This window comes from Pseudoalteromonas rubra, from assembly GCF_005887095.1.
GTDB classification, from domain to species: domain Bacteria; phylum Pseudomonadota; class Gammaproteobacteria; order Enterobacterales; family Alteromonadaceae; genus Pseudoalteromonas; species Pseudoalteromonas rubra_E.
In genome coordinates, this window is the sequence record NZ_PNCI01000018.1 from 115,343 (window position 1) to 173,013 (window position 57,671).

The window sequence follows — 57,671 nt, forward strand, 5'->3', positions numbered from 1 at the left end:
TCCTGATGCACTATCAAACCTTCGAGTGCATTACAGACCCCAGTGCGCTGAGTTTTACCGTTGAGCAGCAGTTGCAGTGCCTTGTCGAGATCGGCGTCTTTATCCACATACAGGTGACACACCCCTTTAAAGTGCTGGATCACCGGTACTGTGCTGTTTTGTGTGACGAACTGGATCAGACCTTCACCACCGCGTGGAATGATCAGGTCGATGTAGTCTTTTTGCTGCATCAGCTCCATCATCAGGCTGCGATCCGGGTCGGGGATCACGCTGATCAGCGCCGTCGGCAAACTGTGGGTTTCCAGTACGCCGTGCAGAACTTTGGCGATGGCCAGTGAGCTTTGCAGGGCTTCTTTGCCACCGCGCAGGATCACGCCATTACCCGACTTAAAACACAAAGCACCGGCGTCCGCCGTCACATTCGGGCGGGCCTCATAAATCATGCACACCACCCCCAAAGGAACGCGCATTTTTCTGATCTCAATGCCGTTGGGTCGGGTGCCTAGCTCCCGAACAGTGCCAACCGGGTCGGGTAATTCGATGATGGTTTCTATACCCTGTGCCATATCTTCTATGCGCTCAGGTGTGAGTGTTAAACGGTCAATCATGGCAGCGGGTAATTGGTTTTCACGCGCGGCTTCGAGGTCCTGTTGATTGGCATGAATGATTTCATCCATGCTGGCTCTGAGTGCGCCCGCCATACCGCGTAATACCGCATCTTTTTGTGTGGTCGATAGCAGCGCCAGGGTTTTTGCCGCCTGTGCAGCATTGTGTGCAATTTCTGTAATTAAACTCATGAATTTCTCTCCTCAAATACTGCAATATCATTTTGTGAGATGACCGGGCCTATGCTGTCCTGAACTTTCTCAGTGACTATATCTTTGTCCTGCTGGGCAATGAAGTTAAGCAAACAGCTACTGTAATTACTGTTTGCCTTAGCCAGCCTCTGACCGTCTTCGTTTCTCACCAGCACGGTTTCCCCCGCCGAGAAGTCACCATTGACTGCTACGATGTCATCACAGCTCAGCTCATCAAACTCGTTTGCTTCGACGATCAGCTCCCCCTGCTCCGACGCGGTGTGCGTCATCCAGTGCACGGCTTCCTGCATCGGCGTATCATAAGGCAGGAAACGCGTACCAGGATTTGCGCCATTGAGTAGCTCAGAGAAGGTATCTTCGTTAAAACCATTCACGATATAGGTCACAATACCATGGGATGTGGCCTTTTCCGCCGCCTGTAGCTTAGTTCTCATACCACCAGTACCCACACTGCTGGTAGGGCCGCCGGTCATGGCATAAATTTCCGGGGTCAGCTCACCCACCGTGTCCAGCAATCTGGCATCCGGGTTTTTATTAGGATCTTTATCGTACAGGCCGTTCACGTCAGAGCAGATGATCAGGCAATCGGCATCCGCCGCCGCTGCCACCATGGCTGACAGATTGTCATTATCACCAACCTTGAGATCGTCTGTTGTCACTGCATCGTTCTCGTTGATAATAGGCAGGATCCCTTGCTCCAGTAAAGTGAACAATGTTTCACGAATACTGTTGTAGCGATCACGGTCACGTAAATCGCCGTGTGTGAGCAATAACTGGGCCGACGGAAAGTCAAAAAAGCGCTCCCAGGTCGAGATCATTTCTGTCTGCCCTGCTGCCGCCATGGCTTTTTTCACCGCCACCGAACTCTTGTCTTTGTTCTTGAACAAGTGCGACCCGGCTGCCACAGCACCTGACGACACCAGCAGCACCTCTTTGCCTTTGGCGCGACACTGCACAATAAACTGGGCAATGTTAAGCAGGTAACGAGAGCGGCAACCGTCCTGCTCTGGTGCGATTAACGCACTGCCGATTTTGATTACGATGCGTTGAGATGTTTCGATTGACATGTTTTTTCCGTTATACCTTAATACCCTCATGCGCGCAGTATTCTGGTTGATACTACAACGCTTCTTTGTCAGCATACGCGACCACATAAAAGATAAGATAACAACGGCTTCGAAATACCCACTTACACGGATACAGCATACATTTCGAAACGGCAAACAGACAGACCCCTGACATGCACGCACTGAATGATTCAGTACTAACAAGCAACTGTGGCTGCGAAAACTAAGAAAGATTGATTGTGACCTGAGAGACTTGCTCTGCTGGTCGGACCGTTTTCTGCAGGCTCACCATGGTTTGGTGCGGCAAAAAAGGTCTGATCGCAATGAATAATTGCGCACATGAGTAGATTGATGATGGGCGCAAAGCCCGCTCGAATAAACGCTATACACCTTAACGCGGATCTACCTTACATTTCAACCCTGTCACGTGACTTTCATTTATAACCGTCATAAACAAAATTAATAGTCTATATTTTTCATAATATTACACGATAAAAATGATCTGACTGACTATTCTGCTTTACCGTCAGACATGCTCAGATCATCGTACTTAAAGCAATGTAAACACTTTATTTGTTGTTTGTCTGTGCTATAACCAAGCAAACACTATAATTATATTTACCCCAACTTGCGGGAGCAGCTATGTCAGCTATTTATATTGCCGGGATTGCGTTATTTTCTGTTTTAGCCCAATGGCTTGCCTGGGTCTGTCGGGTTCCGGCTATTTTATTTTTACTCCTCACCGGCTTGTTGCTGGGTCCAGTCTCAGGACAATTACAACCAGACCAGCTGCTTGGTGATTTACTCTTTCCTGTTGTTTCTTTGTCTGTTGCCATTATTTTATTTGAAGGTGCGCTCACACTGCATTTTCATGAATTAAAAGGCATCGGCAAGGTGGTGCGAAACCTGTGCTCCATAGGTATGCTAACGACCTTTGCTATCCTCACTGCCAGTGCTATCTGGCTGTTGGAGCTTGACTGGCGGGTGGCTGCGGTACTGGGCGCAGTACTGGTGGTCACAGGCCCGACCGTGATTGCCCCAATGCTCAACGCCATGCGACCGGAAAAAGACATTGATCGGATCCTGCGCTGGGAAGGTATTGTCATCGACCCCATCGGCGCGTTGTTTGCTGTTCTGGTGTTTGAAGCGGTCAACCAGGTGGGAGAGGCCGCCGTGTTCAGCCATACCATGTTGGCGCTGTTTTCAACCCTGGGCGTGGGCACCTCTGTGGGGATCGTCGCAGGCTGGCTGACCACCACCATCATTCGCCGCGAATGGCTACCGTACGAGCTGCACAAGTTTGGTATTCTTGCGCTGGTGCTGTTCAGCTTTACCCTGGCGAACCACCTGAGCCACGAATCCGGGCTGCTGGCTGTCACCATTTTTGGTATCTGGTTGGCCAATCAGGATGACCTGGAAATCGATTCGGTGCTGGAATTCAAAGAAGACTTGTCGATGATATTGATCTCCAGCTTATTTATTCTTCTGGCCGCTCGATTACAACTGGAAGATTTGATGCTACTCGACAGTGATGTGTTCATCTTTCTGGCTATCGTGTTGTTCGTTGCCCGCCCTTTGAGTATTGCAGTATCAACATTTGGCAGTGATCTGCCGCTACGCTCTCGGTTGCTGCTAGCCTGGATAGCGCCTCGAGGTATCGTTGCCGCAGCGGTGGGCTCTGTTTTTGCACTGAGCATGATGCAGTCGGGCTATCCCGATGCCAACAAGATGGTGCCGCTGATCTTCACGGTGATCATCATCACTGTGATACTGCAAAGCCTGACGGCTACCCCTTTGGCACGTCTGCTCAAGGTTCGCCAGCCAGCGCCTAATACCCTGCTGCTGATTGGTGCCAACCATGTGTCCCGGGCAATCGCCAAGGGCTTAAAGGAGCAAAGTGTCGACGTCTATCTGTCTGATCCGGCTTGGGAAAACTGCAAAATGGCACGTATGGACGGTCTGCCCTGTTATTATGGTAATCCGCAATCGGAGCATGCCGAACGCTACCTGCCACTCACCAGCTTAAAATCAGTCATGGCACTGTCCCCCAACCGCCACCATAACGCTCTCGGTGTACAGTATTTTTCTCACCTGTTGGGGGAACAGAATGTATTTTCCCTCAAGTCCTCTACAAACCACGCCAAAGCAAACAAAGACAGTGCGACCTTCCTGTCGCGTCAGCTACTGTTTGGAGATGAAGGCAATTATGCCAAGCTAAGCAGTATGATGGCTAAAGGGGGTAAAGTAAGCGCGACCCGCTTATCGGAAGAGTTTACCTGGGCGCAATATCAGGATGTGAATAAAGAAGCGATACCGCTGTTTATCATAGGAGAAGCTGGCAAAAATGACGACGGCCTGCCAGTGCGGCCCTTCACCGCAGATATGAAAAATGCCCCCGGCAGTGGAGAGCGGGTATTAGCGCTGCAGCCCCCTAAGCTATCGGTCCTGAAAGATCCGGCGCAAAAAGAGGCTCCCATCGGAGAAAAACTGGGAGATTAGTATTACTTACATCGGTAGCCGGGCACGTTTAACCACGCTGTCCGGCATTTTCTGCGCTAACTGTGCCAAAGCGCTTTCGATACGTTTGTGCAGCTTTTTGTCTGCGACTGCTGCATGGAACAACCAGCGATAAGCATCTTCATAATCTCTTGGGCTGCCATACCCTTTGTTAAACAAGTCGACCAGCCGTAACTGAGCCTTCAAATTACCCAATACTGATGCTTCACGTAAATAGGTGATCGCCATACGTTTGTCCATCTGTACCAGTTTGCCCAGATCATAATAGCGGCCAAGTTGCTCCAACGCAGGTGCTAACCCCTGCTCTGCTGCCTTGCGCATATAATACAGGCCAAGCTCGACATTACGGTCTACACAGACTCCGTAGGCCAGCATATCGCCATACAGAAACTGATAAGATGGCAGCGCCATTATTTCGGCACGGGCCTCAATATCCTGCACCAACTGGCATTCATCGTCTTTAACACGTTTGAGGTGAGCATTGCGATTAATCAGTTCCAGTAACTCGGCCTGGCTGTAAAGAGGCACAGCTTCGATCGCTTCCTCTGAGTTAGAGTAGGCGCTAAAAAGTAAGCAAGTACTTACAATTAGAGTTGAGAATAGACTTAAATGCTTGTTCATGTTCAATACGTATCTGTGACACACTGAGATTAAGTATACAATAAATGTGCCACTGCGTCGGTCAGTGTTGCGAGCAAACTGCAGGCATAAAAAAAGCTGCCGAAGCAGCTTTTTTTATGAGTACTTATTCGCCGAATGGGTTGCGAACAATCATTGTCTCAACGCGGTCTGGACCAGTTGAGATGATGTCGATTGGTACACCAGTCAACTCTTCAAGACGCTTGATGTAGTTGATAGCCGCTTCTGGTAGTGCCTCAACGGTGGTTGCACCAAAGGTGTTCTCAGACCAGCCTGGCATTTCTTCGTAGACTGGCGTGACTTTTTCATAGCCTTCTGCCGCCAATGGCGTCACGTTTGTTACCGTGCCATCTTCAAGCTGATAACCAGTACAGATCTTGATAGTTTCAAGACCATCCAGTACGTCCAGCTTAGTCAGACAGAAGCCCGAGATGCTGTTGATCTGGATTGCACGACGCATAGCAACAGCGTCAAACCAACCAGTGCGACGCAAGCGGCCGGTGGTTGCGCCAAACTCATGACCTTTCTCACCTAAGTGTTTACCAACTGGATCTTGCTTGTCCAGGCCGTCATATAGCTCTGTAGGGAATGGACCTGAACCAACACGCGTAGTGTAGGCTTTCACAATACCCAGTACATAATCCAGGTGCAGAGGACCAAAACCAGCACCCGTTGCTACACCACCGGCTGTGGTATTCGAAGAGGTAACATAGGGGTAAGTACCGTGGTCGATATCAAGCAGAGTACCCTGAGCACCTTCGAACAAGATATTGTCGCCATTCAGACGTGTCTGATCCAACAGCTCAGTTACATCAACCACCATAGACTTCAGGATTTGAGCAATTTCCATTGCCTCATCGTATGTTTTCTGGAAGTCAACTGGGTCTACTTTGTAGTAGTTAACCAGGGTGAAGTTGTGGTACTCAAGCACTTCTTTCAGCTTAGCTGCAAACTGCTCTGGGTTGAACAGATCACCAACGCGCAGGCCACGACGTGCTACTTTATCTTCGTAAGCAGGGCCGATACCACGACCGGTTGTACCGATTGCTTTGTTACCACGAGCCAGTTCACGTGCCTGGTCCAAAGCAACATGGTAAGGCAGGATCAACGGACATGCTTCGCTGATAAGCAAGCGCTCACGAACTGGTACGCCACGCTCTTCCAGCATACGCACTTCTTTCATGAGTGCGTCTGGTGCAAGTACCACACCGTTACCGATAATGCATTTGACGTTATCACGCAAAATGCCTGACGGGATCAGGTGCAGAACGGTTTTTTCACCGTTAATTACCAGCGTATGACCGGCGTTATGCCCACCCTGATAGCGAACAACCAAAGAAGCTTTATCTGTTAGCAGGTCTACAACCTTGCCTTTACCTTCGTCACCCCACTGGGTGCCCAATACAACGACGTTTTTACCCATTGCAAAATCACTTAGAAAAAATTAGGCGCAGATTTTATCAGAAAAGCCCGATCAAAACACCCCATCACGGCTATTTTTTCCGCACTCGCTGGGATCCCAATGAAATTAAGAGGGTTTCTTTAACTCATCTGATCAAGGTGATATTGCCCACAGGCGTTTCTGAACAGGGTTAAAAAGCAAAAAACCCCGCTGCTGCGGGGTTTTCAATTCGGGCTTTAGTCGCGTCGTTACAATGAAAAGAACGCGGACTTATTCGCCTTTTTTGTTCTTCATATAATCGAAGAACTCACTGTCAGGTGACAACACCATGACATCACCTTTATTGGTGAAGGTATTTTTATATGCTTCCAGTGAACGAACGAAGCCAAAGAACTCAGGATCTTTGTTATATGCATCGGCATAAATCTTTGCCGCTAACGCGTCACCCTGACCTCGCACAGCACGTGCATTACGCTCCGCGTCCGCCAGCATAACCGTTACCCGACGGTCCACTTCAGCACGAATGATCTCTGCTTTTTCCTGACCTTCAGAGCGGTGCTCTTTTGCCACCGCGGTACGTTCAGCACGCATCCGCTGGAAGATAGAGTTACTCACTTCATTTGGCAGGTTGATTTGCTTAACCCGCACGTCCAGTACTTCAATACCCAGCTCCTGAGCACTTTCAGAGGCCTGTACCAGTGCTTCTTCCATCAGTTCACTACGTTCACCCGACACGATTTCTTTGATAGTACGTGAACCAAAGTTAGTTCTCAGACCATTGTTCACTTTCTGCTTCAGCAGGGTTTCAGCATATTGCTTGTCGCCTCTGGCACGCAGATAGTACGCGGAGAAATCATTAACACGCCATTTCACGAATGAATCGACGATCAAGTCTTTTTTCTCGCTGGTTACGAAACGATCTGGTGCGCCATCCAAAGTCTGAATACGTGCATCAATACGACGTACCTGACTGAAAAAAGGCACTTTCAGGTGCAGACCAGGTTCATAGACCACGGCATTGTCCTGACTGTCTTTTTGCACTTTACTGAATAGTAAAACAATGGCACGTTGCCCTTCTGTCACAACAAACACCGACGAAAAAGTCAGAAATGCAACAACGAGCAATCCTACGATAGTCATGTTTTTCATGTCAGTTACCTCCCACCATTGTTAAAACGGTCACGCGAAAAACGGTCATCACTGCTGTTTACCGTACTATTACGTGACTGGCCCAGTGACTGACGTAGCTGATTTATGTCGTTCTGGCTTGGCAGGGTAACCTGAGTGCCCGGCTTACCTTGCTGCATAATCTTATCCAGTGGCAGATACATCATGTTATTGCCACCTTTTACATCAACCAGGACTTTAGAGCTGCTACCCAGCACTTGTTCCATGGTTTCGATGTACAAACGTTCACGGGTAACCTGCTTGGCAGCTTGGTATTCTGGCAGCAGCTTTTCAAAGCGCTCAACCTCACCCTGTGCTTCCAGTGTGATGCGCTCTCGATATGCTTCCGCTTCTTGCGTCATACGTGTTACCTGACCACGAGCACGCGGCTCAATTTCTCTCGCGTATGCTTCTGCTTCACGAATGAAACGCTCTTCATCTTCTTGTGCTGCGATGGCGTCATCGAACGCATCTTTTACTTCTGCAGGCGGACGTGAATCTTTAAAGTTCACATCGGTGACGATGATACCCAGATTATAAGGCTCGATGATTTTGGTTAGTTCATCCCAGGTGCGTTGACGTACCAATTCACGGCCCGTTGTTAAGACCTGGTCCATGCGAGAGTGACCCACAACATAACGCAATGCACTATCAAGCGCCTGCTGTAAGCTGTGATCGGCATCGGTTACGCTGAAGCGATACAAAGTCGGGTCAACCACTCGATACTGCACTTCGAACTCAACACTCACCACGTTTTCGTCTTCAGTCAGCATAAAACCGGATGCCGACAAAGAGCGAACCGCTTCAATATCAATGGGGATAACACGTTCAATAAAGGTCATTTTCCAGCGCAGACCCGGCTCGGCGATACGGTTAAATTCACCGAATTGCAGCACGATGCCCCGTTCGGCTTCTTTTACTGTATAAATACCGCTCAATGCCCAAACAACAAAAGCAATCAGCAGCACAAATACCGTACCGGCACCGCCTATACCGCCGCCTTTGCCCGGTTTGCCGCCAAACATGCCGCCAAACTTGTTGTTGAATTTGCGGAATACCTCGTCTAAGTCAGGTGGCCCCTGATCACGACCGCCGCGGTTTTTCCACGGGTCGTTATCATTGCCATTATTACCCGGTTCGTTCCAGGCCATAGCTATACTCCATTGTTATAAAATGAATTAATCTAAATCTAACAAAAAACACAGAGATCTAATAGAGAAATGCGTGCGATAAATGGCTTTTTCAATCCCCAACCACAAATTGCTCTATTTCCTGCCCCTGCTCTTTTTTAAGTCTTTCCCAGTCTGCCTGCGGCAATCTGACGTCCAGCAGCCAGTTTCCGGTCTCATCGTAAGATTCACCATTGACTGCATTGAGGTTAAACAAAGCCCCACGTAGCTTGCCAAATGCAGGTGGTACGATGAGCTTGTGGGCAAAAATTTTCTTCGCCAGTAACTCCAAAATCGCCTGTTCAAGCAATTCACTGCCTTCACCTGTATGTGCAGATAGCCACACACGGACTGGCATACCTTGATCATCTCTGTCTATTTTAGGGTTGATCTCGTCAACCAGATCAATTTTGTTGTAAACCAGCAATTGAGGGATCTCATCTGCCTCAATTTCTTTGAGGACCGATTGTACCTCTTCTATGTTCTCTTTTCTTCTCTGATCAGCCACATCCACAACATGGAGCTGTAAATCCGCCTCACGTGTTTCAGTCAGTGTTGCTTTAAACGCAGCCACCAGATCATGAGGTAAATGGCGAATAAAACCAACGGTATCGGCAAAAATGACCGGTCCGACGTCGGCAATTTCAAGCTTACGCAATGTCGGGTCTAAGGTCGCGAACAGCTGATCTGCGGCGTATACATCGGCATGTGTGACATGATTAAACAAGGTTGACTTGCCCGCATTGGTATAGCCGACCAGAGACACCGTGGGGATCTCGTTACGGCTGCGTGCCCGGCGCCCCTGCTCACGTACCGTCGCAACTTTCTCCAGTCGCTTACGGATACTTTTGATCCGCTCTCTGAGCAAGCGGCGGTCAGTTTCCAGCTGGGTTTCACCCGGTCCACGCAAACCTATCCCGCCTTTTTGTCTTTCAAGGTGGGTCCAGCCACGGATCAGGCGAGTTGAAATATGTCGCAACTGTGCCAGCTCAACCTGCAACTTACCCTCGTGGGTTCGTGCACGCTGAGCAAAAATATCTAAAATTAAGGTCGTTCTATCTAATACCCGACAACGGCAGACACGCTCTAAGTTGCGCTCTTGAGAGGGACTGAGTTGATGATTAAAGATGATGACATCTGCATTATGAGTTCTGACAATCTCAGCGATTTCTTCTGCTTTGCCCGTCCCGACAAATAATTTCGGGTGAGGCGCCTGACGGCTGCCTTGCACAACCGTCAAACAACTAACACCAGCAGAAGACACTAGCATTTCCAGCTCGCGAAGATCTTCTCGATCTCCTTCATTCGGAAACTCTATATGTACTAAGACTGCCTGTTCGCCGGCTTCATAACGGTCAAACAAGCATTACGCTCCTACTATCGATTATAAACGATTAAAAGTTACCATCTTCGCCATGTTCTGCACTGTCATTGCCTTGTGTGTTCTGGAAATTTACAGCACGAGCAGGCACAACGGTCGAAATGGCATGTTTGTAAACCATCTGATTTACAGTGTTTTCAAGCAAGATGACGAACTGATCAAAGGACTGGATCTTGCCTTGTAATTTGATACCGTTAACTAAAAAGATGGAAACGGGAATGCGCTCACGACGTAAGACATTCAAAAATGGGTCTTGTAACGATTGGCCTTTTGCCATGTTCTTATCCTTCGTTCTAGGTGTTATTATGTTGAGATAGTTGAAGTAATCTGAATAAAAAAATTTCCCCAACCTCTATTAGCTTAGCGAACTTAATACACGTTGCAAGTTTTCTTGCCCGTCCGTTTCAAGCCAGGTGACATCTGGCCAACTACGTAACCAAGTTAATTGGCGCTTCGCTAACTGCCTGGTCGCTGCAATCCCTTTGAAGAGCATTTCTTCATAATCGCACTCGCCAGCCAAATGCTCCCACATCTGCCGATAGCCCACACAACGAATGGAAGGCAAATCCGGATGCAAATCATTTCGCTGATATAAGGCCAAAACTTCGTTTTTAAAGCCCTGTTCCAGCATTATTTTAAATCTTTTTTCTATCCTTTCGTGCAGTATCTTACGATCCTTCGGGGCAATTGCAAACTGATGAAACTGATAAGGCAAAGGCGCTTGTTTGGCTTTTTGCAATTCAGTCATCGTTTTGCCCGTTAAACGGTGCACTTCCAGCGCTCTGTTGATGCGCTGAGAATCATTCTCGCTGATTTTCGCCGCAGCCTGTGGATCTATCTTCATCAGTTGTGCATGCAAAGTCGGCCAGCCTAGCGCTTTTGCTTCTTGCTCTAGCGCCTCACGCACCTGTGGGCAGGCTTCAGGCAAGGGCGATAAGCCTTCAATCAGGCCTTTAAAATACATCATAGTGCCACCAACCAGCACGGGCACTTTGCCCTGCTCATGCAACCGGTCGATGCAGGCAATGGCATCACGGCGAAAGTCTGCAACAGAGTAACTTTCAGCCGGATCCAACATATCAATCAGGTGGTGCGGTGCCATAACCTGCTCAGCAGCATCAGGTTTGGCGGTGCCTATGTCCATGCCTTTGTATACCAGTGCAGAATCCACACTGATAATCTCACTCTTTAAATGCTGACAGAGCTCAATGGCCAACGCGGTTTTACCGGCGGCGGTTGGCCCCATCAAGGTAATAACGGGTTTTGCTTGCACGCTGTTTCTCTACTGCTGTTGGTGCTGTAACACATCAGGGTTACAGCCAGGACAAGATCTTATGACTCTTGTTGGGACAAGCTTATTAGCTTGCTTTGGTCTATTGTAACCGCTTTTGCTTCGATTTGAGCACAGCTTCTGGCATTTTTTAATATTTTTTCAATGACTGACGCAAAGTGTTGGGAGTCAAAGTAACTTGCCGGCGTCGTCGTTTGCAGCCAGTTTAACCAGTCTTCCAATGTCTGCGACTCTGTAGAACAAGCGTCGAACACTCTATCCAGGCACTGGGGCACATCCAAGCTGTATAGACTTAAAGGCAACTTTTTCACCATCACGTAGCGTTCGTGTGCCTGAATCGCAAATCCCAGTAAAGTCAGCCAGGACTCCTGCTGCGTAATACGCGCAATCTCCTGCGCACTCAAATTAACGCGCACAGGCAATAGTAGTGCTTTGCCCTGTAAAGTACCGTCTTGTTCAAGCTGTGCCTGCCAGGTTTCTATCAGGCCATCTCGACAATGGCCCAACCTGAGTTCACCAGCCTGAGAGAAGAGGACGGCACCACTTTTTAGAGGCAAAAACTGGGTGACCACCGCTTCATGATGAACTGTGGTTTCCTCAACTCTGGGTACTACCTTTGCGGCTTCCGCCGGGGCAAGCATTCCCTGATACAGCTCGTTGACATTAACCTGAGGTGGCTTAGCAGAGACTGAACTGATGCTGTTTTTCGCACCACTTCGGGTGCTTTGGCTTGCCCCTTGCGCACCAAATGACGCCCCTCGGGCAGATGGAAAAGCATTGTCCCGCACTTCGCCATATTCATTTTGTAGTGGCGTTCGATAAGCCTGATGCTGACGCGTCTGCTGTAAGGTCAATTGCTCAGCAGCAACAGGCTCGCTATAACTTGTGGTGTCAGTAACCGCGCCCGCAGCCACTTGTGTATCCGGTTGGTGCAATGGCAACTCAGGTCGCTCACTGAGTACAACTTGCTTAACAGCCTGAACAATAAAGTCATGGATCAGACGTGCCTGATGAAACCGTACTTCATGCTTAGCAGGGTGCACGTTCACATCAACCTGAGTTGGATCGAGTTGCAGATAAATCACGAACCCCGGCGTATCAACGCTTCCTACTGTTTCTTCAAACGCTTGTCGGATAGCATGCAGGATCAATTTATCTCGCATCATCCGACCATTGACATAAGTGTATTGGGTCTGATTGTTGCTTCCTACCGGTAACACCCAGCCATACAATTTCAGGCCATCGTGACCAGATTCCACAAAGCTGGCCTGCTGTGAAAACACTTTACCAGCTACCTGGGCAACCCGTTCCACACTGTATGGATCTGGCCGGGCACGAAACTGTCTGATCACTTTTTGGTTATGCGTCAGCGTCAGGGCCAGATCAAAGCGACTTAATGCAATACGCTTAATCAGTTCATCGATATGACTAAACTCGGTTTTTTCAGTGCGTAAGAACTTTCGTCTGGCCGGGGTATTGAAGAATAGATCTTTAACTTCAATGGTGGTCCCATTGGGATGGGCGGTTGGCTGGATCTGCACCGTCATATCACGCCCCTCGGCAAACGCCTGCCAGGCCGTTTCCTGATCGGCAGGCTTAGAGCTCAATGTCAGCCTGGATACAGAACTGATCGACGCCAGCGCCTCTCCGCGAAAGCCCAGCGACGAAATACATTCCAGGTCGTCCAAAGTTTTAAGCTTGCTGGTTGCATGACGAGACAGCGCCAGCGTCAGCTCATCTTTGACAATACCGGCACCATTGTCCCTTATCCGGATGAGCTTGTGGCCACCACGCTCTATGTCTATCTGTATGCGTGTCGCGCCGGCATCAATACTATTTTCGACCAGTTCCTTAACGACAGAAGCCGGGCGTTCAACCACCTCTCCCGCAGCTATCTGGTTAGCCAATCTGGCTGGTAAAATTTCAATAGCCACGGACTACGCCTTAGGAATGGTCAGCACCTGACCAATATACAAAGTATTTTTTGTCAGTCGGTTGGCCTTTTTCAGTGCCGAAACCGTGGTGCCATAACGGGCGGCCAGCACACTTAAAGATTCACCCCGCTGTACTTTATGACGCAGAGGTTTGTTGTTTTTCAGGCTCGCGAACAAAGTATTATCTGGTGGATTTTGCTGATAATAACGCTTGATCGACTTGAAAATAGCATTCGCCAGACGTTGCTGGTGATAGCTGGTTTTTAGCTGTTTTTCTTCCTGCGGATTAGAGATAAAGCCGGTTTCGACCAAAATAGAAGGGATATCCGGTGATTTTAGTACCCCAAAATTGGCCGCCTGAGGGCGCTTTTTATGTAGTTTAGTGACTTTTTTCAGCTCGGTTACCACCTCTTCCGCCACCTTAAAACCGGTTTTCATTGAGTGGTCCATCGACATATCCAGTAACGCCTTGGCCAGGTATTTCTCGTTCGCGGTGTCCTTTATCACATCCGCCGCTCCACCCAGTAACTGAGAGTGCTTTTCTTTATCTTCCAGCCATTTACCGACTTCGGAATTGGCTCGACGTAATGACAAGATCCAAACCGAAGCACCACGGGGTTCCGGGCGCGAAAAAGCGTCTGCATGGATAGACACAAAGAAATCAGCCTGGCGCTCTCTGGCTCTCGCTGTACGGGTATTGAGCTTGATATAGTAATCACCTGTGCGGGTCAGGCGTGCCTGCATGCCAGGCTCTTTATCAATTAAACGCGCAAGCCGTTTAGCAATTGGCAGTGTGATGTTCTTTTCGTACGTCCCTGAAGGCCCGATTGAGCCGGGGTCTTCCCCACCGTGACCTGCATCGATGGCAATAATGATGTCTCTGTCTTTGACCAGTTCACGCTTTTTGCTTTGTTTAGATTTACTGGCATAAAGGCTTTTTTGCTGCCCATATAAGTCCACCACCAAACGGTCTTTGTATGGCCCGGTCGGCGCAAGCGCAAAAATAACGGGCTTGGCAGTGCGGCTCAGCTCCATGACCACCCGGGTGCTGTTGCGACTCTTGGCCTGACTGTAACGGAGCTTTTCTACGATTTTATGCTCTTTGGGCAAGGTAGGTAGTTGCTTGAGCTTACTGGTGTTTTCCAGATCGATCACCAGCCGCAGCGGGTTTTTCAGCATAAAGTAGCTGTACTCGGGCTTTTCAGACAGATCAAATACCACGCGTGTGCTTTCGGGTGAAGGCCACACACGCACACCGTTGATTTTATTTTTTGCCTGTGCAGCGCTGGCGAGCAGTAACACGCTCAGCGCAAACAGGGTAAAACTAATTTTTGTTATCGCACTACGCATATCGACCTATAGCTTGAGCAAGCTGTCTTCCCCGTTCTGTGTGTGGCCTTAATACAGCACGGCGTCCTTCACCGTGATAGGCCAGGTCAATGTCCATATCTGCCGTTGGGATCACACCAGCCCCCTTCTCTGGCCATTCAACAATACAGACGGCATGCGGCGCAAAATAATCCCGGATCCCCATAAACTCCAGCTCTTCCGGGTCGCCCAAACGATACAAATCAAAGTGATAAATACACACATCCCCCAACTCATAGGGTTCAACTAAGGTATAAGTCGGGCTTTTCACATTCCCCTGATGACCCAGCCCTTGCACAATACCGCGTGTCAGAGTCGTTTTACCGGCGCCCAAATCACCATGCAAATAGAATACCGCCCCGGAATCAATCAACTCGGCAAGTTGGTTTCCCAAAGCAATGGTTGCGGCTTCATCAGCCAGCTCAATTTCTAATGTCGCATCGACACTCATCCGATAATACCTCTAATATGGACAAATAAATCACTTGCCAGCAACCCATGCGCGCCGTCATGTGCCGCTTTTTCAGCCGCAAGACCATGAATATACACCGCCAACATAGCCGCATCAAATTTACTCATGCCCTGCGCCAACAAAGCGGCAATTATACCAGATAATACATCGCCCATCCCAGCACTGGCCATGGCAGCACATCCTGAGCGGTTGATATTTATCCGCTGCGTCTGCTGAACCAATGTACCCGGTCCCTTTAACACCACACAGGCCTGAAAATACTGTGCCAGCGCATCGCACATTTCGAACCTGGAGCTGCTCTCAGGCAAGGTCACGATGGCAGCGCTGAGGCGCTTTGCCTCTCCCCAATGTGGGGTCAAAATAGCATTCTGCCACTGCCTGGGTTGTCTCGCCAGCAAATTCAGCCCATCGGCGTCAACAACCATAGGGTGAGTACAGTGAATCACCTTGTCAAACAGTGATCTTGCCCAAGCTGATTGCCCTAAACCGGGGCCTATCACTAAGGTATCGACCTTGTCCAGCAAGGGGAGCAGTTCATCGGGGCCAGTCACCCCATACACCATCAGTTCATAGCGCCCCTGCAGAACCATGGCCTGATTTTCAGGGTGAGTTGCCACACTGACCAAACCAGCACCAGCGCGTAAACAGGCTTCAGCAGCCAGGCGTATTGCGCCCGCCATGCCGGGGCCTCCGCCAATTAACAGCACATGGCCACAGCGGTTTTTATAGGTGTCAGCTGGGCGCACCGGACGCTTCGCCAGCAAAGCCTCTGCTGAAAAATAGTGACTTGAAGGAGATACCAGTTGTGCAAATTCGCCCCCAACGCCCAGCTCTGCCAGATAGACAGTCCCGCTATGGTGTCTGGCTGAACCGGTGAGCAGACCTTGCTTGAGCGCAATAAACGTGATGGTCACGTCTGCAACAAAGGCATCCTGGGCAACTTCACTGGTCGAGCCATTCACACCACTGGGAATATCAACCGCAAGCCGATGTGACGCGCACTGAACAAGCTGTCTAAAAACCGCTGCGACATGCTCTGGCAACTGGCCACGAAAACCGCTGCCAAACACGGCATCCACGATTAAAGCAGGCGCTGACGCCTGCCAGTCGGCACAATGGCGTGACACCTTACCGCCACCGCCCTGATATTGATGATAAGCCGCGCGTGCATCGCCCCGAAGCTGCTCGGGATCGAACAACGCAAGTACTTCAACCGCAATACCAGCCTGGTGACACAGATGTGCCAGCACGTAGCCATCTCCCCCATTGTTTCCCTTCCCAGCGAGGATCAGTACAGGACCGCTCAGTGACAAACTACTGACATACTCAAACAATGCGCCTGCGGCACGTTGCATTAATGTACTTAACGTGGTTCCTGCCAGGCGCGCCGCTTCGCCTTCATTGACTTGTACCGCTTGGGCCGTATAGGCAACTTGTGGTAAATTAGTCAGGTATTTTGCTTGTGATATAGACATGCCGTGACAACCACTACTCATTCTTCTGTTGATATTAACTATACTGAACTTGCGCAAAAAATTAAGCTCTGGGGCAAAGAACTTGGCTTTGCTGAAGTTGGCATCACCGACATAGACCTTAACGAACACGAAGCGCAATTACAGCGCTGGCTTGATAAGGGCTATCATGGTGAAATGGACTACATGGCTGCCCATGGTATGAAACGTGCCCGCCCCGCTGAACTGGTGCCCGGTACACAAAGGGTGATCTCAGTCAAAATGAACTACCTGCCACCTGATGCCAGTTTCGCCCGTGCGCTTAAAAATAAGCAAACGGCCTATATCAGCCGTTACGCTCTGGGCCGAGACTATCACAAGGTTATCCGTAATCGGTTAAAAAAACTCGGGCAACGCATAGAACAGGAAGTCGGACAGTTTGGCTTTCGCCCGTTCGTTGATTCGGCGCCCGTGCTGGAACGCCAGCTTGCTGAAAAAGCAGGTCTGGGCTGGCGAGGCAAAAACAGCTTACTGATCCACAAGCAAGCCGGTTCCTGGTTTTTCCTTGGCGAGTTGTTTGTTGACCTGCCTTTGCCCACAGATGACCAGTCACAAGAAGAAGGCTGTGGCAAATGTAATGCCTGTCTCACGCTTTGCCCGACAGGTGCAATTGTGGAGCCCTATGTGGTGGATGCCCGCAGGTGTATTTCTTATCTGACCATTGAATTACAAGGCCCGATCCCCGAGCAGTATCGCTCATTACTGGGCAATCGAGTCTATGGTTGCGACGACTGCCAACTGGTATGCCCATGGAACCGCTATGGCCAGCTCACTGACGAACAAGACTTTCACCCCCGCCAGCAGCTCAAAGATCAGGAGCTGGTTACCCTATTCAACTGGGATGAACCCACGTTTTTGAAAAATACCGAAGGCAGTCCCATTCGCCGTATTGGTCATGAACGCTGGCTACGTAATTTGGCCGTTGGACTGGGTAATGCCAACCCTGACCCCGGCATTATCAAGGCACTCGAGGCACGTCTTGAGTCGGCCTCTGAGCTGGTCCGGGAACATATTGTCTGGGCACTGGAACAGCAACGTACCAAACAAACTCAGCAACACCGTAAAAACGCCAGACTGATCCGGATAATCGAGAAAGGCCTGCCGCGAGATGCTTAATAAAATTATTATATTTCAATAAATTAAATCACTTTAATATCGTTCTATAAACTACACCAATATGGTGAGCAAAATACCCCTCATCCGGGGTCACCTGGACGAGACAGCTAGTGTTGTAACACAGGCACTTAAGAGTTCAGGCTTTTTGTCACTGAGATTGCTTTCCTGTCGAACTGAGCAAGGATAAATCACTTTCGATTTCAGTGAAGGCTTCACGCACCTGCATAATGGCTTCCTCTCGGGCAATGGAGCCCTGAATCGCTTCATCAATATGTTGGTATATAAAGACTTCCTGATCTTCATCCAGGCCCATGGTCGGGATCCGTTGCTCGAAGACTTCCTGGAGATTTCTAAAAATCGATTCATTCTGGCTGCGATTATTGTTAAGCAAGGCCAGTAATCCGGTAAACTTACTGTGGATCATGGTAATGGCTTCATTCAGCTCCGCCTGCTGACAGAGCAATTGTTTCCGCGTCAGGATAGCCAATAATTGCTGCTCAGTAACGCTGGCGATAAAGCAGATATGATCTCTGAGTCGACCATGCTTGTCGGCATCTTCCGATGGCATATTCAAAATCAGCACACTAACGAGGTTGTAATTCACCAGGATCCGGCTGGTAAATTCATGCAACCGCCCCTTAGAGCGTAATATTTCAAACAGTTCCAGTACGATAGGCGAACACAGTCCAGCGGTTGCGAAATGATGGCGTTGCTCATCCACCCGGAATTCGATATTGCAACTTAACCCTAAATTATTGAGGCACTGGATCAGGGCTTTCGCTAACGCCTGAATATCATCAATCACACCGATCTGCTCGATATAATTGACGATAAAGCCCATTTCACTGCTGGTTGCCATGGCATTAAATGCTGTGGAGGTGGCATCCTCTACCTGCTGTTCCAGAATATCTCGTTCCAGTAACATTTGCCCCAGATTGAGTAGCTTGGCTTTGAGCTCATTGTGGCCAAAAGGCTTAACGATGTAGTCTTCGGCACCAACTGCATAGCCTTCCATGCGCTCTTCGACCGAACCACGCGCCGACACAAACATCACTATGATGTCCTGTGTCTGCAAATTAGCCTTTAGCTTTTTACAGACCTCATAGCCATTCATTTTCGGCATGCTCACGTCCAGCAAAACAACCTGAGGCGCAAAGTCTTCAATCACGTCCAGACACTGCTGACCACTGGTTACAGTAAGCAGTTCAAAATCAAGGTCTTCAAGTATTTCCTCAATAATTTCGAGGTTGAAAGGTTCATCATCCACCGCCAGGATTCGTTGCAATGCCATCACACAGTTCCTTTTCCGTTGCCAAAGCGTTGTCACCTGCCAGCCTGCTATAAAGCAACAAACCCAGCGGAGACACTCATCCTTTAGTTATAGACAGTGATCCCCAATGGCGCTAGTGCTCCAACTGAATTGGCAGTTCAATGTGAATGCAGGCACCTTCATCCGGATTATTCTCGGCATAAATACAGCCTTTATGCAGTAGCACGAACTCTTTGCAAATTGCCAACCCAAGTCCCGTTCCACCCGCACCACTGTTGGTTTTACTGCTCTGTGCAAACTTGTCAAAAATGTGTTCAAGTTCATCCTCCGGGATCCCAACCCCTTTATCGCGCACCAACAGGTGTACATAGCCGGATCTTTGCATGACAGTGACACTAACTTGACTGTATTCCGGGCTAAATTTCAGCGCATTGCCGAGTAAATTTCTCATCACCTGAGTGAGCTGCTCAGCGTCACAAAACAACATTATGACGTCTTCCTGCACATCCACCTCAATGCGAATATGCCGTGCCATGGCCAGACCCGAGACATCTTCTTTTGCAGTATGCACTAAGGTCAGCAAATTATGTGATGCCGGGTTAAAAGGAAAACGCCCTGCATCGAGCTTAGATAAATCGAGCAGGTTGTTCAGTAACAACAGTAAACGTTCACCACTGGTTTCGATACGCGACAAATATTTTTCTAACTTGCCCACAGGTATCTCACCACAACCCAGCTTATCAAGCCCGAAGCGGGCAAAACTCAGAATTGAATGCATCGGGGTTCTGAGTTCATGTGACATATTCGCCAGAAACTCAGACTTACTGATATTTGCGGCTTCCGCAGCTTCTTTGGCGGCCTGCAGCTGGGCCGTACGCGCCTGAACCTCGACTTCCAGTACTTCTTTGGCTTCTTCCAGTAACTGTTGTTTACGCTTTAGCTGAGCGACGTTCTTAAAAATCGCTGCCAGCGCAATTTCGCCATGATGATCAATTTCGATAAAAGTGCCCATCAGAGGAATACTGGGCCCTTCTTCCTGTGGCAGCACCAGCTCACAATTAAAATGGCGCAAGATACCACCAGTATTAATCGCTTCTTTTAGTGCCGAAACCGATGAAGGTTCAAACAAATTGAATATCGAATGCTGCTGAAGCTGATCGCTGGGCAGACGCAACAAGGTCGTGCAACCATCGTTCGCCTCAATCACGTAGCCATCCAGATTAAACAACATGATGGGGTCAGGCGTGTGCTTATAAATCACCCGCAGTAAGCTGTCTCTTTCAATCAGCGCATCGACCGTATCCTGTAAACGTTCCACCAGTTCCTGATTATGTCGACGCAGCAACTCGCTCTGCCACAGTTTATGCAGAGATTGCAGCAGCGCGCCTTCATCGATGGGCTTAGTTAGCACATCTTCCACTCCCTGACGGATGGCTTCCATCATATCAACCTGATCTTGCCGTGAAGTCATCAACAAACAGCGCGTATCGCGGTGAACCTGCCGCACCTTCTTAAAAACATCCAGCCCGCTTCCCTGTTCCAGATTGAAATCACAAATCAACAAATCGATATCATGGCTACTTGCCTGCTGCATAGCCTCAGCAACACAGCGCGCAGTTACCACCGTAAGTTGTGCGCCACGTAAACTGGCCGTCAGGCGCGCAAGGCGCTCCTCTCTGTGATCAACCAGTAAAATTTTGGGCAGCTCAAGGCGATCATGATCGCCCGTTTCAAGCACTCGCTCCAGCAAGCTAGTGATTTCTTTATTACCGAAAAAAGGGTAAATCACAATGGCATTACACAGCATCCGGTTTAAGCGACTGAATGCCTCAACATGTTCTGAGTTTTCCGGCTTAGGAGCCAATAAAATCAGGCGGTCATGGTCTTTAAGCGCAGACAGAGCGTCGAACGTAGTATCAGGCAGGCCATGGGCAATAGCGACAACATGGTAGGAAAAAAAGTCCTGAACTTTGTGTAATACCTGAAAGTGCAGGTGCACCACTTCACAACCCAGTAACTCAAATAACACCTTCAGTCTCATAGCCAGCACACTGCTGCTATCGATAATCAATACCTTGTTGTTTTCCATAACTAAACCCTGTTGTGGTAAGCCAAATTACCGGAATATTCTTCTCAATCATTGCATTCAGTTTAGTCAAGAATTGCCTAGACGATACTCTGTGCGGTTGAATCATGCTGTTCAACAGGTAAACTGTGAACTTAACACCGTCGCGTCGCGTATACTCAGGCATTGAATTTAAAACAGTTTCAGGGAGCTCCCCAATGATAAAACCGCTACTGATTTCATTAGCACTGCTCACCAGCGCCAGCATTCAGGCCAGTGATACCCCTAACTTCTCAAAGAGCACAGCATGTGATGACTTCACGGGCTACGAATTCCGAAAGCTCAGATCAAAAGACACCGTTGACTTGTGTGCTTTCAAAGGCAAACCTCTATTGGTGGTCAATACCGCCAGTAATTGCGGGTTTACCGGTCAGTTCGATGGCCTCGAAAAGCTACACAAAGCTTATGCAGATAAGGGCTTGGTCGTGCTAGGGTTTCCTTCTGATGACTTTTTCCAGGAAGAGAACGACGAGAAAGATACCGCTGAAGTGTGCTTTATTAACTATGGCGTCACCTTCACAATGATGGCAACCGGCGCGGTACGAGGCAGTGATGCAAACCCGCTCTTTCAACACCTTGGCGAGCAGAGCGGAGCGCCCATGTGGAATTTTTACAAGTACCTGATCTCTGCCGATCGTAAGACCATACAGCAGTTCAACAGCAGAACTAAGCCTATGTCTGAGCCACTGATCGCTGCGATTGAAAAAGAACTTGATCTTAAATAATGCGCTTTAAATCTAAGTATATTAGAATAATGTATGAGCATTAATTAACCACCCATGGAGAGATAATGACACTAGCCAGCGCAAGACATATTTTAGTCGATAACGAAGCCCAATGCCTGGAACTCAAGCAACGTATTGCATCAGGCGAAGACTTTGCCGACATTGCCAAACAGTATTCAAGTTGTCCGTCCGGTCAGGATGGAGGAGAACTGGGCGAGTTTGGGCCTGGTATGATGGTCCCCGAGTTCGACAAAGTGGTTTTTTCTGCACCGATCAACGAAGTACAAGGGCCTGTTCAAACTCAGTTCGGGTACCACCTGCTTGAAGTGACAAGCCGGGTAGAATAAGCATCACCCGCACCCGTTTGCTACTGGCAGCTTACTGCTGCCGGTAGCCCTGCTTATTATGTCTTAAATCTGCCCTGCCTTGTTTCTACCCACATAAAAGTAGTGCTATAGTCATTGCGCATCCAACTAAAACATAAGGATTGAGTGATGATCTTATACGGCTCGGACACGTCTCCGTACGTCAGGCGCATCCGCATCTACTGCCTTCGCCATGATATTACCCTGGACTATCGAAAACTGGACATCTTCAGTGATGAAGGCAGAGCAACGCTTAACCAATACAACCCAGCACGAAAACTGCCTTTTCTGCTGGCTGACGATCAGCCGGTACTCGACTCAAACGTCATTGCCCGTTATTTACAACAGAAGTTTTCTCTTCCTCACCTCAACTGGGCGCAGGAAAATCTCTTAACGATCCTTAATGCCTGTAACGATTCTCTGGTAGAGCTTTTACTGTGTCAGCGCTCAGAGTTTGATACCAACGAAGACAGGCTATTCTTTAACCTACAACGTGGCAGGATAGCCGAAACACTACAGGTATTAGACCAGCGTTGTCAGGAAAACGTATTTTTAAACTGCGAGTATCTTCAGATCAGTTTATACTGCCTGCTGGATTGGATCCGCTTCAGAGACTTGTTCGACTTAACTGCGTACAACGCCCTGGGGCAGTTTTATGACCAATGGCAGTCTCTTGATGAGATACGTCTTACAGATCCCAGAGCATAAGCTCATTAACTTTGGAAATACACCATGAGTGACATCGAAATAGAATCGGAAGTAGTCAGTTTTGTCGTTGCAGCGAAAGAACAGGAGCAAGTTTGGGCACTGGGCTCAGAGGATGGCGGCCTGGTTGTCGTTGACTCTAACCAGTTTGAAGAATCAGACGTGTTACTGCTGTGGGATAACGAAGACAATGCAAAAGCACAATGTCGTGATGAGTGGGCTGATTTTAAACCTATCGCCATCGCACTTGACGAGCTGCTTGACGAGTGGATTGAAGATTTACGCGACGATAACGCGCTGCTAGGCCTAAACTGGAACGATGACAACGTCTGTACAGAAATTGAGCCTGTCGGTCTTGCCCGGGCACTGTCTGATTAGTCCGGCTTAGTCGGCACACACTAAGGCAACCAGCGTGCCTTCTATTGAGCGCACATAAGCCTGTGTGTGCTCCCCTTTTTGGCAAGGTGGCGACAAAGGTTCTGCCCCCGCAGCAACCGCCCTGTCGTAGCTTTTTGCAACATTCTCACAGCCTAATGTCAATTCAAACCCCAGCGCAGGCTGCTTAGGCTGGCTACGAATATAGCTTTGTTTAAACTGTGCCTGAGCGACTGGGTGTGTGGCAAATGCCAGCAGCACTTCTCCGGTATCCAGCTCTCCATAATCCCCGTCCTCGCTGAGACCACAGGCACTCAGGCCAAATGCCTGATAGTAAAAATCCAGTACCTCTTCGACACTATCAACGTAGATCACGGTTTTCAGAAACTGCATGGCTAATATTCGGGCTAAATAAATATAAATAAAGCATATTTTTCGTTCAGCGTAAACCGATTTAGGATCCTGACAGCCATGACGCAGGCAGTAAAAAGGGCGCCATTGGCGCCCTGTTATCAAGCAATTACTGCTTATTCTTTTGCTCTTTGGTAAATGCCCTGAGTTTACGCTTCTGCGACAGGGTCATTTTATTGGTGCGACCAGAATACGGGTTATCCCCTTCACGGAACTCGATCTTAATCGGCGTGCCCATGATATTCAGCGCTTTACGATAGTAGTTCATCAGGTAACGCTTATAACTGTCTGGCAAGTCATGCACCTGATTACCATGGATCACGATACGCGGCGGGTTATATCCCCCGGCATGGGCATATTTCAGCTTAACCCGGCGACCACGTACCAGAGGTGGCTGGTGATCGGCCTGAGCCATGTCCATGATACGTCTGAGCATAGCTGTACTAACACGCTTAGTTGCCGACTCATAGGCTTCTTCAACCGATTCAAACAAGTGGCCAACCCCGGTGCCATGCAGCGCAGAAATAAAATGCAGGCGAGCAAAATCAATAAAGCCAAGACGACGATCCAGTTCAGACTTAATACGCTCTTTGACGTAGTCATCCAGACCATCCCATTTATTTACCGCAATTACCAAAGAACGGCCCGCATTCAGGGCAAAGCCCAGCAGACTGAGATCCTGGTCAGAGATACCTTCACGGGCATCGATCACCAATAAAATAACGTTGGCGTCTTCAATCGCTTTTAGCGTTTTGATAACCGAGAACTTTTCGACCACATCACTGACTTTCTTACGCTTACGAACACCGGCGGTGTCGATCAGCACATAGTCACGCTCATTACGGGTCATCGGAATGTAGATGGAATCCCGTGTGGTGCCCGGCATATCATACACAATGACCCGCTCCTCACCGAGAATACGATTAGTAAGCGTCGATTTGCCCACATTTGGTCGACCAATAATCGCCAGTTTAATGGGCTTGTCTTCAAAGCCGGTTTTCCCCTCTTCCGGGGCTTCTTCTCCTTCCAGATAAAGCTCTGTCAGCAGCTCATCGTCCTGCTCAATCTCATCTTCTTCAGCAGCCAGTTCGGCAATTACCGGACCCAGCGTGGCTTCAAGGAGTTGCGTCACGCCTCGACCATGCGCTGCGGCAATATGGTACACCTCTCCCAGTGCTAGCTGATAAAACTCGGCACAGTTAGAATCAGCATCAATGCCGTCTGTTTTATTGGCAACAACAAAACTCTTCTTTTGTTGCTTGCGTAAATGCTGCGCAATGGCTTGGTCAGCCGCGGTCATGCCGGCACGGGCATCAACCAGAAAGAGCACCACATCGGCTTCTTCAATGGCCAGCAAGGACTGCTCTGCCATTTCCGTTTCGATACCTTCTTCACTGCCATCAATACCGCCGGTATCGACCACGATAAACTCATAGCCATCATAGTTTGCCTGGCCATATTTACGGTCACGTGTTAGGCCCGGAAAGTCCGCCACCAACGCATCACGCGTGCGAGTCAGACGATTAAATAAAGTGGATTTACCCACATTGGGTCGCCCGACGAGAGCGATCACAGGAAGCATAGACTACCTCTTTTAAAAACAACAAAAGGCTTCGCACCGCGAAGCCTTACTTCTATTTATACCGTGTATAGTGATTACGGAATTTTTACCGCACTGACTTCACCATCACGGGTGTACAGGATCAGTTTGTCATCTACCACGATTGGCTCGACAAAAAAGCCCGAACTATCAAATTCTTCGCGAGACACCAGCGCACCAGTTTGTTTATCCAGCCAGTGCAAGTTTCCTTCCTGATCTCCGACTACCAGATAGTCTCCCGCTACTGCTGGGGTGGTCAGATACCAGCCGCGTAATGCCGACTGACTCCAGCGTTCGATGCCTGATTCTCTATCTAGAGCATAGAGTACGCCCTCGCTATCTACCAAATAAATGGTATTCAGTTCAATGCTCAGGTCTCGGTAACTGCTGTATTCACGGTCCCAGATCACATTACCATTGCGCACATCCAATGCCGCTAGTTTACCATTATACGCTATGGTATACACGGTACTGCCAATCACAACAGGCTTAGTGTCTACATCAACCAGACGCTCAAACTCAGAAGCACCTTTTGCCAGGGCAATATCTGTGCTCCAAGCCATAAAGCCGTTTTCTGCAATCAATACCGACAGCTTACCGCTTTCTTCACCGACCAGTACGCCGCCATTTGCTGACGTGGGTGAACTCAAGCCACGCAAGGTCAGGGCCGGAACTTCCTGTTCAAACTGCCAACGCTCTTCACCCGTATCAGGGTGCAACGCCAACAACTTACCTGAACCCAGATTCACATACACCAAACCATCTCCGGCAGCTGGTGTAGAAAGGGCCTCTCCCGGGACTGACTTGCGCCAAACCACCTCACCGGTTTCACGATCCAGAGCAACAACTTCGCCATGCTCTGAGCCAATATATAACTTGCCATAAGCCTGCAAAATGCCACCCGACAACTTTGCACTGTCATCGTCTTCCCAGGGCCAGAAAGCCGGGTTTTCACGGGTATCGACTTCCCACAGCGTATCTCCACTGTCAACATCCAGCGCAGCAACGAGACCGTTTCGCTCAGCAACATAAACCGTGTTCTGATAGGAGGTTGGGGTCAAACGAGAAAAATAATGCTCAACGCCGTCGCCCAGAGACTCCTGCCAAACCACATTCGTTTCGAACTGATTTACAATCTCGGGTAACACCAACTCTTGTTCATCATCATCGCTTGAGGAACACCCCAGTAATGACGCCATACACAGCGCCAGAGAGGCCATAGTCAACTTCTTCATGGCTACTCCTTAAAGTGCTGCTGTGCTAGCCAGGTCGTCCAGTTTGATTTGCAACAGTGGGTTATTGTCGCTGCCACCGGCTGTCACTGCCTTTTGATATTCATCACGCGCGGCGTCTTTTTTACCTTGCGCCAAAAGAATATCACCTTTGACTTCAGCAAGCTGGGCTGCAAAGCTTTCAGGCATTTGATTGCCTAACGTGGCCATTGCCGCACTGTAATCTTCCTGTGCCGCCTGAACACGTGCTAAACGCAGATAAGCCGTGGCTTTTAGCTCTGGCGCTTTCACCGTGCTTGCTGCGAAGGTCAGCTTCTCTTGGGCAACATCCAGCTTGCCCTGCTCCACCGCTTCTTTGGCAGCAACAAAGGCTGCCAGAACTGCGTAGCTAGACTCGCCGTTATTCGTTAAAAATTCATCGCTTTTGGTCAGAACGTCACCACTATCAACCAGCTGGTTGTAGGCTTCAGAACCGGCTTCTGCGCTATCGATTTGATGCTGATTGTAAGCTTTCCAACCATACAGACCACCCAGGCCCAGCACCGCGCCGATAATCAAAGATGTTCCATTTTCACGGAAAAATCGTTTTATTGCTTCGGCTTGTTGTTCTTCTGTTGAATAAATTTCCATTCTGACCTCTTTATTAATAGCGTAAAACCAGTACCCAACTTTTGGGTAACCCGGCTTTACTGCGCATCAGCGCTTATTCCACCAACGTTGACAACAGGCTCTTTGCCTCTGCCAGTGTCAGGGTAACTTGTTCTTTATGTTCGCGGAGATACTTAACAGTCACCTTACCTTCGGCCAATTCATCTTCGCCAAAAATCAGGGCAACCAGGGCATCGCTTTTGTCCGCACGTTTTAATTGTTTCTTGAAGTTGCCACCACCGGCGTTAACCAGTACCCGCAGGCCTGGGATTTCACTGCGTAGTTGTTGCGCAATGACCGGAGCCTGAATGCTGGCCTGCTCGCCCATCGCTGCAACGAACACATCTGCATTACGGCGTACTGTGCCGATACGTTCAAGCTCTTGTAACATCAGTACAAGACGCTCCATCCCCATGGCAAAGCCCACAGCCGGAGTCGCTTTACCACCGACTTGCTCTACCAAGCCATCATAACGGCCACCGGCACACACGGTACCTTGCGCGCCTAAGCTATCCGTTACCCATTCAAATACGGTGCGATTATAATAGTCTAGGCCGCGTACCAGTTTTTCATTAACCTGGTATTCGACGCCCGCAGCGTCCAAACGTTCACATAAATTTGCAAAATGTTGACGAGACTCTTCGTCCAGATATTCAGACAGTTTTGGTGCATTCACCAAAATGGCCTGAACGTCTGGGTTTTTGCTATCCAAAACACGCAATGGATTGCTGTGCATACGACGTTTTGAGTCTTCGTCGAGTTGTGACTCGTGCTGCTCAAGGAACGCAATGAGCGCATCACGATAAGTTGCACGCGCTTCGTTTGAGCCCAGTGAATTCAGTTCCAGACGAACAAAATCCTTGATCCCAAACTGCTGCCATAAACGCGCAGTCATCAGGATCACTTCCGCGTCCATATCGGCACTGGCTACGCCAAAGGTTTCCACACCAAACTGGTGGAACTGGCGGTAACGGCCCTTTTGCGGACGCTCGTGACGAAACATGGGTCCCATGTACCACAAACGCTGTTCCTGATTGTACAGTAAGCCGTTCTGATTACCGGCCCGCACACAAACCGCGGTGCCTTCAGGACGCAAGGTCAGGAAATCGCCATTGCGATCTTCGAAGGTATACATTTCTTTTTCAACGATATCGGTGACTTCACCAATCGAGCGCTTAAACAGCTCGGTGGATTCTACGATAGGGAAGCGGATCTCCTGATATCCAAAAGATGCCACTGTGTCACGTAAGATAGATTCTACCTTCTGCCAGACTTGCGTATCACCCGGCAGACAATCGTTCATACCTCGAATTGCCTGAATTTGTTTTGCCACTGAAAATCCTAGTAATCTAATTTTTTACACGAAATGGCTGGCTAAGCCCGATGACTTAGCCAGTTCTGATAAACCCGCTATTATACCCAGCTCGGCTAAAACGTAAACGCTTAGTTTGCCTAGTCTGTACCGGTTATTCCACTATCTTGACATCGATTTTGGGTTCATTCTGCTGTTTTTCAACATAGCTGCGTACCTGCTCTTCCAGCTGTTCAACGATATGATCGTTGTCGATACGCAATTTTTGACGCTCGCCATTGATGTACAAACCCGAACGACGATTTGCACCGGCCAGACCTAAATCACTTACCAGCGCCTCTCCAGGACCGTTCACCACGCAACCAATCACAGAAACAGAGATGGGTGCGGTAATATCCTCAAGGCGCTCTTCCAGCTGGTTCATGGTATTGACCACATCGAATTCCTGTCGTGAACAGCTTGGACAAGCAATAAAGTTGATACCACGTGAACGGATCCGCAAAGACTTTAGAATGTCAAAGCCCACTTTGACTTCCTGAACCGGATCGGCCGCTAAAGATACGCGCAGCGTATCACCAATCCCCTCAGCCAATAGCATCCCCAGGCCCACAGCAGATTTCACCGAGCCCGCGCGCATCCCACCGGCTTCGGTGATCCCCAGGTGCAGAGGCTGATCAATCTCTTTTGCCAACAGGCGATAGGCACCCACAGCTAAAAATACATCTGAGGCTTTAACTGAGACTTTAAACTGGTCAAAGTCGAGTCGCTGGAGTATTTCAACATGGCGCATGGCCGATTCAAGCAAAGCTTCAGGCGTCGGTTCGCCGTATTTTTCCTGTAAATCACGCTCCAATGACCCACCGTTGACGCCGATGCGAATGGGAATGTTTTTATCCCGGGCGGCATCAACTACAGCACGAATACGCTCTTCGTTACCAATGTTCCCAGGGTTGATGCGCAGGCAATCCACACCATATTCCGCTACTTTCAGGGCAATACGGTAATCAAAATGAATATCTGCGACTAACGGAATTTCGGACTGCGCTTTGATACTCTTAAACGCCTCTGCAGCTTCCATGGTTGGCACGGATACTCGCACAATGTCTGCGCCGGCATCGGCAATCGCCCGGATCTGAGCCACTGTGGCATCTACGTCCAGGGTATTGGTGTTGGTCATCGACTGCACGGCGATCGGTGCGCCATCCCCGATTGGGACATTACCCACATTAATACGCGTGGATTTTCTACGTTTGATCGGTGATTCTGAAAACATGACGATTACTCTGCTAACGGTAAATTGAATTTGGCTAAACGGTTGCGTGGCAGCCCGGAAATATCCACGGCTTCGCCATCCAGTGTGATGCTCACAGCACGATGTTTGCCCAGTACGACTGAAAACGGGGCGACACCACTGACGGTCATGGTATACCCTGCTTTTTTAACACCAAACGCAACTCGTTCCTGGCTGGCGTCAAAGATCTCAACCCAGCTGTCTTCTTTAAACACCATCACTATGGTGCTCTGTGAAAATTCGCTTTGTGTATTGTCAGGCTCTGGGTCAGTGACCGGTGCTGACGATACTTCTGTTGCCACAGTATTGCGTGATGCGTCAGTATTCTCCTGCGCTGCCTCACTCTCAGGTGTCACCGACGCTAATTGAGGTCGCGGACCGCTCACATTATCTGGCTGTACAGCAGGCTCAGTGGTGGTGTTCAGTTCACCACTATCAACCATATCCTTATTTGGCCTATTCTCTTGTGACACCTCTTTGGGCGTCTCATCCGGCACGCTGGTTACAGGCGTACTGACCTGAGGAATATCCCGGGCATCCCCTGGTGTGATCTCATTTTGTGTACTGCTGGTTTGCCAGAACCAAATCGCCGAGCTACCGATCACCAACACTAAGACTGCATAACTAAACCACATCAGGCGGTTATCGTGTGCTTCTTTTTCGGTTCGACGCGAGAAGCTCTTCATCTTACCCTTTTGCTCGGGTACAACTGGCGACTGATATAACCGTAAGGTTTCCTGTGCATCCAGGCCCAGTAAGCCACAGTAGCTTTTGATATACCCTTTCACAAAAGTCTCTGGGCCCAGCTTATGATAGTCGTCCTGTTCCAGCTTGTTGATCTGGGATTCACTGAGCTTCAGCCGCGCGGTGATCACCTCAAAGCTGACGCCTTTGTCGTGTCTGGCCTTAGCCAGTGTTTGTCCGAGCGACAATACGTCGCTGCTGGTATCTGTGTCTAATTCTGCTTCGTTCATAAAGTATAGTTATCTGGATCCACGATTAAGAGATGTCGTCCCGGTTGTAAGACGATACCGGGTGTCAATTTGTTCCACCGCATCAGGTCGTCAATCTGTAAATTGTATTCCATTGCAATGTCGAACAGGGACTGGCCTTCACCTATGGTGTGGACGATTTTAGGGTCATTTAAATACACTACCTGACCAATCGAGAGTTTGTCCGACTCGCGTAAATTATTCCATGCCATCAGTTTTTCTAACTTAAGGTTGTACTTCACTGACACACTAAACAGGTTTTCTCCCAGCCTTACGGTATGCTGAGGGATGCTGGGGAGCATAATATCTGTATTCAACAGACCACCCGCAGCGCGATTTGGTGTCCGAGCAGAAGCAGGTTCAGCCGGCAGTTGTGCCAACCAACTATCTGTTGGCTCAACGCTTGAACGAGATGAAGACGCTGAAAATGAAATATCCTCAGGGTCAGGCTCATAAAACACCACTTTCCCTTGCTGCGTTGAAGTCACAGGCTTAACCACAGTCGAGGTCGCCTTTTGCGGTATTGTCGCGGCGCTCACTGTATCCTGTGCAGGTGAATTCTGGGTGAATTGCTGAGTACGCAACGAACGTGTTGGCGCTTTTATCTGCGACTGCTGAGACACAACGGAAGATAGCTCTGACGCCTCAACACGAGTGCTGACAGCCTCCACTTTCCGGCGCACTTTGATCTTAGGCTCTGCCACTAAATGGGTCGGCGACTTATGGGTGATTTTAGTTAACTGGGCCTGGCGGTATTGCTCTTTCAGACGCTCAAATTCGCTGTCCTTCAGGCGCTGCTGGATCACCAGCGCAGCCTGAGGAGACTCTGGGTAAGTTTGCAATAACAAGGTGGCCGTTTCTTCCGCTTGTTGCAAATGACCTTTGCGTAACTCCAGTAGGTGAGACAACAATAACCCACGTGCCGAAACAAACCCGCGGTCACCATACACCTTAAGGACTTCTTCTGCTCTATGCAGTTCACTCTTTGCATAGTGTAAGCCAGCCATTAATAACAAGGTCGACTGACGCTGACCATTGTGTTTCTCGGCACTGCTCAGATACTCGAGCGCTAACTCGAAATTATCCTGACGCAATGCACACAGCGCTAAATTTTCATAGCTTTGTGCCACACGAATGTAGCTTGGGATCTCTATGGCTTTAAAGAGCTGCTCTGTCGCTTCATCATATTTGCCGATACGACATAAGAAGGTGCCATAGTTATTGAGCGTGTTTGGATCTTTCGGCGCCAGTGCCAGTGCTTTTTGATAAGCCTGCTCGGCACGGGCATTCTCGCCTACCTGCTCATAGTAATAAGCCAGAGAATAATGAGCTTCGGGGAGTTGCGGCGCCAATGTCAATGCGCGTTCAAGGTTATACTTGGCCTGCGTATTATTGCCATTGGCCAGATATTGCAATGCCAGAGAAATACGGGTTTTAGCCGCGTCTTCTCGGCTTGCTTTGCTTTGCACAACCGGTTTATCACTGTTGGCATAGCGAGTTTCGGTCACACAGCCACTGAGTACCACGCCCAATGTCATCAGCAACCCGGTTCGGGCAGCCACAGTGCGCTTTGAGACCTCAAAGGAGAAACTTTTTACCAATGAAAACATAGCTAAACTAAACACTTTAGTTAAAAGCGCGCACTGACAGGTGACAGTCGGCGTAAGGCCGCAGGCATAGCTCACCAGAGCGCTGTTGATCTATGCCCATATATTACCCGAATGCGTTCGAGTTTCACCCTTTTTTTAGCCAACCTTCACCGCTATCGCGTTGTCTTCCAGCTGCTTTTTCTTAGCAAGACGCTTAGTTCTGTCTACCACGTCTCCTACCAGCTGACCACAGGCGGCATCGATATCGTCGCCACGGGTACGGCGCACGATACAGGTTAACCCGGCTGCCTGAAGTACTTTAGAGAAACGGTCAATACGGCTGTTGCTCGAACGCCCATACTCATTGCCCGGGAACGGGTTAAATGGGATCAGGTTGATTTTAGACGGCGTGCCTTTCAATACCTGGACCAGTTCATGGGCATGATCGGTGCTGTCGTTCACACCCTGTAACATCACATATTCAATGGTGACGTCTTTATTGGCCTTTGAACCATCGATATAACGGCGACAGGCCGCCAGGAACTCTTCAATCGGGTACTTTTTATTGATAGGTACCAGCTCATCACGCAGCGGATTATTTGGCGCGTGTAAGGAAATCGCCAGTGCTACGTCAATTTTCTCTTTCAGAATATCCAATGCCGGTACCACGCCCGAGGTACTCAGGGTAACACGACGCTTAGACAGACCAAATGCCCAGTCGTCCATCATCAGTTCCATGGCAGGCACTACATTGTTGATGTTAAGCAGCGGCTCACCCATGCCCATCATCACCACATTGGTGATCGGACGCTTGGTGCTGTCACCATCATGCAAGCCGATGTCTTTGGCTACGCGCCACACCTGGCCGATGATTTCACTGACTTTCAGGTTACGGTTAAAGCCCTGTTGGGCTGTTGAGCAGAAGGTGCACTCCAGCGCACAACCCACCTGAGACGAGACACACAAAGTGGCACGGTCTTTTTCCGGGATCCACACAGTCTCCACTTCCTGTCCGCCATCCAGTACAAGGGCGTACTTGATGGTGCCATCGCTGGCCTGCTGGCGTACCGAGATTTCCGGTGCACGGATCTCACACTCCGCCTGCAACTTAGCGCGCAGCTTTTTATTGATGTTGCTCATATCATCGAAGTTATCGATGCCGAAGTGGTAAATCCATTTCATGACCTGATCGGCGCGAAACGGTTTTTCACCGTATGATGCAAACAACTCGCGCATCCCCTCGCGATTTAAATCAAGTAAGTTAATTTTTTTCTCAGTCGTAGTCATGAAACAACCCCAGATCAGATGACGGCCAGTGCAAATTTAATAAAACGCCGAATTGTACAAAATTCAATCAACGCTTTCAAATCTGAATACTTTGCTAAGCCTGCTGTCTGTCGCATTCAGGCTTAGCAAAGTGCATCAGGGACGAAAAAAGGGCGCTAAGGCCCTTCTTTCCTGTCACCGTGCTCGAATTAACGAGTACGTGCGCACAGCTCTTCTTCAGTGAAGAAGTAAGCGATTTCACGTGCAGCAGACTCTGGAGCGTCTGAACCGTGTACCGCGTTTTCGTCGATGCTGTCAGCGTAGTCAGCACGTAGCGTACCCGCTAGCGCTTCAGCTGGGTTAGTTGCACCCATGATTTCACGGTTTTTACGGATTGCATCTTCGCCTTCAAGAACCTGAACCATTACTGGACCAGAAGTCATGAACTCAACCAAAGCACCGAAGAAAGGACGCTCTTTGTGCTCTGCGTAGAAACCTTCTGCTTTCTCTTGAGAAAGGTGGATCATTTTAGCTGCAACGATCTTCAGACCAGCAGACTCGAAACGGTTGTAGATTGCACCGATGTGGTTTTTAGCGACCGCATCAGGCTTAACGATTGAAAAAGTACGCTCTAAAGCCATCTTTTTTGCTCCAAAATGAAATTAATGAATTTATACGGGCGCGAATTATACGCGTTTTAGATGTAAAAACCTACTATTTCCGTCCCGTGATTGTTTTGTGTGAAACCAAACCTTATGTGGCCACAGGTTGCGCAATTTGCCATGTCCCTCGCAAAACCTGATCCAAGTCAAAAAACACCTCAGCAGCTTGCCCTATACTGCGCCGCTTTTTGATTTAACCCAATCGTCCGGCTCACTGCGATGCAGGGCGCACAGACGATTGATTTACCCCAACAGCTGACCCGTAATCAGTTCAATGTATGAGGTTTTTGAGATGTTTGTACCTGAGCTCCTTTCACCCGCCGGTAGTTTAAAGAACATGCGTTACGCTTTTGCGTACGGTGCCGATGCGGTGTACGCCGGCCAGCCGCGCTACAGCCTGCGCGTGCGCAACAATGAATTTGACCTGGCCAATCTGGAAATTGGCATTAACGAAGCCCACCAGCAAAATAAAAAGCTGTATGTGGTGTCTAACATTGCACCACATAACGGCAAGGTCAAAACCTACCTGCGTGATATCGAGCCAGTCATTGCCATGCAACCGGATGCATTAATCATGTCCGATCCGGGCCTTATCATGCTGGTACGCGAAAAATGGCCAGACATGCCCATCCATTTATCGGTTCAGGCCAATGCCGTGAACTATGCTGCTGTGCAGTTCTGGGCAAAGCAAGGCATAGAACGGGTGATCCTGTCTCGTGAGCTGTCGCTGGAAGAAATTGCCGAAATTCGCACTTTGTGCCCAGATACCGAGCTGGAAGTATTTGTACATGGTGCGCTGTGTATGGCCTACTCTGGGCGCTGTTTGCTCTCTGGCTACATCAATAAGCGCGACCCGAACCAGGGCACCTGTACCAATGCCTGCCGCTGGAGCTACGACGTTAAGCCCGGAGAAGAAACGGCCACAGGTGACGTAGTTCACAAAATACATCCGCAACAGGTGATCCCGACTTTAGGCGACGGACAACCGACCGATCAGGTGTTTATGCTTGAAGAACAAGGTCGACCGGGTGAGTACATGCCGGCCTTTGAAGATGAACATGGCACTTACATTATGAATTCCAAAGACCTGCGTGCCGTGCAATACGTTGATCAGCTGACCAAAATGGGTGTGCACAGCCTGAAAATTGAAGGCCGGACTAAGTCTTTTTACTATGTTGCCAGAACTGCGCAGGTTTATCGTCGTGCTATTGACGATGCAGTCGCAGGTAAGCCGTTCGACCCGTCATTGATGCGAACACTGGAAAATCTGGCGCACCGGGGCTACACCGAAGGCTTCCTCAAACGCCACGCCCATCAGGATTACCAAAATTATGAGTACGGTCATTCTGTGTCTGATCAGCAGCAGTTTGTTGGTGAAATTTTGGGTCGCCACGACAATGGCCTGGTGGAAATTGACGTTAAAAACAAGTTCTGTACCGGCCACAGCCTGGAGCTGATGACCCCGCAGGGCAATATCAACTTTACCCTTGAGCATATGGAAAATAAAAAAGGTGAGCAGATCAGCGATGCCAAGGGCTCGGGCCATATTGTGAAGATCCCACTGCCCGAAGACATTGACCTGAGCCATGCTATTTTGATGCGTAACCTGGGTGCACAGGAAGACACCCGTAATCCGTTTAAAAAAGCCTGAACCGGCCAGGACGGAGCATAAACCATGGCGTTACTGATCAACAGTAAATGTATTAACTGCGATATGTGCGATCCGGAATGTCCTAACCAGGCAATCTATATGGGTGAGAAAATCTACCAGATAGACCCGGATAAATGCACTGAGTGCGTCGGGCACTACGACCAGCCAACCTGCGTCAGTGTCTGCCCGATTGACTGTATTAAACCAGACCCCGCACATCGTGAGAGCCTGGATACGCTGGCTGAGAAGTTTCTCAAACTGACAGGCCAAAGCTAATCTCTGTTAAAAGCGCCCACGGGCGCTTTTTCTTTTTATTATTGCCCGGATATCAGCACAGCAGCGTAAATCTGGACTCAGCCCCTAAACGTATCATTCCCTTGTAAACCTGCGCACTGTTCGATTGCAAAACCCATAGGCTGTGCCAGACTTGTTAAGGCGTCTAACTTTTAAACAGGGAGTCTTTATGCCGGGCTGTAAAACTTGCCGTTGTCACACCGATTACAAAATGGACATCACCATGGCCATGCAACCAATCGTGAACCTGCGCACCCGGCAAGTCTATGCCTATGAAGCACTAGTCAGAGGCACACAGGGGCAGTCGGCAGGACAAGTACTCGCGCAGGTCACAGATGACAGCAAATATTATTTCGACCAGTTGTGCCGTACTACTGCCATTGAGATGATGGCCAATCTCAGCGACACCGCCAAGCTCTCCATCAACTTTTTACCCAACGCCATTTATGACCCCCAAACCTGCTTGCGTAAAACCCTCGAAGCCGCCGATAAATTCGATCTCGCAAAGGAACGTATTATTTTTGAGGTCTCTGAACAGGAACACCTCACTGACCATGAAAAACTCATCGACATCGCCAATACGTATAACAAAAACGGCTTCAAGGTTGCACTGGACGATTTTGGCGCCGGCTATGCAGGCATTGAAGTGCTGCACCGCTTTCAACCCGATATCATCAAGCTCGATATTTCGCTGATAAACGGCATTGCACAGGACCCGGTCAAACAGGCCATCGTGGATGGCATATGCCTGATGGCTCGACGGCTGAATATCGACCTGGTGGTCGAAGGCGTCGAAACTCTGGCTGACTACCACTGTCTGGTTGATTTAGGGGTGTATCTGATGCAGGGTTATTTATTCGCCAAACCTGCGATTGCAACTTTACCCATCCCAAACTTTCCCACGGAGTCAGCCGAGCACGCCGAGTAAGGACATCCCATGGAATCCAATAGTTTTGAGTCATTTTTTCATGATGCCTATATGCCACACGGGCACTGTTATTTGTGGCAACCCCATTTGCTGTGGGGCAATGTTATCTCGGATTTACTCATTGCCACCGCTTACTTCTCTATCCCCATTGCCATTATGATATTTGCCAAAAAACGGCCGGATGTCGGCGGGCACTGGCTGTTTGTGTTGTTTTCAAGTTTTATTCTGCTATGTGGACTGACTCATTTGATAGGGATTTACACCGTCTGGCAAGGCGCCTATGGTATGCATGCTCTGGCCAAAATGGCCACCGCACTGGTTTCTATCACCACCGCGGTGTACATGTTCCGCCTAATTCCCAGCGCCATTGCCATTCCCACCCCGAATCAGTTACAGGGGGTGTCACGCAAGCTCGACAAGGTCACACAGGAAAAACACCAGCTGGATTCAAAACTGGCTGAGCATGAGTTAACCCACTTTATACTCAACACCCTGCCTGCCAGTATCGTGGTACTCGACGAAAACTTTAAAATCACCCAATGTAATTCGCACTTTCTCAAGACTTTAGATCTGTGTGACACACAACCCAATGGTCAGCCCCTGAGCGAATTGATTGAATTCAGTGATCCCTTTACCACCATGGAAACACTGACCCACAAGCTGAACAATACCGACACGGCTGAATTGGCGACCCTATGCCAGGTCAAAGTAAAAGCTAAAGCGGCAGTGCCAATGGAAATGAAGCTGGTTAAGGCCCAGTTTGAAGGACAAAGTGTGGTACTGGCCCTGTTTAACAACCTGAGCACTTTGAAAAACACCGAGCGCGCACTCAAAGAGTCAGACAAAAAAATGCGCCGGGCCATCAATGCCACCGCTGATGGCATTTGGGAGTGGAATGTGGTGACCGGCGAGGTCAGTTACTCGCCTCGCCTGATGACGATGATAGGCAAAGCCAATATAGAGCATCCTGGCTACGAAGACTGGTTTGAACATATTCACCCGGAGCACCGCCAGCGTGTGGAGCAGGCCATTGAAGATCACTTTAAAAGTAAAGAGCAATACCAGGTAGAATATCAGGGCCGCAACGAGCATGGCGAGTACAGCTGGTTTATGGCAGTGGGTAATAGCCAGTTTGATGAGCAAGGCAAACCCCAGTTGATGTCTGGCGCACTGCGTAATATCGACTCCAGCAAAATACTGGAGCGTAAAGTCAGTGAAAAAACCAACATTTTAAATGCAATCTATAATGGTGCCAGTCAGGCAATCTGGCTGTTACAGGTAGAAGAAGACGGCGATTTTACTTTCCTGGAATTTAACCCCACCGCCTGCCAACGCGCATCCATTAAGCTGGAGGACATTCAGTTCAAACGTTTATCTGAATTACGTGGAAAAATGTTTGATGACCAAATTCTCAACCATATTCAGGACAACTACCAGACCTGTTGCGAACTCAAAAAGCCGTTGGAGTATATCGAAATGCTGCCAACGCATGGTCAGGAATTATGGTATCAAACAACGTTGTATCCTTTACTTGATAGTCAGGGTAACGTAAAGCAATTGGTTGGCACCGCTATTGACATCACAGCTCGGAAATACGCAGAGACCGAATTACGAGACAGCCAGCAATTTTTACAGCGCATTATCGATTCTGCCGTCTGTGGCTTATACCTATTTGATCTGACGCAGAAAACCAATGTGAAAATCAACCGCAGATACACCCACCTGCTCGGGTATACCCTTCAGGAGCTGGAAAACTGCAACCTGATGAACCTCTTTCACCCACAAGAACGCCCCCTACTGGATGCCCATATGAAAGAGGTCATCAGCAGTCACAGTGGGGATTTGATCCCGTTAAAGTACCGTTTTAAGCATAAGCAAGGGCATTGGGTCTGGTGCTATTCGCTGGATACGATAGTCACCCGAGATGAGCAGGGTAACCCGGAGCTGATGTTGGGGACGTTTGTCGATATCACGGAACAAACCAACCTGCTGCGTGAATTACAGGAATCCAATGCCAGCCTCGAGCATTTTGCCTTTATTGCTTCTCACGACTTACAAGAGCCACTGCGTAAAATTTCGGCCTTTTCCGACAGCTTGTCACAGCGGCTGGCACCTGCCCTGAAAGAAGACGATAAAGCCTGCTTTGAAATGGACAGGCTACTAGATGCAACTCAGCGCATGCGCACCATGATCCAGGACTTACTCAAGCTATCCAGGCTGAATGCGCACCAACTAAAACTAACCCGAGTATCACTCAATAGCCTGATAACTGAAGCGTGCGATCAACTGAGCTTTAAAATTGAGGAAAGTCACACCCAAATAGAGTGTGATAACCCAGATTGTGAACTGGAAGTTGATGCCTCTTTGTTTATTCAAATCTGGCAGAACCTGATTGCCAACAGCATTAAGTTCTGTGCTGACGGCGAGGCGCCCTGTGTGCGGATCACTACCCAGCGCGAGGGCGCGACGCTAATGTTGCACTATCAAGACAACGGCATAGGCGTACCTGAGCAGTTCAGGCAACAGATTTTTGAACCCTTCAGGCGCTTGCACGGCGACAGCCACAAAGGCAGTGGGATTGGTCTATCCTTATGTAAGAAGATAGTTGACCTGCATGACGGGCAAATTACCTGTACCGACAGCGAGCAAGCCGGTGCGCACTTTGTAATCAGGCTAAAACAACGGGAGCTATGATGGAAATCGTATTGGTTGAAGACGACCCGGATGACATTTATTTCTTTCAGCAAGCCTGTGCAGAGCTTCCCCAGGAGCCCAAAGTGACCGTGTTAAACAACGGCATTGAGTTTATCTCTCATGTGCAGCAAAGTGACAACCAGATGCCAGTTTACCTGCTGGACTTAAACATGCCACACAAGGGCGGGCTGGAAGCGCTGGAAGAGTTGCAACAGCAGGGGCTGGTAAACTCCCTGCTGGTGATCTGCTACACCACATCGGACAGTCCCAAAGATATCGCCAAAGCCTATCATCTGGGCGCCAAATCCTATTTAACCAAACCAAACCGGCTGACGGAGCTGACCGAACTGGTCCAGACGCTCATTAAATACTGGTTTCAATACAACCAAAAACGCAAAGGGTAAGGTATGAACGCCAGGTTAATCTATTTACTCGAAGACAATCAGGATGACATCTACCTGGTGAAAGAACTTCTGAGCCAGCACAACGGCAAGCACCATTATGCCGTCAATGCCTTTGAAACCATTGAGTCGCTGCGTGATGCAGTCGCTCAGCTTAATCCCGAAGCCATTTTAATGGATCTGAACCTGCCACAGAGCCGGGGGCTGGAAACCTTGCTGCGGGTTAAAGATTTTGCCGCACATATCCCTATCATAGTGTTGACGGGCATGTCAGACGAAATGTTTGGCGAAAAAGCTATTCAGCTCGGCGCACAAGACTATATCCCTAAGCACGAACTTAGTGCTCATTTACTCAGGCGCACCATAGTGTTTTCTAAAGAACGCTTTGATATGCAGCGTAACCTGGAAAACCTGGTCAGTCTGGACAGACTTACCATGCTCAACAACCGCGGCGCACTGGATCAACACTTACACACCCAGGTGCAGGACGCCCGGCGCTATGGTAAGCAGTTCGCTATGTTGTTTATCGACCTGGACAACTTTAAAACCATTAACGATGAGTTGGGTCACCAGGCAGGCGACCAGCTGCTCAGGCTGCTTGCGTCTAAACTCAAAATGTACAAACGCAGCTCAGATTTCGTGGCGCGCTATGGTGGAGATGAATTTGTGGTGATTGCCCCCAACATAGATAACCCTGGCCAACTGGAACTATTTACCCGCTACAAGCATAACCTGCTGGCCGACAACTACTGCCTGCAGGATCAGCAAGGCAATATGCGCGAAGTCACACTGGATCTCAGTATTGGTGCCGTGCTGTTTCCGGATCATGGCGATGAACCAGCAGAATTATTGAGTTGCGCGGATAAAATTATGTATCAGGCTAAAACTCAGTCATTGCCCTTTCTGCTGGCGCAGCCCACTAATGGTGGAGCGTAACCTTAGGGCCTGATGACCACTTCCCCGTCAGGCCGGCCCACAATTTTATTACTGTCCTTATGAGCCCTTCTGAGGTCCCCGGCGACTACCCAGATTAAACCCAATCCAAAGCCCTTTGCTGTGTTACCAGTCGCCTGCCAGTCAAGTTGCAAACTCAAATGAAACAAAAATGTAAACATTAAGAAACAAAAACAAATTGCAGAGTAAAAACTCGAATTGTACATTTATTCAACAAAAGGATATACCTGTTCGTGAACTCACCCTAATGAGGATACAACATGAAAACACTACACTACGCCGCACTGGCACTAGGGCTCAGTAGCGCGCAGATACATGCACAGGGTCAGCACCATGATGCCACGGCTTATCAGCTACCTGATGATGCACTGACGCAACATGCGCTTTCTCCGTTGCTCAACATAGATCCACAACACTTTCTGTTCGGTAACTCGCTACAACAAACAGACTGGGAAGCCACCCTTGCAAGTCATGCTCCCCATCTGTTGCCTCAGCTTGAAACCCTGCTGCACTGGGCAGGTCACGCCAGCATTAACCCTAAGCTGTTATTGGCACTGATGGAGCAACAGAGTCAGCTGCTCAGTGACCCCTCTGCTAAAGCATTCGAACAGCCATTTGGCTCGTTAGTGACACAATCTGGGTTTTCGGCGCAACTGGAAGCAATCACCACAGCCCTGTCGCAGCGCTATTACGCTTTTGAGCAGCAGCAGGGGCAGCACTCAGACGCGTTACATCACACACTCAACAATACCCACTCAATCAGCCCGGCGACGTTTGCCCTGAACGTATTATTGGGTGCGCAAAGTGACGTTGCCAAAGTAGCCAGACACTTCCAGCAGCTGTTCGGCGATGCTCTCCTTAACCCACAAGCACAGGTACAGAATGCCAGTACAGAGTCCGTGACGAGCAATAACAATTTTTATCTTAACTTTCCCTGGCCTTCAGGCTATGCCTGGTACAGTGGCGGCGCGCACTCGAATACCGGCTCTGGTTACCCCTATTCATCGCTGGACTTTAATAACAACTCTGGCGGTTGGGGGTCGAATACGCCCTGGGTCCAGGCAGCCCACGGCGGAACCGTGACCCGCTACTCACGCTGTAATATCCGCGTTACACATCCCAGCGGTTACGCCACTCAGTATTATCATATGGACGCCCTGCAATATCAGACAGGGGACGTGATTGCTGCAGGTGCCTGGCTGGGTCGCTATGCCAATGACTACAACACAGCGCTGTGTCAGGGTGGTCAATCCAGTGGCCCACACCTGCATTTTTCATTGCTCTATAACGGCCGTTTTGTATCTCTGCACAACACTTATATCAGCGGCTACCGGATCGATGTCGGCAACTACAATTACGACGACAACTGTAACCGCTTTTACTTTGAACGCAATGGCTATCGCACCTGTGCATGGCGGGCACTCTACCGATAAACATTTAACCAACTGAGGTGGTCAGGCCAGTGCTCTGGCCACCTGCTCACGACTCTCCTGCCAGTGCCGCGTCATACTACTGATCCAGCTGTTGCGCCTTGCCTGGCCAATTCACCGTCATCTTGCCCGCAATCAGATGGAATGTTCCAATACGAGATACTGCTCCGGTCAGTTCCAAAAATTGAAAATAAGTACTAAACATCCTGTAAAAAATATGTATATTTAAGTTAATGGAACAACAAAAGGACAGTCGAGAAAATGATGTATTCAGACAACCCAACGCGTGGTGCTCTGTTCGTCCTGACAGACCAAAAGACCAACACGCTGAGTCAGGATTTCCTCATGTTTGTCAAAATGCTTGAGGCTTGCGGCAACAGTATCAAGGTCGATACCCGCCTGCCCGTCACTGAGCAACGATCGCAGTATCAGCTGTTTCTGGTCGATGTCAGTCATCGCGAATGTCGCGATTTACTCAGCGCACAGCTCAGGGCGTTGGCACAACATCACAGCGTCTTGTTATTCAATGCCTGCCCGGATACGCTGAACGAACAAACCGCCCTGCTCGCCAATGTTAAAGGCGTGCTCTATCAGGGAGCCTCACCAGAAAGTCAGTTCAAAGGCATCCAGCGCGTACTCGGTGGTGAACTCTGGTTCGGCAGAGGCGCTATCTCTCTGGCATTCAGCGCCCTGATGCAGCGCCTGCCGCAAACTCTGCCAGCGCTGTCGGACGAGCAGCGTGATATTACCCTGGCCTCGCTCACCAAACGCGAAAAATCCGTGATCCGGCTTCTGGCCGATGGTGCTAAAAACGACGATATTGCCGATTCTCTGAATATCAGCAGTCACACCGTCAAAACCCACATTTACAGCGCGTTTAAAAAGACCAACTCACGCAACCGAATTGAATTGGCCAACTGGGCCCAGCAACACATTCCTTTTGGCGGATTGGCCAATTAACCAGCCTGTTGCTGTGCGGGTTTTGCCGCCCAGACCCCTTTTTCGAGGCCCTGATGGACCAGCAACGTCAGGGCTTTTTCTATCGCCTGGGTGACACATATGTGCATAGGCTCATTTTCACTGTATCCGGCTTCGGCCTCTGCGAGCCGTTTATAACTCACGTAGCGGAAAAACCCCGCACGCATTTCTTTAGACAATACTTTTTTACTGGTGGCGACCGACAATAAGACTTGTCCGGTACGAACATCGACCGCGCGCAGATAAATACTGATGGTGTCTTCACGGTACAATTCGGAGGCGCCAATACCAAAGTATTCCATTCCCATCCCACCCGTTTTTATATTGGCGTCATAGCTGATGATCCCCCCTTCAAAGATCAGCTTGGCGTGGGTTAACGGCGGCAGACTGTTGGAGCTATCTTTATCCTGCATCGCGGCCCGGGTGATCTTACGCTCGGTCAGCAAGTTTTGCAGTCCCTCACGCTCAATGGGAATGAACCAGTCGGTTTCGTGCAACGCCTGCATCAGGATCGAGTTGGCTCCCTGGGTCACCGCCGTTGAAAATGAGCTGACATTTTCCTGAGGCTTATATTGCCCTGTTTGGTCACGAAACGAATACACAGACACTGGGATAGGTCCGCGCGGCGCTGGCAATGCCTTCAGTTCACTAAACACCTCAGTGGCTGCCAGCGGCTCGGCCTTTGCCATGGGCGGAGGCAGTACGGGCAGCGCGCTACAGGCGCTCAGCAGCAATATCAGACAGGTAATACTCAGATACTTCATTAACCAAACCTCGGTACTTCCAGCGTCGTAATGTCTCCCGTGAGGGTATTTGTGATCTGCACCGTAATGGAATCCGGCGTACTGGTGATCACCTGTATTTCGTAATCGCCGCTCATAAAGGTCGAGTCTTTATCAAAAATACTGTCCTCGACTTCATCGCCAAACGCGGTGGATGTGATTTCCCGCACCATGCGATTCAGATAGGTCCGCTCCAGCGATTCCTGAAAGCGGTCGCCGTAGGACTTTTCAATCACAGGGGCGCGGTGCTTGTTTTGTGCCTGTGCTTTGTTTAACAGCATATTGGCATTGAGAGGGTTGCCGCCAAATGACGGGTTGATGGGCTTGTAGACCAATTCAGTGGCATGCAGCGACAAACTGCATAGCGCCCCAAAGCAGCATATTATTGTTGTTTTCATTGTTACCACCCGCTTGTTGCTAAATCTGGAGAGTGTTGCTGATGCTGTGCACTGGCCATGGCGTCCATAATGGCAAACAAAGCTGCCTCAACGCGTGACTTAAGTGGCCCTCCACGACGTCCCATGGCGGTGGCATACACCAGCTGGTTGTTCATAAATACCTGTAACCGGGTGCCTGCACGCGGCAGCACGGTTTCTTTAATGGTGATATTCACGCCTGCTGTCGCCGGTACATCGCGCCACAGCTGTGAAAAGTCAAAATAAAACTGATAGCCAAAACGGCTAATACTCTGATCAATGACCAGCCCACCCAGTTCGACCTCTTCGTCGGCCCCCTGGCTATACGGTGTAAAGCTCAAAAGCCAGACACCCAAAATAAGTAGGTAAATCTTCATGGTGTTAAACTTGGCCACAAAACCACCTGGTCTTGTGGCCATGATGGTTACTGCTGAGTCACAGTCGCGACATTGTAGTCACCGACCTGAGTGATGTTGATAGTCTGGCCACTGCCGTTAACGCCACCCTCAACCAGGTTACCAAAGCCGTCCTGATTGATCTGGATGTTGTTATCACTGCCATTCACAACGAATGCACCTGAACCCACACCAGCAACAAAGTTAGCGCCGCCAGTTTGTTCAATCGCAATGTCGTTGCCATTGCCCTCAAGCATCAAATCGATAGCATTAAGCTCGCCGTTTTGGACCAGATCAAGCTGATTCAACCCGCTTTCAGTCACAGACGCCAGCGTAACTGACACGCCATTGCTGTCACCTGTTTGCGCAACATTCAGCATATTGTTGTTGCTGGTCAGTGAGTTATCCGGGTGCGATGATTGCAGCACAACCTCATTGTCATCGCCATTTTGGATAATGCCCACTTCACTGCCATTGCTATTAAATTTCGCAATGTGCAGCTGGTTGTTATCACCTAATTGCAAGGTGCTGTATTCATTATCATTGCCCGCGGCGCCCAGATATGCCTGGTTATCATTACCACGTTGCTGCGCGTCAAAGTCGTTGTCATTGCCTACCACATCGAAGGTTGTCTGGTTGTTATCACCCAGCTGTGCCACCGTGACATAGTTACTATCACCGCCGAAAAGAGTCGACGTCACGCGGTTGTCATTGCCTTCCTGCTCCAGATCAATGCGGTTACTCTCACCTTGCAGTTCGGCCATTTCAACTCGGTTACCATCGCCAGCACTTTGCTCTGCCTGCAACTCGTTATCGTTGCCAGCTAACGTATCAATGGTAAATTTGTTGTAGTTACCCTCCTGAGACAAGCTCAGATCATTATCGTTGCCCTGCAGGCTCGCCAGGTTTAACTCATTGTAGGTTCCGTTCTGGTCAACCTCGATGCTGTTCTGATCGCCCTGTACACGATCAATATTCACTTCACCCCAGGTCCCCTGCTGAACAGCCGTTACCTGGTTATTGTTGCCCTGCATGTCGGTATTATAGAACCAATGACCACCACTGCTTTGTTCAACATGAATACGGTTACCGTCACCATTTATGGTGTTGGTGACTTCGTTGTTGATCCCCAGGTAACCAACCCCACGCTGAGTGATGTTCAGGTTGTTATCGTTACCATTGAGCTCAGTCAGTGCACCGTTTTGTTCACCATCCTGGCTGTATTCCTGCGTATTGCCATCGCCCGTGGCGGTGACTTTGGTCAGATTGCCTGTGCCAGCTTGCGCAACTGTGGTGATATTGCCATCACCCGCAATCGACACGTCGCTAACATTCGACTCGCCTTCTTGCGAGCTGGTGAGTACATTGCCTGCACCGTTATTTGAACGCTGGGTCACCGTCAGCGTATTTCCCGTATTATCAATCTGGATCAGCTGTGCCAACTCAGACGTTGAAGCTGCTTTTGCCTCTGTGTCGGCAGCCTGTGCAACGCTGACACCAGATAATGCCAATGCAATTGCACAGCAGGTCAGTGATTTTGAAAATTTCACCTGGTTCTCCTTAGAGTTATTAATCGTTATTTTGCAATTTCCTTCAACTCGCATTGCTTGTCTGCTGGATTAGAACGTATCGTCTTAACGGAGGTTGCCGGCTCCTTACGTACGCTGAAACAGACGCAATACACTGTTAACCCGGGTTATCTTCAGCTTCGCTCGCAAAGACCGTCGTCCGTCACCGGATACCGTCATTGAGCGGGGCCGCGTTCATACTCGCTTAGTCATCAAAGCCTGAGTCCGGTGCCCAGATCTGACTGAGCAGTGTTTGCACGTTATTTCGAACTCATATAGCCACTCTAGAGTGCTGTGTTAGTGAGGGAAATTAGAAATAATTTGGATTCTACTAATTCGATAAAATTCAAATAGTTAAAGTAAAAACACTCAATTTACCGATATTAGTACGAGGCAATCTCACAAAATAGTATGAGTCAAAGAATAATCAGTTCAGGGCAGAAAAATTCACAAAAAAGTATGAATAACACCCCGTAAACACTATCCAACTGCTGAAAAAATCGTATTTTAACGACTTTTTTACATTTTAAAATTGCATCCGTAATTCAGGCTGTTTTAGCGTGACCTGAGTTGCCAAACCGAGTTATCGACCGTCGGCCTGAGGGCTTGGCGGATCACACATCATGCCCACTTAGTCGAGCACACACCATGACGTCATGGTTAATAAACCAACTTACTATCTAGGACAAATGATGAAATTAAAATTTTCTGCCTTAACCCTGGCATTACTGCCACTTTTCAGCGGTGCAGCGCAAGCTGCGGTACAGATCACAGCAACAGAAAAAACCAATGACAACAGCGTCATCGTGGTATTCAAAAAAGAGGCATCCAGTGCGTTGCGAGCTCAGGCGCGTAGCCTGGTAAAAGCCCGTATCTCGGACAACAACGCCGACGAAGTAGATGATCGTTATAAGCATGTTCTGTCAGGTCGTCTTGCCAACTTCAAACTGGATGGGATCAGCAGCAAAGAGGCCATTGCCAAACTGGCTAAACACCCGGCAGTAGACTATGTCGAGCCAGACTATCAGGTTAAGGCACTGGGCATTCCAGATGATGCACGCTTTGGTGAACTGTGGGGGTTACATAACACAGGACAAACTGGCGGTGTGGACGATGCCGACATCGATGCACCTGAAGCCTGGGATATCAGTATCGGTTCACGAGATGTGATTGTTGGTGTTATCGACACGGGTGTGGACTACACACACCCGGATCTGGTCGCAAACATGTGGCAAAACCCAGGTGAGATCGCAGGCGACGGCATCGACAACGATAACAATGGCTTTGTTGATGATGTTTACGGTGTGAACACCATCACAGGATCAGGCGATCCAATGGATGATCAGGGCCATGGTACGCACGTATCGGGCACCATAGGCGCGACAGGTAACGATGCCACCGGCGTAGTAGGCGTGAACCATGAAGTATCGATTGTGGGCTGTAAGTTCTTAGACTCTTCAGGTAGTGGTTCAACTGCAGATGCCATCGAGTGTATTGATTACATGGTATCGCTGAAACAAGCAGGCCATAACGTTCGCGTTCTGAACAACAGCTGGGGTGGCGGCGGATTCAGCCAGGCGCTGTCTGATGCAATCACAGCCAGTGAAAATGCAGATATCCTGTTTGTCGCAGCGGCCGGTAATGGTGCCGTCGACAACGACAGCAACCCACACTACCCTTCAAGCTATGAGCACGACAGCGTGTTCTCTATTGCCTCGACCACAGACAATGACACTATGTCTTCTTTCTCGCAGTGGGGACTGACGTCAGTGGATATGGGTGCACCGGGTAGTGCTATCCTCTCTACTGTACCAGGTGGTGGCTACAGCAGCTTCTCAGGTACTTCGATGGCCACACCGCACGTCGCGGGTGCCGCGGCACTGGTATTGTCGATTGACCCTACACTGGATACTCTGTCGCTGAAAAACCTGCTGATGCAAAGTGGTGATGCAAACGCAGACCTGGATGGCAAAACCGTTGCAGGCACGCGTCTGAACGCGCACCAGGCGCTACTGGATGCAGATCCGGCACCTGGCTTCAGAGTCGGTGTCACACCTGGTACCCAGGAGATCACAGCGGGCGAAACGGCCAGCTATGAGTTCAACTTCACCTCAGTTGCCGACTGGCAGGGTGACATCGCCCTGACGCTGGACAGCGCATTGCCAGGTGCAGTGCTGTCACAAAGCACGGTTACTCCGGGTAGCACTGTGACTCTGACAGTTCCTACCACAGCGGATACACAATGGGGTGACTACAGCTTCACCGTCAACGCCACGTCTGGCGATTTGGCTGAAAGTAAAACGGTTAGCCTGTCTGTATTGCCGCAGGGTCTGAGCGACTTCAGCTATGACAACACAACGGCTGTGGATATCCCTGATAACGATGCCAATGGCATCAGCTCAGTGATAACCGTTGCTGATGATATCACCATTTTCGACAGCAACACGCTGGTGGACATCACTCACACCTATATTGGCGATCTGCTGGTCACTCTGACGTCTCCGGCGGGTACCTCAGTGACACTGCATAACCGTGCCGGTGGCAGCGCAGATAACCTGGTTGATACCTTCAACTCTGCGGCCTTCAATGGCGAAACGGCACGTGGTGACTGGACGCTAAACGTGTCTGATAACGCGGGTGTGGATACAGGAACACTGAATAACTGGACTCTGACACTCACAGGCCTTGGCGAAGTTTCTGCGCAACCTCCGGTCGCAGGTTTCAGCTTCGAAAAAGACGGTCTGAGCGTTGTCTTTACTGACAGCAGTACCGATGCCAATAACGACATCGTCAGCTGGCAATGGGACTTCGGAGATGGTAACAGCAGCAGCGAAGCAAGCCCGACTCATATTTATACCGCGTCTGGTACTTACTCTGCTACCCTCACTGTGACCGACAGTGAAGGCAACAGCAACAGTACGACGCAGGAAGTGACTGTCAGCTCTGATGATATTGCACTGGAAGTGGTACGCACTAACAAGTCACGCCTTGGCTTCTACCGCGTGTCATTGTCATGGTCTGGAAGCAGCGCTGACCAGGTCGATATTTACCGCGACGGCGCACTACTTCGTACCGTGAACAACTCAGGTCAATTCCGTGATTTCGGCCGTGATCCAGCGGTTACCGGCTTCACCTATAAGATCTGTCAGGCCAGTGATATCTGTTCGAACGAAGTGAGTGTGAGTTTCCAGTAATCTGGTTTGATTAACTTCATTCCAGTAATCTGGTTCGATTAACTTCATTCCAGTAATCTGGTTTGATTAATCTCGTTTGATTAACTTCATTCGAATAAATCAAAATGAGGGCCGCATATCGATGCGGCCCTCATTATATTGTTACTGTCGGCAGGTTTGTTTGATGATGTTTGTTTGTCTGGCAACTTCTTTGTTGTTTTTATCGCCTTTGGCCACCGCCAGATCAACCTTTGCATTGTTGCATTTATCTCTGAGCTCCTTGTCCATCAGGTAAACCTGATCCTGTTGTGCCTGAGCCAGGCCTTCAACCCCATTAAATTCCTGGCGCTCCTCGGGAGCCTAGTCTTTCTCAATTCGCATTTTACTGGCCCGACATTTCATATAATTCCAGGGGTAAGCCATCAGGATCAGCAAAAAAGCAAAAACGTTGCTGAGTATAGGGGTCGATTCGGATAGATTCACAGCTCACCCCGTGGGCAAGCAACGCATTGCGTGCCGCCTCTATGTCGGTGACAGACAAGGCAAGATGACGCAACCCCTGAGCTTCCGGGTAACTGGGCCGTTCTGGTGCCGAGGCAAAGTGAAACAATTCAATCTGAGTGCCGTCGGGCAGTGACAGGTCCAGCTTATAACTCTCACGTCCTGGCTGATAATGTTCAGCGACGACTCGACAGCCAATAATATCGGTATAAAAGGCTTTTGATGTCACATAGTCTGAGCAAATAATCGCGACATGGTGAACACGCGTAATAAAATTAGCAAGCATAGGTGTTTACGCAAATCAGAAAACCCCTACTGTGCCGCAACCCTGTTGCGGTGTCCACCACATATCTGTGCAGTTAACTCTGTCGTAATGCCTGTGCAGGTGGCGCTTTAACCTGCTGTGAGACTGGCAATAAAGTAGCCAACAGTACCAACAAGACGATAAGAGCAGGGATCCCCATTAGCGCCAGTACATAGCTGTCAGGGTCGATAATCATTGCAGCACTAAGCTGTCTGCTCAACCATAATGCCACAAGTACTCCAAGGACCAGTCCGACTGTCAGCTGCACAAGTGCCTGCCGGATAAACAAACCAACCACTTGTTTATCAGGGGTGCCAAGGGCGCGCCGGGTGGCAATCTCCTGACTGCGTAGAGTAATACTGTTCGCTGACATCGCATAAATGCCACTGGCCGCTAAAAATAAGGCGACCAGCCCGCCGACTAAGAACACCTGATTGAGTGATTCCATCAAAAGCAGAGGCTGTTTAATTAAACTCTGATAGCTCTGGACCTGGTGCACCGTTGCATCCGCATCCAGGTCAATCATAATCTGCTGCAACGCAGCAATGGCCTCTGATTCATCGCCGCTATAATGCACGACTATATTCATCCACCATGACCGCAGATCCATCAGGCCATACCCGGTATACGCAGTACTGGTGGCATTCAGGGTTGGGCCATGAATGCTATCGGACACCACACCGACTATGGTCCGCCATTCCGTATGCCAGCCTTCTCCATCCAGAGTGCGAATCCGCTGCCCCACAGCACTCCCTTGCGGAAACAACTCTCGTGCCATAGCCGCATTAATAATGACCGGCGATCCGCTGTTGCGCAGTTCACGGCTATCAATGGCCAGATCTGTCAGGTTAAAATCACGCCCTTCAAGCAGCTGCATACCAACCGTTCGCCACGCATCCCGACTGACTACCTCAAAGTTCCACATTGGGTTATCACTAAAAACCTCTGCCGCCTGTCCCTGGATCTCAAAATATGAGGTGCCTCCGCCCGTCCCCGGCAGACTACTGAAATAAGCAACACTGTGCACATTTGGAAGCTGTTCCAGCTTTTCTTTAAGCCCGTAGTAAAAATCGTTGCGCTTTTTTCGCGCCTGTGGCTCACCCCCATTCCAACGATAACTCCCCCACGCCAGACGCACCGACGCAGTCAGGCGCTGCTCAGTTTGTACACCATAATCGGCCTGTTGCGCAGCCAAACTACTCCCCAGGAGCATTGCTGCAATGACCAATACGACACAAGACAAAGCGATTTCGGTAATCACCAACACTTGATTCACTCTGCCCGCACGTTTACTCACCGCGCCCCGGGTACCGTCACGTAAAATGCCATTCATATCTCCTTGCAAAGCACGCCACGCCGGAATAAAACCTGTGATGAGTATCATCAGTAAAACAGCACCCAGCAACATCCAGACTGTGTCCTGCGACAAACTGATCGTCCACCAGAAAGGGCGCGCGCCGTTCAATGCAAAGATCTCGTCTAATGCCTGATTGGTCAGTGTCATCCCCCATTGTGCCAGCCCCAATGCCAATATTCCGCCAATACAACAAATCAAGGTGCTTTCCCACAGCATCTGCATAATTAAACGCCGCTGTGGTACGCCTAAGGCAACCCGAATTGCCACATCACGGATCTGCTCATTCACCCGAGCCAGCAGCAAATTACCCACATTGATACAGGTCAGTAGTAAGATCAGTAACACCACCAACATCATGGCCACCAGCACAGAATAGTGCTGATACAACACATCGACGCTGAGTTTAAATGGCACCGCCTGCAGGTAGCCACCCGGCACATCAGAGCGCCAGGCAAACTCCTGCGGCAGAGCCTGGATTTGGCGCTGCAACAAGGTGGCCAGCTCATGTTGAAACTGTGCCAGAGTAACATCAGGCTTAAGCCGGGCTATCGCCTGCAACCCTCCCCGGTTCGACGGGCTGGCAGGCGATAGCCGGGTCTGGGTCATAATTTGCCAAACCTGAGCCTGAGTTGGAAACGCAAACCCAGGTGGCATGACACCTATCACTTGTACAGGGATAGCCTCAACCTGAACCACCTGGCCAATAATATCTTCATTGCCATCGAAGACCCGTTGCCAGATATCATGGCTCAGCACCACCGCCGACTGTGCTTCATTTTGCTGATCAGCTGGGCCAAAGCTGCGGCCCAGCAAAGGCTGCACACCTGCTACCTCAAATATGTCCCACTGTACGTAGGTCAGGTGCACTTTTTGCGACATGGCTTCATTGCCCAGCCTGCCCACAGTGCGCACTGCCGATTGATACAGACTCATACTCTGTAACAACGTACTGTACGCCTGAATTCGATTCAGATGGTAGGGATCAACACGCTGGCGGACACCATGGGCAGCCTTAAACTCACCTGCAATGGCGATAAGTTGCGTATCCTGACCTAAAGTCAGGGGCTTAAACACCAGCTGCTGCATCAGCGTATAGGTGTACAAAGTCAGTGCTAGTCCCACCGTCACAATGGCAGTGGTGGTCAGGGTAAACAGGGGCTTTTTCAGCAGCAGCCGAACTGCATATCGAATATCTATCCAGGCAGGCATACTCAATTCCTCTTCAGCAAATTGCACTTACACTGCAATGGCAGAACGGGCAGATGTGGGACTGTCCGACACTATTGCGCCGTCTTTCATTTCGATGATCCGCCCGGTACGTAATGCCGACGACATATCGTGGGTTACCATGCAAATCGTCGCGCCGTTATGGTGCAGAGTATCTAGCAGTGTCATCACAGCTGCGGCATTTTTGGAATCCAGGTTGCCCGTTGGTTCATCCGCTAAAATAATCGCAGGCTCCCCGGCAATGGCTCTTGCGATGGCCACCCGTTGCTGTTGCCCACCAGATAACTGAGCAGGAAAATGACTGGCGCGATGGACCATCTCTACCTGCTCAAGTGCCGCCGTGACACGTGCACGTCGCTGCTCCCGGCTCAGGTCCTGACGATATGTCAGTGGTAAAGCCACGTTATCCTCAACACTCAAATCACTGATCAAGTTAAATGCCTGAAAAATGAACCCTATTTCCTTATTTCGGATCCGTGCGCGTTCATTTTTATCTATCTGTGCAGCATCATGCCCTGCCAGCCAGTAGGTACCGTCGGTCGAGGTATCCAACAGCCCAAGCTGAGCCAGCAAGGTCGACTTACCACAGCCGGATGGCCCTGTGATGGCAAGGTACTCCCCTTTTGAGATCCGTAAATTGATGTTGTTCAGCGCCCAGGTTTCGACATCATCGCTGACAAAGACTTTATTTAACTGGTTTAGCTCAACCAGCATTTCATGGTTTGGGTGTTGAGTTGACATTCTCAGTACTCCTGTAGAGTGAGGGCTAATACTGCGCAGAAAACGGCTGACTAAAGCGCACGTTGCTGTGCTGCCAGTGTGACGTGTCCGACAAAATGATGCGGGTGCCGACTGTAGCACCATGTTCAATTTCAATGTACTGGCTGGACATATGACCAAATGTCAGAGGCTGCCGACTGGCCTGCTCGCCAGACTGATCCAGCAGATAAAGGCTGGCCTGACTAAATCCACTGGCCATGACCGGGCGTTTAACAAACAAGGTATCGGCAAGCGTTGCAATCTCTATGACCCCATCGACGCTTAAGGCCGGACGGACTTCTTTCGGCAGTTCCCCGCTGAGCGCAACCTCCACCAGCACCGCACTATCGCTGACAGCTGGGTCAATACGCTTTACAGACCCGTTAATCTGACTTGCCCGGGTATCCAGCACAACAGCCTGGCCAATCTGCACATCTTTGATCTGGCTTTCCGGTATGCGCAGCTGGGCAACAAACTGATCATTTCTGGCCAGCATAGCCAGGTTACTCCCGGCACGGATCTGCTGGCCAGGCTCCAATGGCATGGCCTGGACAATACTATCCATGGTGGCGATTACTGTGAGCCCGTTCACCTGTTGTTCAATGCGCTCTACCTGCTTGCGCAAACTGTTGAGCCTTGCGTTACCGGCGCGTAACTGCGCGGCCAGGTTTTCGCGCCGTTTATCAAGACGCTGCTGCTCAAGTAAAAAACGCTGGCGAAACTGGGCAACATTGATCTTAACTTCTTCAAAATCAATCTTAGAGACGGCAACGATCCCCTGCGCCAGCAGCTTTTCCTGGGCAGCCAGGGTCAGTTCGGCGCGTTCCAGATTTAGCTTTTCATCAACCACCGCAATTTCCTGATCGAGCAAAGCAGACTCCAGCGTCACCTGCTCCGCGTGGGTCTGTGCTTCCAGTGCCTGTAACTGCCAACGCGCCTGATCAAGAGACTCTTTCAGTTCAGGGTTACTCAGTTGCAGCAGCACATCCCCCTGTTTTACCTGCGCGCCGGCTTTCTTAAATACCTGTTCCACCCGACCATCTACCGGGGTCGTTATCCAGCGGATCTGAGCGGGTACCAGTACGCCGCTGCCTCGCACCGTGACTTTTAGCTCACCCCGGCGAACGGTATCAATCAACAACGGGGCTTTATCTACCAGGTTGGTCGCGCTAGTATGGCGGTTAAAAAACACAGCCAGGCAGGTCATCACAACCAAGCCCAGTGCACTCGTCGCTTTGCCTTTATGTCTTAACAGGGGGCTTTTTTTCGTTCTCACTATATCCATGGTGACTTCTCCAACGGGACGATGCAGTCTACTTTAGAGGGCGCATGGGCGTGACAACAGGCAAGCTATGTAAAATAAAACGGCGCAGGTTTTACAAAAGTTTACGTGCACTTTGGCGCCGGGCCAGCTAGATTTTTCTCATCACTGGCCACGACTTAAAAGGGAATAACAACAAGATGAAACCCACCCTGCTGATCGTAGAAGATGAACCAGCAATCCTGCGTGGTCTGACCGATTTATTTGTCTTTCATGGCTATGACGTCGACAGTGAAATGGACGGCGTACAAGGTCTTAAACGAGCACAACAGAACGACTATGCCTGTATTTTGTTGGATGTCATGTTGCCATCAATGAGCGGCTTTGAGATCTGCGAAGCACTCAGACAAACCTCTGCAACTCAACCCATTATGATGTTGACGGCCAAAAGTACCGAGCAGGACATTATCAATGGCCTGAGCCTCGGCGCCGATGACTATGTGGCTAAACCCTTTTCAACCTCGGAACTGGTATTGCGCGTCAATGCGCTGGTGCGCCGCTCGGGCTGGAGCCAGCATGAAGAAGCGCTGATCCTGAGCAAAAACGTCAGTGTTTGTCCGCACACACTGACCGGAACGTCTTATCAGCTGCCCGTCAAATACACACGTCGTGAGGTCAGTTTATTGAGTTACCTGCTACGTCAGAACAAACCCGTCAGTCGTGATGAGCTATTGCATCAGGTTTGGGGCTATAAAACCGTAGGGGACATAGATACGCGTACGGTCGATATTCATATTGCCAAGTTGCGCAAAAAAATAGAGCAGGATCCTAAGTCACCACGCCATCTGGTCACCCATCGTGGTGAAGGCTATCAGTTGTACACTCAGTAACGGCATCGCTATGTGGTTTAAAGACGCTCAACTAATGAGCTATGCACAACGCAAACAGCGACTGCGCTGGCAGGCCGGCACCTTTTTACTGTGCCTGTTAATACCACTGGGTATTTTGCTCTACTTTGGTTTTGCACAGCTTAAACAGAACCAACTGAACACCTATCAGGAACAGGCTCGTCACCTGATATTACAAATTGACCGCCAGATGTTTAAACGCCGGCTCCTTACCGATGCGCTGCCAGTCAACGCATTTGACTACTATCAGGCGGTGTATAACCCACTCACCGACGAAACCCTGCAGATGCCCTCAGTACTGTCACATCTGGATCCTGCCAGACCAACGGCCACCCGGCCTATTCAGGGGCTGGTCGGTTATTTTCAGTTTGATGCGCAGGGTCGGTTCAACAGTCCAATCTGGCCAGAGCCCTTGTCGGATAAGGGCATTGCTAATCCAGATTCAGAGCGAAGGAAAGCCTCACCTGAGTTACAACAACGTTACGATCAGGCAAAATTCATATACCAGATCCTGTCTAAATCCAAGGCATTGCAAAGCAAGCTGTCGCAGGGATTAAGCAAAGAAAGCGGCCTGTACCAGCTGTGGTTTGATGTACCTGGCTACTTGATTTTCTATCGTCTGCCCAAAGTTGGCGCGCAGCGAAAGTTGCAAGGTTATCTGGTCAGGCGAGAGCCGTATTTACTGAACCTTGTCAGTGAGTACCTGAGCCAAAGTCAGTTTGACCTCCCGGTTTTACTGACGCTGGATGCAGATAGTTCAAGCGGCTCTAACACTATGTATAGCGCAATGACAACTCAGCCGGAGCCAGTGCATTTTTTACTTACCCATTCACAGTCGCCTGCACGGCGCCTGGCACAGACCGACATTCCCACTAACCTGAGTGAGCAATTCTTATATAGCGACGCCCTGCGCTGGCCATTTAACAACTACACACTACACTTTGCGACCCATACTCTGCCCATGAGCCAGACCATGCTGTACAGCAGTGTGTTTGCCCTGTCGCTGATACTGACGATTCTGGGTGCCTGTTACGGATTTTATCGGCTGAGTGTTAAACAGCTGGCGCTTGCAGAGCAGAGAATGAATTTTGTGTCTTCGGTCAGCCATGAACTCAAAACCCCGCTGACCGCCATTCGTATGTATGCCGAAATGCTGCGCTCAGGTACTGTGGTATCGACGGATGCCCGGCAGGACTATTACGGCTTTATTCACAGTGAAAGCGAGCGACTAAGCCGCCTGATCGACAATATCCTGCTCCTGACACGGTTA

51 protein-coding genes (2 of these 51 running past the window's edge) are annotated in these 57,671 nt (G+C 49.6%); 17 read left to right on the forward strand and 34 right to left on the reverse strand.

The annotated features are described in order from the left end of the window. Nucleotides 1-797, reverse strand: partial view of a glutamate-5-semialdehyde dehydrogenase gene (locus CWB99_RS09145; protein WP_138551079.1) — the 5' portion only. It extends 451 nt beyond the left edge of the window; only the first 797 of its 1,248 coding nucleotides appear in the window; its start codon is at nucleotides 795-797; the stop codon falls past the left edge of the window. Beyond that, nucleotides 794-1,885, reverse strand: coding sequence for a glutamate 5-kinase (gene proB, locus CWB99_RS09150; RefSeq protein ID WP_138551078.1), 1,092 nt, complete (start codon nucleotides 1,883-1,885; stop codon nucleotides 794-796). Before proB ends, CWB99_RS09145 begins: the two co-directional genes overlap by 4 nt. 642 nt (nucleotides 1,886-2,527) lie before the next feature. On the opposite strand from proB, the gene CWB99_RS09155 reads away from it, so the two are divergent. Further along, complete coding sequence (locus tag CWB99_RS09155; RefSeq protein ID WP_138551077.1) at nucleotides 2,528-4,384, forward strand: cation:proton antiporter; 1,857 nt, start codon at nucleotides 2,528-2,530, stop codon at nucleotides 4,382-4,384. Between the two features lie 6 nt (nucleotides 4,385-4,390). On the opposite strand, the gene CWB99_RS09160 is transcribed toward CWB99_RS09155, so the two are convergent. From CWB99_RS09160 to CWB99_RS09210, 11 genes are all read right to left on the reverse strand, one after another. Continuing rightward, nucleotides 4,391-5,023: a tetratricopeptide repeat protein gene (locus CWB99_RS09160; RefSeq protein ID WP_138551076.1), complete on the reverse strand. Its 633-nt coding sequence runs from the start codon at nucleotides 5,021-5,023 to the stop codon at nucleotides 4,391-4,393. A 124-nt stretch (nucleotides 5,024-5,147) separates the two neighbouring features. Beyond that, nucleotides 5,148-6,464, reverse strand: coding sequence for an adenylosuccinate synthase (locus CWB99_RS09165; RefSeq protein ID WP_054015976.1), 1,317 nt, complete (start codon nucleotides 6,462-6,464; stop codon nucleotides 5,148-5,150). A 249-nt stretch (nucleotides 6,465-6,713) separates the two neighbouring features. Then, nucleotides 6,714-7,592 (reverse strand): protease modulator HflC, encoded by an 879-nt coding sequence (gene hflC, locus CWB99_RS09170; RefSeq protein ID WP_138551075.1) that lies wholly within the window; start codon nucleotides 7,590-7,592, stop codon nucleotides 6,714-6,716. Between the two features lie 5 nt (nucleotides 7,593-7,597). Further along, nucleotides 7,598-8,761 (reverse strand): FtsH protease activity modulator HflK, encoded by a 1,164-nt coding sequence (gene hflK / locus CWB99_RS09175; RefSeq protein WP_138551074.1) that lies wholly within the window; start codon nucleotides 8,759-8,761, stop codon nucleotides 7,598-7,600. 91 nt (nucleotides 8,762-8,852) lie between these two features. Continuing rightward, complete coding sequence (hflX, locus tag CWB99_RS09180) at nucleotides 8,853-10,142, reverse strand: ribosome rescue GTPase HflX (RefSeq protein ID WP_138551073.1); 1,290 nt, start codon at nucleotides 10,140-10,142, stop codon at nucleotides 8,853-8,855. A 31-nt stretch (nucleotides 10,143-10,173) separates the two neighbouring features. After that, nucleotides 10,174-10,437 (reverse strand): RNA chaperone Hfq, encoded by a 264-nt coding sequence (gene hfq / locus CWB99_RS09185; protein ID WP_054015980.1) that lies wholly within the window; start codon nucleotides 10,435-10,437, stop codon nucleotides 10,174-10,176. Between the two features lie 78 nt (nucleotides 10,438-10,515). Beyond that, the gene (gene miaA, locus CWB99_RS09190) at nucleotides 10,516-11,433 is read right to left on the reverse strand and encodes a tRNA (adenosine(37)-N6)-dimethylallyltransferase MiaA (protein ID WP_138551072.1); all 918 of its coding nucleotides are present in this window, start codon (nucleotides 11,431-11,433) and stop codon (nucleotides 10,516-10,518) included. Between the two features lie 59 nt (nucleotides 11,434-11,492). Continuing rightward, a complete protein-coding gene (gene mutL, locus CWB99_RS09195) occupies nucleotides 11,493-13,385 on the reverse strand; it encodes a DNA mismatch repair endonuclease MutL (RefSeq protein WP_138551071.1) in 1,893 nt (630 codons plus the stop codon). Nucleotides 13,386-13,388: 3 nt separating this feature from the next. Beyond that, nucleotides 13,389-14,735, reverse strand: a complete 1,347-nt coding sequence (locus tag CWB99_RS09200) for an N-acetylmuramoyl-L-alanine amidase (protein ID WP_138551070.1) — start codon at nucleotides 14,733-14,735, stop codon at nucleotides 13,389-13,391. Further along, nucleotides 14,728-15,204 carry a tRNA (adenosine(37)-N6)-threonylcarbamoyltransferase complex ATPase subunit type 1 TsaE gene (gene tsaE, locus CWB99_RS09205; RefSeq protein ID WP_138551069.1) on the reverse strand — a complete coding sequence of 159 codons (477 nt, stop codon included), beginning with the start codon at nucleotides 15,202-15,204 and terminating at the stop codon, nucleotides 14,728-14,730. The genes CWB99_RS09200 and tsaE overlap by 8 nt, the downstream gene beginning before the upstream one ends. Beyond that, nucleotides 15,201-16,700, reverse strand: a complete 1,500-nt coding sequence (locus CWB99_RS09210; protein WP_138551068.1) for an NAD(P)H-hydrate dehydratase — start codon at nucleotides 16,698-16,700, stop codon at nucleotides 15,201-15,203. The genes tsaE and CWB99_RS09210 overlap by 4 nt, the downstream gene beginning before the upstream one ends. A gap of 3 nt (nucleotides 16,701-16,703) precedes the next feature. On the opposite strand from CWB99_RS09210, the gene queG reads away from it, so the two are divergent. Beyond that, a complete protein-coding gene (gene queG, locus CWB99_RS09215; protein ID WP_138551067.1) occupies nucleotides 16,704-17,852 on the forward strand; it encodes a tRNA epoxyqueuosine(34) reductase QueG in 1,149 nt (382 codons plus the stop codon). A 148-nt stretch (nucleotides 17,853-18,000) separates the two neighbouring features. On the opposite strand, the gene CWB99_RS09225 is transcribed toward queG, so the two are convergent. Together CWB99_RS09225 and CWB99_RS09230 are read right to left on the reverse strand one after the other, a co-directional pair. Next, the gene (locus tag CWB99_RS09225; protein WP_138551065.1) at nucleotides 18,001-19,143 is read right to left on the reverse strand and encodes a response regulator; all 1,143 of its coding nucleotides are present in this window, start codon (nucleotides 19,141-19,143) and stop codon (nucleotides 18,001-18,003) included. A gap of 112 nt (nucleotides 19,144-19,255) precedes the next feature. Beyond that, complete coding sequence (locus CWB99_RS09230; protein WP_138551064.1) at nucleotides 19,256-21,211, reverse strand: ATP-binding protein; 1,956 nt, start codon at nucleotides 21,209-21,211, stop codon at nucleotides 19,256-19,258. A gap of 194 nt (nucleotides 21,212-21,405) precedes the next feature. Between CWB99_RS09230 and CWB99_RS09235 the strand changes: the two genes are divergently transcribed. The 4 genes from CWB99_RS09235 to CWB99_RS09250 all read left to right on the forward strand — a co-directional run bounded on the left by CWB99_RS09235 (nucleotide 21,406) and on the right by CWB99_RS09250 (nucleotide 23,420). Continuing rightward, on the forward strand, nucleotides 21,406-21,972 hold the full coding sequence (locus CWB99_RS09235) for a glutathione peroxidase (protein WP_138551063.1): 567 nt from the start codon (nucleotides 21,406-21,408) through the stop codon (nucleotides 21,970-21,972). 65 nt (nucleotides 21,973-22,037) lie between these two features. After that, complete coding sequence (locus CWB99_RS09240; RefSeq protein WP_138551062.1) at nucleotides 22,038-22,319, forward strand: peptidylprolyl isomerase; 282 nt, start codon at nucleotides 22,038-22,040, stop codon at nucleotides 22,317-22,319. Between the two features lie 147 nt (nucleotides 22,320-22,466). Next, nucleotides 22,467-23,045, forward strand: coding sequence for a glutathione S-transferase family protein (locus CWB99_RS09245; protein ID WP_138551061.1), 579 nt, complete (start codon nucleotides 22,467-22,469; stop codon nucleotides 23,043-23,045). A 24-nt stretch (nucleotides 23,046-23,069) separates the two neighbouring features. Further along, nucleotides 23,070-23,420 (forward strand): DUF2750 domain-containing protein, encoded by a 351-nt coding sequence (locus CWB99_RS09250; protein ID WP_138551060.1) that lies wholly within the window; start codon nucleotides 23,070-23,072, stop codon nucleotides 23,418-23,420. A gap of 6 nt (nucleotides 23,421-23,426) precedes the next feature. Here CWB99_RS09250 and CWB99_RS09255 read toward each other — a convergent pair whose 3' ends face one another. The 10 genes from CWB99_RS09255 to ndk form a co-directional block, all read right to left on the reverse strand. Further along, nucleotides 23,427-23,810, reverse strand: a complete 384-nt coding sequence (locus CWB99_RS09255) for a VOC family protein (protein ID WP_138551059.1) — start codon at nucleotides 23,808-23,810, stop codon at nucleotides 23,427-23,429. A 127-nt stretch (nucleotides 23,811-23,937) separates the two neighbouring features. After that, the gene (der, locus tag CWB99_RS09260) at nucleotides 23,938-25,410 is read right to left on the reverse strand and encodes a ribosome biogenesis GTPase Der (RefSeq protein WP_138551058.1); all 1,473 of its coding nucleotides are present in this window, start codon (nucleotides 25,408-25,410) and stop codon (nucleotides 23,938-23,940) included. A gap of 74 nt (nucleotides 25,411-25,484) precedes the next feature. Further along, nucleotides 25,485-26,663 carry an outer membrane protein assembly factor BamB gene (gene bamB / locus CWB99_RS09265; RefSeq protein WP_138551057.1) on the reverse strand — a complete coding sequence of 393 codons (1,179 nt, stop codon included), beginning with the start codon at nucleotides 26,661-26,663 and terminating at the stop codon, nucleotides 25,485-25,487. Nucleotides 26,664-26,672: 9 nt separating this feature from the next. Then, nucleotides 26,673-27,290: a YfgM family protein gene (locus CWB99_RS09270; RefSeq protein ID WP_138551056.1), complete on the reverse strand. Its 618-nt coding sequence runs from the start codon at nucleotides 27,288-27,290 to the stop codon at nucleotides 26,673-26,675. Nucleotides 27,291-27,363: 73 nt separating this feature from the next. Further along, a complete protein-coding gene (gene hisS, locus CWB99_RS09275) occupies nucleotides 27,364-28,641 on the reverse strand; it encodes a histidine--tRNA ligase (RefSeq protein ID WP_138551055.1) in 1,278 nt (425 codons plus the stop codon). A 133-nt stretch (nucleotides 28,642-28,774) separates the two neighbouring features. Then, nucleotides 28,775-29,893 (reverse strand): flavodoxin-dependent (E)-4-hydroxy-3-methylbut-2-enyl-diphosphate synthase, encoded by a 1,119-nt coding sequence (gene ispG / locus CWB99_RS09280; RefSeq protein ID WP_138551054.1) that lies wholly within the window; start codon nucleotides 29,891-29,893, stop codon nucleotides 28,775-28,777. A gap of 5 nt (nucleotides 29,894-29,898) precedes the next feature. Next, nucleotides 29,899-30,885, reverse strand: a complete 987-nt coding sequence (locus CWB99_RS09285) for a RodZ domain-containing protein (protein WP_138551053.1) — start codon at nucleotides 30,883-30,885, stop codon at nucleotides 29,899-29,901. Continuing rightward, complete coding sequence (gene pilW, locus CWB99_RS09290) at nucleotides 30,882-32,513, reverse strand: type IV pilus biogenesis/stability protein PilW (RefSeq protein ID WP_138551052.1); 1,632 nt, start codon at nucleotides 32,511-32,513, stop codon at nucleotides 30,882-30,884. Before pilW ends, CWB99_RS09285 begins: the two co-directional genes overlap by 4 nt. 135 nt (nucleotides 32,514-32,648) lie before the next feature. Continuing rightward, a complete protein-coding gene (locus CWB99_RS09295; protein WP_010383939.1) occupies nucleotides 32,649-33,779 on the reverse strand; it encodes a bifunctional tRNA (adenosine(37)-C2)-methyltransferase TrmG/ribosomal RNA large subunit methyltransferase RlmN in 1,131 nt (376 codons plus the stop codon). Between the two features lie 188 nt (nucleotides 33,780-33,967). Beyond that, nucleotides 33,968-34,399, reverse strand: a complete 432-nt coding sequence (gene ndk / locus CWB99_RS09300) for a nucleoside-diphosphate kinase (protein ID WP_010383936.1) — start codon at nucleotides 34,397-34,399, stop codon at nucleotides 33,968-33,970. Nucleotides 34,400-34,712: 313 nt separating this feature from the next. On the opposite strand from ndk, the gene yegQ reads away from it, so the two are divergent. From yegQ to CWB99_RS09340, 8 genes are all read left to right on the forward strand, one after another. Continuing rightward, entirely contained in the window at nucleotides 34,713-36,071 is a 1,359-nt protein-coding gene (yegQ, locus tag CWB99_RS09305) for a tRNA 5-hydroxyuridine modification protein YegQ (RefSeq protein WP_138551051.1), read from the forward strand. Nucleotides 36,072-36,095: 24 nt separating this feature from the next. Beyond that, complete coding sequence (locus CWB99_RS09310; RefSeq protein WP_138551050.1) at nucleotides 36,096-36,347, forward strand: YfhL family 4Fe-4S dicluster ferredoxin; 252 nt, start codon at nucleotides 36,096-36,098, stop codon at nucleotides 36,345-36,347. Between the two features lie 187 nt (nucleotides 36,348-36,534). Next, nucleotides 36,535-37,293 (forward strand): EAL domain-containing protein, encoded by a 759-nt coding sequence (locus CWB99_RS09315; protein WP_138551049.1) that lies wholly within the window; start codon nucleotides 36,535-36,537, stop codon nucleotides 37,291-37,293. A 9-nt stretch (nucleotides 37,294-37,302) separates the two neighbouring features. Then, nucleotides 37,303-39,987, forward strand: a complete 2,685-nt coding sequence (locus CWB99_RS09320) for a PAS domain-containing protein (protein WP_138551048.1) — start codon at nucleotides 37,303-37,305, stop codon at nucleotides 39,985-39,987. Then, complete coding sequence (locus tag CWB99_RS09325; protein WP_138551047.1) at nucleotides 39,984-40,391, forward strand: response regulator; 408 nt, start codon at nucleotides 39,984-39,986, stop codon at nucleotides 40,389-40,391. Before CWB99_RS09320 ends, CWB99_RS09325 begins: the two co-directional genes overlap by 4 nt. A 3-nt stretch (nucleotides 40,392-40,394) precedes the next feature. Beyond that, nucleotides 40,395-41,324, forward strand: coding sequence for a GGDEF domain-containing protein (locus CWB99_RS09330; protein ID WP_138551046.1), 930 nt, complete (start codon nucleotides 40,395-40,397; stop codon nucleotides 41,322-41,324). A gap of 278 nt (nucleotides 41,325-41,602) precedes the next feature. After that, a complete protein-coding gene (locus tag CWB99_RS09335; protein WP_138551045.1) occupies nucleotides 41,603-42,775 on the forward strand; it encodes a M23 family metallopeptidase in 1,173 nt (390 codons plus the stop codon). Between the two features lie 258 nt (nucleotides 42,776-43,033). Next, nucleotides 43,034-43,732: a helix-turn-helix transcriptional regulator gene (locus CWB99_RS09340; protein ID WP_138551044.1), complete on the forward strand. Its 699-nt coding sequence runs from the start codon at nucleotides 43,034-43,036 to the stop codon at nucleotides 43,730-43,732. On the opposite strand, the gene CWB99_RS09345 is transcribed toward CWB99_RS09340, so the two are convergent. Genes CWB99_RS09345 through CWB99_RS09360 form a run of 4 tightly spaced genes read right to left on the reverse strand, consistent with a single transcriptional unit; the run spans nucleotide 43,729 to nucleotide 46,893 of the window. Then, nucleotides 43,729-44,514 carry a CsgG/HfaB family protein gene (locus CWB99_RS09345; RefSeq protein ID WP_138551043.1) on the reverse strand — a complete coding sequence of 262 codons (786 nt, stop codon included), beginning with the start codon at nucleotides 44,512-44,514 and terminating at the stop codon, nucleotides 43,729-43,731. The two genes, CWB99_RS09340 and CWB99_RS09345, sit on opposite strands and share 4 nt — an antisense overlap. Beyond that, nucleotides 44,514-44,930, reverse strand: coding sequence for a curli assembly protein CsgF (locus tag CWB99_RS09350; protein WP_138544679.1), 417 nt, complete (start codon nucleotides 44,928-44,930; stop codon nucleotides 44,514-44,516). The genes CWB99_RS09345 and CWB99_RS09350 overlap by 1 nt, the downstream gene beginning before the upstream one ends. A 2-nt stretch (nucleotides 44,931-44,932) precedes the next feature. Next, nucleotides 44,933-45,367 carry a CsgE family curli-type amyloid fiber assembly protein gene (locus CWB99_RS09355; RefSeq protein ID WP_138551042.1) on the reverse strand — a complete coding sequence of 145 codons (435 nt, stop codon included), beginning with the start codon at nucleotides 45,365-45,367 and terminating at the stop codon, nucleotides 44,933-44,935. Between the two features lie 5 nt (nucleotides 45,368-45,372). Then, nucleotides 45,373-46,893 carry a curlin gene (locus tag CWB99_RS09360; RefSeq protein ID WP_138551041.1) on the reverse strand — a complete coding sequence of 507 codons (1,521 nt, stop codon included), beginning with the start codon at nucleotides 46,891-46,893 and terminating at the stop codon, nucleotides 45,373-45,375. 710 nt (nucleotides 46,894-47,603) lie between these two features. Between CWB99_RS09360 and CWB99_RS09365 the strand changes: the two genes are divergently transcribed. Continuing rightward, the gene (locus tag CWB99_RS09365; protein WP_138551040.1) at nucleotides 47,604-50,105 is read left to right on the forward strand and encodes a S8 family serine peptidase; all 2,502 of its coding nucleotides are present in this window, start codon (nucleotides 47,604-47,606) and stop codon (nucleotides 50,103-50,105) included. A gap of 141 nt (nucleotides 50,106-50,246) precedes the next feature. Here the strand turns inward: CWB99_RS09365 and CWB99_RS24775 are convergent, their stop codons facing one another. The 5 genes from CWB99_RS24775 to CWB99_RS09390 all read right to left on the reverse strand — a co-directional run bounded on the left by CWB99_RS24775 (nucleotide 50,247) and on the right by CWB99_RS09390 (nucleotide 55,517). After that, nucleotides 50,247-50,372 carry a hypothetical protein gene (locus CWB99_RS24775; RefSeq protein WP_283235358.1) on the reverse strand — a complete coding sequence of 42 codons (126 nt, stop codon included), beginning with the start codon at nucleotides 50,370-50,372 and terminating at the stop codon, nucleotides 50,247-50,249. 94 nt (nucleotides 50,373-50,466) lie between these two features. Next, entirely contained in the window at nucleotides 50,467-50,871 is a 405-nt protein-coding gene (gloA2, locus tag CWB99_RS09375) for an SMU1112c/YaeR family gloxylase I-like metalloprotein (protein WP_138551039.1), read from the reverse strand. 73 nt (nucleotides 50,872-50,944) lie between these two features. Beyond that, the gene (locus tag CWB99_RS09380) at nucleotides 50,945-53,455 is read right to left on the reverse strand and encodes an ABC transporter permease (RefSeq protein ID WP_138551038.1); all 2,511 of its coding nucleotides are present in this window, start codon (nucleotides 53,453-53,455) and stop codon (nucleotides 50,945-50,947) included. Between the two features lie 27 nt (nucleotides 53,456-53,482). After that, the gene (locus CWB99_RS09385) at nucleotides 53,483-54,214 is read right to left on the reverse strand and encodes an ABC transporter ATP-binding protein (RefSeq protein WP_138551037.1); all 732 of its coding nucleotides are present in this window, start codon (nucleotides 54,212-54,214) and stop codon (nucleotides 53,483-53,485) included. 25 nt (nucleotides 54,215-54,239) lie between these two features. After that, nucleotides 54,240-55,517, reverse strand: a complete 1,278-nt coding sequence (locus CWB99_RS09390; RefSeq protein WP_138551036.1) for an HlyD family secretion protein — start codon at nucleotides 55,515-55,517, stop codon at nucleotides 54,240-54,242. Nucleotides 55,518-55,693: 176 nt separating this feature from the next. On the opposite strand from CWB99_RS09390, the gene CWB99_RS09395 reads away from it, so the two are divergent. Together CWB99_RS09395 and CWB99_RS09400 are read left to right on the forward strand one after the other, a co-directional pair. After that, entirely contained in the window at nucleotides 55,694-56,383 is a 690-nt protein-coding gene (locus tag CWB99_RS09395; protein WP_138551035.1) for a response regulator transcription factor, read from the forward strand. Nucleotides 56,384-56,393: 10 nt separating this feature from the next. Further along, nucleotides 56,394-57,671: the 5' portion of a sensor histidine kinase gene (locus CWB99_RS09400; protein ID WP_138551034.1), read on the forward strand. The gene runs 570 nt beyond the window's last position; only the first 1,278 of its 1,848 coding nucleotides appear in the window; it begins with the start codon at nucleotides 56,394-56,396; its stop codon lies beyond the right edge, outside the window.

What these genes read in the sequence shown, in the direction of transcription:
- CWB99_RS09235 (WP_138551063.1), top strand. Translation starts at nt 21,406, where the DNA reads ATGATAAAACCGCTACTGATTTCATTAGCACTGCTCACCAGCGCCAGC.
- CWB99_RS09165 (WP_054015976.1), bottom strand. Translation starts at nt 6,464, where the DNA reads ATGGGTAAAAACGTCGTTGTATTGGGCACCCAGTGGGGTGACGAAGGT.
- bamB (WP_138551057.1), bottom strand. Translation starts at nt 26,663, where the DNA reads ATGAAGAAGTTGACTATGGCCTCTCTGGCGCTGTGTATGGCGTCATTA.
- tsaE (WP_138551069.1), bottom strand. Translation starts at nt 15,204, where the DNA reads ATGAGTGTCGATGCGACATTAGAAATTGAGCTGGCTGATGAAGCCGCA.
- pilW (WP_138551052.1), bottom strand. Translation starts at nt 32,513, where the DNA reads ATGTTTTCATTGGTAAAAAGTTTCTCCTTTGAGGTCTCAAAGCGCACT.
- CWB99_RS09340 (WP_138551044.1), top strand. Translation starts at nt 43,034, where the DNA reads ATGATGTATTCAGACAACCCAACGCGTGGTGCTCTGTTCGTCCTGACA.
- CWB99_RS09365 (WP_138551040.1), top strand. Translation starts at nt 47,604, where the DNA reads ATGAAATTAAAATTTTCTGCCTTAACCCTGGCATTACTGCCACTTTTC.
- ispG (WP_138551054.1), bottom strand. Translation starts at nt 29,893, where the DNA reads ATGTTTTCAGAATCACCGATCAAACGTAGAAAATCCACGCGTATTAAT.
- CWB99_RS09350 (WP_138544679.1), bottom strand. Translation starts at nt 44,930, where the DNA reads ATGAAAACAACAATAATATGCTGCTTTGGGGCGCTATGCAGTTTGTCG.
- CWB99_RS09230 (WP_138551064.1), bottom strand. Translation starts at nt 21,211, where the DNA reads ATGGAAAACAACAAGGTATTGATTATCGATAGCAGCAGTGTGCTGGCT.
- hflK (WP_138551074.1), bottom strand. Translation starts at nt 8,761, where the DNA reads ATGGCCTGGAACGAACCGGGTAATAATGGCAATGATAACGACCCGTGG.
- CWB99_RS09250 (WP_138551060.1), top strand. Translation starts at nt 23,070, where the DNA reads ATGAGTGACATCGAAATAGAATCGGAAGTAGTCAGTTTTGTCGTTGCA.
- yegQ (WP_138551051.1), top strand. Translation starts at nt 34,713, where the DNA reads ATGTTTGTACCTGAGCTCCTTTCACCCGCCGGTAGTTTAAAGAACATG.
- proB (WP_138551078.1), bottom strand. Translation starts at nt 1,885, where the DNA reads ATGTCAATCGAAACATCTCAACGCATCGTAATCAAAATCGGCAGTGCG.
- CWB99_RS09255 (WP_138551059.1), bottom strand. Translation starts at nt 23,810, where the DNA reads ATGCAGTTTCTGAAAACCGTGATCTACGTTGATAGTGTCGAAGAGGTA.
- CWB99_RS09310 (WP_138551050.1), top strand. Translation starts at nt 36,096, where the DNA reads ATGGCGTTACTGATCAACAGTAAATGTATTAACTGCGATATGTGCGAT.
- CWB99_RS09240 (WP_138551062.1), top strand. Translation starts at nt 22,038, where the DNA reads ATGACACTAGCCAGCGCAAGACATATTTTAGTCGATAACGAAGCCCAA.
- CWB99_RS09320 (WP_138551048.1), top strand. Translation starts at nt 37,303, where the DNA reads ATGGAATCCAATAGTTTTGAGTCATTTTTTCATGATGCCTATATGCCA.
- CWB99_RS24775 (WP_283235358.1), bottom strand. Translation starts at nt 50,372, where the DNA reads ATGGACAAGGAGCTCAGAGATAAATGCAACAATGCAAAGGTTGATCTG.
- gloA2 (WP_138551039.1), bottom strand. Translation starts at nt 50,871, where the DNA reads ATGCTTGCTAATTTTATTACGCGTGTTCACCATGTCGCGATTATTTGC.
- CWB99_RS09285 (WP_138551053.1), bottom strand. Translation starts at nt 30,885, where the DNA reads ATGAACGAAGCAGAATTAGACACAGATACCAGCAGCGACGTATTGTCG.
- CWB99_RS09270 (WP_138551056.1), bottom strand. Translation starts at nt 27,290, where the DNA reads ATGGAAATTTATTCAACAGAAGAACAACAAGCCGAAGCAATAAAACGA.
- CWB99_RS09295 (WP_010383939.1), bottom strand. Translation starts at nt 33,779, where the DNA reads ATGACTACGACTGAGAAAAAAATTAACTTACTTGATTTAAATCGCGAG.
- CWB99_RS09335 (WP_138551045.1), top strand. Translation starts at nt 41,603, where the DNA reads ATGAAAACACTACACTACGCCGCACTGGCACTAGGGCTCAGTAGCGCG.
- hflC (WP_138551075.1), bottom strand. Translation starts at nt 7,592, where the DNA reads ATGAAAAACATGACTATCGTAGGATTGCTCGTTGTTGCATTTCTGACT.
- CWB99_RS09380 (WP_138551038.1), bottom strand. Translation starts at nt 53,455, where the DNA reads ATGCCTGCCTGGATAGATATTCGATATGCAGTTCGGCTGCTGCTGAAA.
- CWB99_RS09160 (WP_138551076.1), bottom strand. Translation starts at nt 5,023, where the DNA reads ATGAACAAGCATTTAAGTCTATTCTCAACTCTAATTGTAAGTACTTGC.
- CWB99_RS09325 (WP_138551047.1), top strand. Translation starts at nt 39,984, where the DNA reads ATGATGGAAATCGTATTGGTTGAAGACGACCCGGATGACATTTATTTC.
- CWB99_RS09385 (WP_138551037.1), bottom strand. Translation starts at nt 54,214, where the DNA reads ATGTCAACTCAACACCCAAACCATGAAATGCTGGTTGAGCTAAACCAG.
- CWB99_RS09330 (WP_138551046.1), top strand. Translation starts at nt 40,395, where the DNA reads ATGAACGCCAGGTTAATCTATTTACTCGAAGACAATCAGGATGACATC.
- CWB99_RS09225 (WP_138551065.1), bottom strand. Translation starts at nt 19,143, where the DNA reads ATGGCATTGCAACGAATCCTGGCGGTGGATGATGAACCTTTCAACCTC.
- ndk (WP_010383936.1), bottom strand. Translation starts at nt 34,399, where the DNA reads ATGGCTTTAGAGCGTACTTTTTCAATCGTTAAGCCTGATGCGGTCGCT.
- CWB99_RS09155 (WP_138551077.1), top strand. Translation starts at nt 2,528, where the DNA reads ATGTCAGCTATTTATATTGCCGGGATTGCGTTATTTTCTGTTTTAGCC.
- der (WP_138551058.1), bottom strand. Translation starts at nt 25,410, where the DNA reads ATGCTTCCTGTGATCGCTCTCGTCGGGCGACCCAATGTGGGTAAATCC.
- CWB99_RS09200 (WP_138551070.1), bottom strand. Translation starts at nt 14,735, where the DNA reads ATGCGTAGTGCGATAACAAAAATTAGTTTTACCCTGTTTGCGCTGAGC.
- CWB99_RS09345 (WP_138551043.1), bottom strand. Translation starts at nt 44,514, where the DNA reads ATGAAGTATCTGAGTATTACCTGTCTGATATTGCTGCTGAGCGCCTGT.
- CWB99_RS09210 (WP_138551068.1), bottom strand. Translation starts at nt 16,700, where the DNA reads ATGTCTATATCACAAGCAAAATACCTGACTAATTTACCACAAGTTGCC.
- CWB99_RS09390 (WP_138551036.1), bottom strand. Translation starts at nt 55,517, where the DNA reads ATGGATATAGTGAGAACGAAAAAAAGCCCCCTGTTAAGACATAAAGGC.
- CWB99_RS09245 (WP_138551061.1), top strand. Translation starts at nt 22,467, where the DNA reads ATGATCTTATACGGCTCGGACACGTCTCCGTACGTCAGGCGCATCCGC.
- hfq (WP_054015980.1), bottom strand. Translation starts at nt 10,437, where the DNA reads ATGGCAAAAGGCCAATCGTTACAAGACCCATTTTTGAATGTCTTACGT.
- CWB99_RS09315 (WP_138551049.1), top strand. Translation starts at nt 36,535, where the DNA reads ATGCCGGGCTGTAAAACTTGCCGTTGTCACACCGATTACAAAATGGAC.
- CWB99_RS09355 (WP_138551042.1), bottom strand. Translation starts at nt 45,367, where the DNA reads ATGGCCACAAGACCAGGTGGTTTTGTGGCCAAGTTTAACACCATGAAG.
- CWB99_RS09395 (WP_138551035.1), top strand. Translation starts at nt 55,694, where the DNA reads ATGAAACCCACCCTGCTGATCGTAGAAGATGAACCAGCAATCCTGCGT.